Origin of the sequence: Sphingobium sp. C100 (assembly GCF_000508185.1) — a bacterium.
Taxonomy (GTDB): domain Bacteria; phylum Pseudomonadota; class Alphaproteobacteria; order Sphingomonadales; family Sphingomonadaceae; genus Sphingobium.
Genome location: NZ_AYOY01000141.1, coordinates 1 through 53,507 on the forward strand (window position 1 = coordinate 1; position 53,507 = coordinate 53,507).

Annotated in this window: 56 protein-coding genes and 1 pseudogene; 26 read left to right on the plus strand and 31 right to left on the minus strand. The window is 65.9% G+C overall.

The window, feature by feature from the left end; translation table 11 throughout:
- Window positions 1-348 (minus strand): annotated as a pseudogene (locus tag C100_RS0124590) (biotin/lipoyl-binding protein); the annotation flags it as partial.
- A gap of 362 nt (window positions 349-710) precedes the next feature.
- Here C100_RS0124590 and C100_RS35085 point away from each other — a divergent pair.
- Together C100_RS35085 and C100_RS35090 are read left to right on the plus strand one after the other, a co-directional pair.
- The gene (locus C100_RS35085) at window positions 711-1,439 is read left to right on the plus strand and encodes a response regulator (RefSeq protein WP_024019726.1); all 729 of its coding nucleotides are present in this window, start codon (window positions 711-713) and stop codon (window positions 1,437-1,439) included.
- Window positions 1,436-2,797: an ATP-binding protein gene (locus C100_RS35090; protein ID WP_024019727.1), complete on the plus strand. Its 1,362-nt coding sequence runs from the start codon at window positions 1,436-1,438 to the stop codon at window positions 2,795-2,797. The genes C100_RS35085 and C100_RS35090 overlap by 4 nt, the downstream gene beginning before the upstream one ends.
- Before the next feature lie 3 nt (window positions 2,798-2,800).
- Here C100_RS35090 and C100_RS35095 read toward each other — a convergent pair whose 3' ends face one another.
- From C100_RS35095 to C100_RS35130, 9 genes are all read right to left on the minus strand, one after another.
- Window positions 2,801-3,127: a DUF3325 domain-containing protein gene (locus C100_RS35095; protein ID WP_024019728.1), complete on the minus strand. Its 327-nt coding sequence runs from the start codon at window positions 3,125-3,127 to the stop codon at window positions 2,801-2,803.
- The gene (locus C100_RS35100; protein ID WP_024019729.1) at window positions 3,124-4,632 is read right to left on the minus strand and encodes a PepSY-associated TM helix domain-containing protein; all 1,509 of its coding nucleotides are present in this window, start codon (window positions 4,630-4,632) and stop codon (window positions 3,124-3,126) included. The genes C100_RS35095 and C100_RS35100 overlap by 4 nt, the downstream gene beginning before the upstream one ends.
- Window positions 4,629-4,934, minus strand: coding sequence for a hypothetical protein (locus C100_RS35105; RefSeq protein WP_024019730.1), 306 nt, complete (start codon window positions 4,932-4,934; stop codon window positions 4,629-4,631). The genes C100_RS35100 and C100_RS35105 overlap by 4 nt, the downstream gene beginning before the upstream one ends.
- Window positions 4,935-4,938: 4 nt before the next feature.
- Window positions 4,939-7,041: a TonB-dependent siderophore receptor gene (locus C100_RS35110; RefSeq protein ID WP_024019731.1), complete on the minus strand. Its 2,103-nt coding sequence runs from the start codon at window positions 7,039-7,041 to the stop codon at window positions 4,939-4,941.
- Between the two features lie 90 nt (window positions 7,042-7,131).
- Window positions 7,132-7,962: a hypothetical protein gene (locus tag C100_RS35115; RefSeq protein ID WP_024019732.1), complete on the minus strand. Its 831-nt coding sequence runs from the start codon at window positions 7,960-7,962 to the stop codon at window positions 7,132-7,134.
- Window positions 7,963-8,023: 61 nt separating this feature from the next.
- Window positions 8,024-9,187 carry a TonB-dependent receptor domain-containing protein gene (locus C100_RS0124595; protein ID WP_024019733.1) on the minus strand — a complete coding sequence of 388 codons (1,164 nt, stop codon included), beginning with the start codon at window positions 9,185-9,187 and terminating at the stop codon, window positions 8,024-8,026.
- On the minus strand, window positions 9,184-10,275 hold the full coding sequence (locus tag C100_RS35120) for a sphingomyelin phosphodiesterase (protein ID WP_031309368.1): 1,092 nt from the start codon (window positions 10,273-10,275) through the stop codon (window positions 9,184-9,186). The genes C100_RS0124595 and C100_RS35120 overlap by 4 nt, the downstream gene beginning before the upstream one ends.
- Window positions 10,276-10,411: 136 nt before the next feature.
- The gene (locus C100_RS35125; protein ID WP_024019735.1) at window positions 10,412-11,044 is read right to left on the minus strand and encodes a 2-dehydro-3-deoxy-6-phosphogalactonate aldolase; all 633 of its coding nucleotides are present in this window, start codon (window positions 11,042-11,044) and stop codon (window positions 10,412-10,414) included.
- Entirely contained in the window at window positions 11,041-11,907 is an 867-nt protein-coding gene (locus tag C100_RS35130) for a 2-dehydro-3-deoxygalactonokinase (RefSeq protein ID WP_024019736.1), read from the minus strand. The genes C100_RS35125 and C100_RS35130 overlap by 4 nt, the downstream gene beginning before the upstream one ends.
- A 121-nt stretch (window positions 11,908-12,028) precedes the next feature.
- On the opposite strand from C100_RS35130, the gene C100_RS35135 reads away from it, so the two are divergent.
- From C100_RS35135 to galB, 3 genes are all read left to right on the plus strand, one after another.
- Entirely contained in the window at window positions 12,029-12,700 is a 672-nt protein-coding gene (locus C100_RS35135) for a DUF4197 domain-containing protein (RefSeq protein ID WP_024019737.1), read from the plus strand.
- A gap of 39 nt (window positions 12,701-12,739) precedes the next feature.
- Complete coding sequence (locus C100_RS35140) at window positions 12,740-13,003, plus strand: hypothetical protein (RefSeq protein WP_024019738.1); 264 nt, start codon at window positions 12,740-12,742, stop codon at window positions 13,001-13,003.
- Window positions 13,004-13,173: 170 nt separating this feature from the next.
- A complete protein-coding gene (gene galB, locus C100_RS35145; RefSeq protein WP_024019739.1) occupies window positions 13,174-15,885 on the plus strand; it encodes a beta-galactosidase GalB in 2,712 nt (903 codons plus the stop codon).
- A 64-nt stretch (window positions 15,886-15,949) separates the two neighbouring features.
- Here the strand turns inward: galB and C100_RS35150 are convergent, their stop codons facing one another.
- The 15 genes from C100_RS35150 to C100_RS47495 form a co-directional block, all read right to left on the minus strand.
- Window positions 15,950-16,195, minus strand: a complete 246-nt coding sequence (locus C100_RS35150) for a hypothetical protein (RefSeq protein ID WP_024019740.1) — start codon at window positions 16,193-16,195, stop codon at window positions 15,950-15,952.
- A 220-nt stretch (window positions 16,196-16,415) separates the two neighbouring features.
- Window positions 16,416-17,024: a hypothetical protein gene (locus C100_RS0124600; RefSeq protein WP_152536455.1), complete on the minus strand. Its 609-nt coding sequence runs from the start codon at window positions 17,022-17,024 to the stop codon at window positions 16,416-16,418.
- Window positions 17,014-18,693 carry a glycoside hydrolase family protein gene (locus C100_RS47490; protein WP_024019742.1) on the minus strand — a complete coding sequence of 560 codons (1,680 nt, stop codon included), beginning with the start codon at window positions 18,691-18,693 and terminating at the stop codon, window positions 17,014-17,016. The genes C100_RS0124600 and C100_RS47490 overlap by 11 nt, the downstream gene beginning before the upstream one ends.
- 58 nt (window positions 18,694-18,751) lie before the next feature.
- Window positions 18,752-19,414: a hypothetical protein gene (locus tag C100_RS35160; RefSeq protein ID WP_024019743.1), complete on the minus strand. Its 663-nt coding sequence runs from the start codon at window positions 19,412-19,414 to the stop codon at window positions 18,752-18,754.
- The gene (locus C100_RS35165) at window positions 19,411-19,869 is read right to left on the minus strand and encodes a hypothetical protein (RefSeq protein WP_024019744.1); all 459 of its coding nucleotides are present in this window, start codon (window positions 19,867-19,869) and stop codon (window positions 19,411-19,413) included. The genes C100_RS35160 and C100_RS35165 overlap by 4 nt, the downstream gene beginning before the upstream one ends.
- A complete protein-coding gene (locus C100_RS35170) occupies window positions 19,866-21,179 on the minus strand; it encodes a FliI/YscN family ATPase (protein WP_024019745.1) in 1,314 nt (437 codons plus the stop codon). Before C100_RS35170 ends, C100_RS35165 begins: the two co-directional genes overlap by 4 nt.
- Window positions 21,169-21,774, minus strand: coding sequence for a FliH/SctL family protein (locus tag C100_RS35175; protein WP_024019746.1), 606 nt, complete (start codon window positions 21,772-21,774; stop codon window positions 21,169-21,171). Before C100_RS35175 ends, C100_RS35170 begins: the two co-directional genes overlap by 11 nt.
- Entirely contained in the window at window positions 21,759-22,202 is a 444-nt protein-coding gene (locus C100_RS48600; protein WP_024019747.1) for a hypothetical protein, read from the minus strand. The genes C100_RS35175 and C100_RS48600 overlap by 16 nt, the downstream gene beginning before the upstream one ends.
- Window positions 22,199-22,936 (minus strand): type III secretion system inner membrane ring lipoprotein SctJ, encoded by a 738-nt coding sequence (sctJ, locus tag C100_RS35185; protein WP_031309374.1) that lies wholly within the window; start codon window positions 22,934-22,936, stop codon window positions 22,199-22,201. Before sctJ ends, C100_RS48600 begins: the two co-directional genes overlap by 4 nt.
- 20 nt (window positions 22,937-22,956) lie before the next feature.
- Entirely contained in the window at window positions 22,957-23,343 is a 387-nt protein-coding gene (locus tag C100_RS35190) for a hypothetical protein (protein ID WP_024019749.1), read from the minus strand.
- The gene (locus C100_RS35195) at window positions 23,340-23,654 is read right to left on the minus strand and encodes a hypothetical protein (protein ID WP_024019750.1); all 315 of its coding nucleotides are present in this window, start codon (window positions 23,652-23,654) and stop codon (window positions 23,340-23,342) included. The genes C100_RS35190 and C100_RS35195 overlap by 4 nt, the downstream gene beginning before the upstream one ends.
- 24 nt (window positions 23,655-23,678) lie before the next feature.
- Complete coding sequence (locus C100_RS35200; protein WP_024019751.1) at window positions 23,679-24,833, minus strand: hypothetical protein; 1,155 nt, start codon at window positions 24,831-24,833, stop codon at window positions 23,679-23,681.
- Window positions 24,830-26,638: a type III secretion system outer membrane ring subunit SctC gene (sctC, locus tag C100_RS35205; RefSeq protein ID WP_024019752.1), complete on the minus strand. Its 1,809-nt coding sequence runs from the start codon at window positions 26,636-26,638 to the stop codon at window positions 24,830-24,832. Before sctC ends, C100_RS35200 begins: the two co-directional genes overlap by 4 nt.
- Window positions 26,635-28,602, minus strand: a complete 1,968-nt coding sequence (locus C100_RS35210; RefSeq protein WP_024019753.1) for a flagellar biosynthesis protein FlhA — start codon at window positions 28,600-28,602, stop codon at window positions 26,635-26,637. The genes sctC and C100_RS35210 overlap by 4 nt, the downstream gene beginning before the upstream one ends.
- A complete protein-coding gene (locus tag C100_RS47495) occupies window positions 28,603-29,391 on the minus strand; it encodes a lytic transglycosylase domain-containing protein (protein WP_024019754.1) in 789 nt (262 codons plus the stop codon). It lies immediately after the preceding gene.
- A gap of 461 nt (window positions 29,392-29,852) precedes the next feature.
- Between C100_RS47495 and C100_RS35215 the strand changes: the two genes are divergently transcribed.
- The 18 genes from C100_RS35215 to C100_RS35295 all read left to right on the plus strand — a co-directional run bounded on the left by C100_RS35215 (window position 29,853) and on the right by C100_RS35295 (window position 42,296).
- The gene (locus C100_RS35215) at window positions 29,853-30,980 is read left to right on the plus strand and encodes an EscU/YscU/HrcU family type III secretion system export apparatus switch protein (protein ID WP_024019755.1); all 1,128 of its coding nucleotides are present in this window, start codon (window positions 29,853-29,855) and stop codon (window positions 30,978-30,980) included.
- The gene (gene fliO, locus C100_RS35220) at window positions 30,977-31,300 is read left to right on the plus strand and encodes a flagellar biosynthetic protein FliO (protein ID WP_024019756.1); all 324 of its coding nucleotides are present in this window, start codon (window positions 30,977-30,979) and stop codon (window positions 31,298-31,300) included. The genes C100_RS35215 and fliO overlap by 4 nt, the downstream gene beginning before the upstream one ends.
- The gene (locus C100_RS35225; protein ID WP_031309378.1) at window positions 31,297-31,941 is read left to right on the plus strand and encodes a hypothetical protein; all 645 of its coding nucleotides are present in this window, start codon (window positions 31,297-31,299) and stop codon (window positions 31,939-31,941) included. Before fliO ends, C100_RS35225 begins: the two co-directional genes overlap by 4 nt.
- A 30-nt stretch (window positions 31,942-31,971) precedes the next feature.
- A complete protein-coding gene (locus C100_RS35230; RefSeq protein ID WP_024019758.1) occupies window positions 31,972-32,253 on the plus strand; it encodes a FliM/FliN family flagellar motor switch protein in 282 nt (93 codons plus the stop codon).
- Window positions 32,254-32,259: 6 nt separating this feature from the next.
- The gene (gene sctR, locus C100_RS35235) at window positions 32,260-32,910 is read left to right on the plus strand and encodes a type III secretion system export apparatus subunit SctR (RefSeq protein WP_024019759.1); all 651 of its coding nucleotides are present in this window, start codon (window positions 32,260-32,262) and stop codon (window positions 32,908-32,910) included.
- A complete protein-coding gene (gene sctS, locus C100_RS35240; RefSeq protein WP_024019760.1) occupies window positions 32,903-33,172 on the plus strand; it encodes a type III secretion system export apparatus subunit SctS in 270 nt (89 codons plus the stop codon). The genes sctR and sctS overlap by 8 nt, the downstream gene beginning before the upstream one ends.
- Window positions 33,172-33,957, plus strand: a complete 786-nt coding sequence (sctT, locus tag C100_RS35245) for a type III secretion system export apparatus subunit SctT (RefSeq protein WP_024019761.1) — start codon at window positions 33,172-33,174, stop codon at window positions 33,955-33,957. Before sctS ends, sctT begins: the two co-directional genes overlap by 1 nt.
- The gene (locus C100_RS35250) at window positions 33,954-34,301 is read left to right on the plus strand and encodes a helix-turn-helix domain-containing protein (RefSeq protein ID WP_024019762.1); all 348 of its coding nucleotides are present in this window, start codon (window positions 33,954-33,956) and stop codon (window positions 34,299-34,301) included. Before sctT ends, C100_RS35250 begins: the two co-directional genes overlap by 4 nt.
- A 146-nt stretch (window positions 34,302-34,447) precedes the next feature.
- Window positions 34,448-35,086 carry a hypothetical protein gene (locus tag C100_RS35255; RefSeq protein WP_024019763.1) on the plus strand — a complete coding sequence of 213 codons (639 nt, stop codon included), beginning with the start codon at window positions 34,448-34,450 and terminating at the stop codon, window positions 35,084-35,086.
- A 94-nt stretch (window positions 35,087-35,180) separates the two neighbouring features.
- Complete coding sequence (locus C100_RS35260) at window positions 35,181-35,489, plus strand: hypothetical protein (protein ID WP_024019764.1); 309 nt, start codon at window positions 35,181-35,183, stop codon at window positions 35,487-35,489.
- A gap of 103 nt (window positions 35,490-35,592) precedes the next feature.
- On the plus strand, window positions 35,593-36,150 hold the full coding sequence (locus C100_RS35265) for a hypothetical protein (protein WP_024019765.1): 558 nt from the start codon (window positions 35,593-35,595) through the stop codon (window positions 36,148-36,150).
- A 22-nt stretch (window positions 36,151-36,172) separates the two neighbouring features.
- Window positions 36,173-36,847, plus strand: coding sequence for a DUF6683 family protein (locus C100_RS35270; protein ID WP_024019766.1), 675 nt, complete (start codon window positions 36,173-36,175; stop codon window positions 36,845-36,847).
- A gap of 110 nt (window positions 36,848-36,957) precedes the next feature.
- On the plus strand, window positions 36,958-37,398 hold the full coding sequence (locus C100_RS35275) for a hypothetical protein (RefSeq protein ID WP_024019767.1): 441 nt from the start codon (window positions 36,958-36,960) through the stop codon (window positions 37,396-37,398).
- A gap of 42 nt (window positions 37,399-37,440) precedes the next feature.
- The gene (locus C100_RS47500) at window positions 37,441-38,304 is read left to right on the plus strand and encodes a DUF1521 domain-containing protein (protein ID WP_161633911.1); all 864 of its coding nucleotides are present in this window, start codon (window positions 37,441-37,443) and stop codon (window positions 38,302-38,304) included.
- 81 nt (window positions 38,305-38,385) lie between these two features.
- Window positions 38,386-39,804 (plus strand): DNA/RNA non-specific endonuclease, encoded by a 1,419-nt coding sequence (locus C100_RS35280; RefSeq protein WP_024019769.1) that lies wholly within the window; start codon window positions 38,386-38,388, stop codon window positions 39,802-39,804.
- 24 nt (window positions 39,805-39,828) lie between these two features.
- Complete coding sequence (locus C100_RS35285; RefSeq protein ID WP_024019770.1) at window positions 39,829-40,239, plus strand: hypothetical protein; 411 nt, start codon at window positions 39,829-39,831, stop codon at window positions 40,237-40,239.
- A gap of 174 nt (window positions 40,240-40,413) precedes the next feature.
- Complete coding sequence (locus C100_RS35290; protein WP_024019772.1) at window positions 40,414-41,853, plus strand: hypothetical protein; 1,440 nt, start codon at window positions 40,414-40,416, stop codon at window positions 41,851-41,853.
- A gap of 29 nt (window positions 41,854-41,882) precedes the next feature.
- Window positions 41,883-42,296 carry a hypothetical protein gene (locus tag C100_RS35295; RefSeq protein WP_024019773.1) on the plus strand — a complete coding sequence of 138 codons (414 nt, stop codon included), beginning with the start codon at window positions 41,883-41,885 and terminating at the stop codon, window positions 42,294-42,296.
- Here C100_RS35295 and C100_RS35300 read toward each other — a convergent pair.
- From C100_RS35300 to C100_RS35315, 4 genes are all read right to left on the minus strand, one after another.
- On the minus strand, window positions 42,293-43,684 hold the full coding sequence (locus tag C100_RS35300) for a sensor histidine kinase (RefSeq protein ID WP_024019774.1): 1,392 nt from the start codon (window positions 43,682-43,684) through the stop codon (window positions 42,293-42,295). The two genes, C100_RS35295 and C100_RS35300, sit on opposite strands and share 4 nt — an antisense overlap.
- Complete coding sequence (locus tag C100_RS35305; RefSeq protein WP_024019775.1) at window positions 43,681-44,367, minus strand: winged helix-turn-helix domain-containing protein; 687 nt, start codon at window positions 44,365-44,367, stop codon at window positions 43,681-43,683. Before C100_RS35305 ends, C100_RS35300 begins: the two co-directional genes overlap by 4 nt.
- Window positions 44,368-44,464: 97 nt before the next feature.
- A complete protein-coding gene (locus C100_RS35310) occupies window positions 44,465-45,175 on the minus strand; it encodes an AcvB/VirJ family lysyl-phosphatidylglycerol hydrolase (protein ID WP_084625376.1) in 711 nt (236 codons plus the stop codon).
- 266 nt (window positions 45,176-45,441) lie between these two features.
- Window positions 45,442-46,512: a Leu/Phe/Val dehydrogenase gene (locus tag C100_RS35315; protein WP_024019777.1), complete on the minus strand. Its 1,071-nt coding sequence runs from the start codon at window positions 46,510-46,512 to the stop codon at window positions 45,442-45,444.
- Between the two features lie 126 nt (window positions 46,513-46,638).
- On the opposite strand from C100_RS35315, the gene C100_RS35320 reads away from it, so the two are divergent.
- Complete coding sequence (locus C100_RS35320) at window positions 46,639-47,100, plus strand: Lrp/AsnC family transcriptional regulator (protein WP_024019778.1); 462 nt, start codon at window positions 46,639-46,641, stop codon at window positions 47,098-47,100.
- Window positions 47,101-47,119: 19 nt separating this feature from the next.
- On the opposite strand, the gene C100_RS35325 is transcribed toward C100_RS35320, so the two are convergent.
- Together C100_RS35325 and C100_RS35330 are read right to left on the minus strand one after the other, a co-directional pair.
- Window positions 47,120-48,967, minus strand: a complete 1,848-nt coding sequence (locus C100_RS35325) for a gamma-glutamyltransferase family protein (RefSeq protein ID WP_024019779.1) — start codon at window positions 48,965-48,967, stop codon at window positions 47,120-47,122.
- Entirely contained in the window at window positions 48,967-52,008 is a 3,042-nt protein-coding gene (locus tag C100_RS35330; RefSeq protein ID WP_037530322.1) for a TonB-dependent receptor domain-containing protein, read from the minus strand. Before C100_RS35330 ends, C100_RS35325 begins: the two co-directional genes overlap by 1 nt.
- Window positions 52,009-52,760: 752 nt before the next feature.
- On the opposite strand from C100_RS35330, the gene C100_RS0124625 reads away from it, so the two are divergent.
- A complete protein-coding gene (locus tag C100_RS0124625; RefSeq protein WP_052028267.1) occupies window positions 52,761-53,360 on the plus strand; it encodes an RNA polymerase sigma factor in 600 nt (199 codons plus the stop codon).
- Window positions 53,296-53,507: DUF4880 domain-containing protein (locus C100_RS49530; protein WP_152536456.1), on the plus strand; the 212-nt coding region annotated here is incomplete at its 3' end. The genes C100_RS0124625 and C100_RS49530, both read left to right, overlap by 65 nt.

A 53,507-nucleotide genomic window follows, 5' to 3' on the forward strand; every position in this document is an offset into this window, starting at 1 on the left:
GGCGGTCGCCTGCGCGCTGGCGAGCGTCGCGAGCGCCTCGTCGCGCGAGGCGCGATAGAGGCGCTGGTCAATCTCATAAAGGGGCTGGCCCGCGCGCACCATGGATCCTTCGGTGAACAGGCGCTTCTTGATGATGCCTGACACCTGGGGGCGGACCTGGGACATCGACGTGGACACGGTGCGGCCCGGCAGTTCGCTCGCCACCGTCACATTCTGGGTCGCCAGCGTCACCACGCCGACCTCCATCGGTCCCTTTTGCGGGGCCTTTTCCTGACTGCAAGCCGCAAGCAGCATCAGCAGGACAATCGGTGCGACCCGAAGGCCGGGGGATCGAAGGGAGGTCGGCATGGGTCGGCGTCAGTCCTTGGCGTCAGCGTTACGGGCCCCTGCGATGCCACCTGAAACGGCAAGGCGGATGATCGGACACACAGAGGGGAGGGGGAGGGGCTGTGCGCAGGCGATCGCGCCTGTTCGTTCGGGTTTTCCGGCCGGAAAGCCGGGAGGGGTCATCGCAAGGGCTCCGCTTTGCGTCGGCGGAGGGAAGCCGACCGGGCTCTCATCGATATTTTACGCGTTACGTCATAGTGGGACTTGTTTTCGGATCGGCTCCGTCTGTTGCGTCAGTGAACCCGCGCGTATCGCTTTGTATCAGCCTGTATCGGCTGTGAAGGGGCGCAGACTTTTGCGATCGCGCGCGGTAGGAGGAGGCCATGGTGGACTCTTCCCTTGGCCGACCGGCCACCGTGCTGGTGGTCGATGACGATGCGGATATTCGCGACCTCATCGTCGGGCAGCTGCATCAGGAAAATTATCGACTGCTGGCCGCGTCAAGCCTGGGCGAACTGCGCCAGATCCTGCGTGATGAAGTGGTGGACCTGATCGTCCTCGACCTCAACCTGCCCGATGGCGATGGCCTGTTGCTTTGCCGCGAGTTGCGGGCGGAGGGCGCGGAAGTCCAGATCATCATGGTGACCGCGCGCAGCAGCGCGATCGACCGGGTGCTGGGGCTGGAGCTGGGGGCGGACGATTATCTGACCAAACCATTCGAGCCGCGCGAGCTGCTGGTGCGGATCCGCAACCTGCTGCGGCGTGGGCGCAGCGAGCGGGCGGCGCGGACGCCGACGATGCGCTATGCCCATTTCGGGCCGTGGCGGCTCGACCTGCAACAGCGGCGTCTGGTTGCGCCCGACGACAGTCTGGTCATGCTCTCATCGGCCGAATTCCGCCTGCTTTGCCGGTTCATAGAGGAACCCAATGTCGTCCTGTCGCGCGAAACGCTGGTGCCGGAGCGGCGGGCGACGGCGGCCTTCGACCGCTCGATCGACCTGCAGGTCAGCCGCCTGCGCCAGAAGCTGGCCACCGCGCCGGGCGGGGACGAATTGATCCTGACGGTGCGGGGCGAAGGCTATGTGCTGGCCAGCGGCGTGGCGCATTCATGATCCGCCCCGTCGCCCGCGTCCGCATCTTTTTCGGCACCATGGCGGGGCAGATTTTCCTCATCCTGACCCTGGGCATGTCGGTTGCGGCGATCATCGCGCTGCTGGTCGCCGAACAGGCGCGGCATCATGATTTTGAGCGGGTGCGCCGGGCGCGCGTCGTGGCCAGCGCGGTCGATATTGCCGACCGGCTGGAGCACGACCCAGCCCGGATCGAGGCGATGATGGCCAATCACAGGATCGTGGGCGCGGCGATGGCGCCCGATGGCGTGGCTCTCAGCGAGACGGACGGGGAGCTGGAAAAGACGCTGGCGGCGCGGTTCGGCAAGGGGTCGGCGCCAGAGGCGGGGCAGGTGCCGACCGGGCTGTGTTTTCCCAGCCGCGGGAACAAGGAACGCGCGGCGGGCGTGCTGGACGCCCCCCGGCCGGACTGCTGGGTCGTCCGCTTCACTGACGCCCGTGGCGCGCGGCGCGCCATGGCGCTGAGTTTCCCGCGTCTGGCAAAGCCGCCCAGCACGATTTTCAACCCGCTCTATCTGCTCGTCATCATCGTCGCCTCGGCGGGGCTCGCGATCCTGGTCGCGCGCTTCGTGTCCAAGCCCTTGCGCCGGCTGGAGCGGGCGGCGGAGGCTTTCTCGCTCTCGCTGGACCCCGAGGAGATACCCGAGCGCGGGCCGGAGGAAGTGCGGGCCGCGCTATCGACCTTCAACCTGATGCAGCGCCGCGCGCGCGCTGGCTTTGCCGAGCGAACGCAGTTGCTGGCCGCGATCAGCCATGATCTTCAAACCCCGCTCACGCGAATGCGTCTGCGGCTGGAACTGGTCGAGAATGAGGAATTGCGCGACCGGCTGCTGGCCGACCATCAGGCGATGCAGACGCTGGTGCGCGAAGGGCTGGACCTTGCCAGCAGCACCGAATCGCGGGAGGAATGGTCGGTCATCGACATCGACTCGCTGTTGGCCAGCATGGCGGAGGATGCCGAGGATCTGGGCGCGCCGGTGCGCTTCGTCAGCGGGTGCGGCGGCACCGTGCGGGTCAAGCCCAACGCGCTGACCCGCTGCATCGCCAATCTGGTCGACAATGCGGTCAAATATGGCGGCGGGGCGGAAATCAGCTGCGCGCGCGCGGGCGGGCGGCTGATGATTTATGTACGCGACTATGGACCTGGCATTCCCGCCGATCAGATCGACCAGATGTTCGAGCCGTTCACGCGCGGCGCCAGCAGCCAGCCAGGCGGGCGTCACGGCACCGGCATCGGCCTCACCATCGCGCGTTCGCTGGCGATGAGTTTCGAAGCGTCGGTGCGCCTGCGCAACGCGCAGGATGGCGGCGTCATCGCGACCGTCGATATGAAGGGCTGATCGTCAGGCTCCGGTGAGCAGGCCCATGCCAACCAGCGCCAGCGCAACGCCAGCGCCGATGCCCAGCCAGCCGGGCCGGTAGCTGAGGCACAGCAGCACCCCTCCGCCGATCAGCGGCAGCAAGCCGATCCAGCTGACCAGGCCCACGCCGCCCTTCCAGTCGGGAAGGATGCTCAGCAGCGAAGCGACGAGCAGGCACCAGCCCGCCGGCGCCAGCAGCGGCGCAACGGCCGCCCGATGCCACGGGCCGGCGAGCGCGCGGCGGTGGCGATCCATGCTGGCGGCCAGCGCGAACAGGCTAAGATAGAGGAGGCCGGCCGTGGCGATCATGCCGTCGCCGCCCGGCGGCGGGCCGGCGCGTTCGCGCTGCGTCGCCGCAACTGGCGCTGGATGACCGGCACCAGCACCAAGGCCGTGCCGAGCAGGAGAAGATTGATCGTCACCATGGTCAGGCCGCCGGCCCAGACCGGCCCCAAAATCGCGGCGCTGGCGCAGGCGAGGGCGAGCATGGCGAGCGTGGCCGGCCGGCCGATCGCCGGCGGCAGCATCAGCCCCGCCAGCACCATCGCTCCGCTGGTCCAGAGCGCCGCCGACACCTCCGCCTCCGCCCGGCTCGCCAGCCCCAGCGGAAGCAGCCGGTTGGCGATGAGGAAGGCGACGGCGCCGGTCGGCACGCCGGTCAGCACGCCGACATTCAGCCGTTCGAGGATGCGATTGCCGATTGACAGCGGCGCGCGTTCGCGCCGCTTGACCACCCACAATATCATACCGGTCGCGATCGCCATGGTCAGCATCGCGCCGCCCAGAAAATAGAGCCAGCGCGTCAGCGACGGCGCGAACCGCGCCATGTGGAGGCCATAGAGGGTCTGGAAGGTGCGGATGCCCGGCCGGGTTTCGGTCCATGCCTTGAGCATCTTCCCCGTGGCGCCGTCAAAGCTGATTTCGCCGGGCATATAGCCGATCGCCTGCTGGTCGGAGGGATAGACCACGACCACCGCCCCCTTGTCGCCGGGGTTGAAGACATAGACACGGCCGACGGGCGCGTCGCCGAAATGGCGCTGCGCGGCAGCAAGCATCGGCGCGATCGGGGCGAGCGGCGCTGCTTCTCCTGTCGCGGCGCGCGACACGGATCCTGGGACGAGATCGGTATACATGGTCGCCACATCGTCGCCATAGCCTGCCGTGATGCCCCACGGCAGGTTGAGCGAGGCCAGCGTCAGCAGCCCGGTAAAGGTGATCATGATGTGGAAGGGCAGGGCCAGCACGCCCAGCGCATTATGGCCGTCCAGCCAGCTGCGTTGCCCCTTGCCCCGGCGGAAGGTGAAGATGTCCTTGAAGATGCGCTTATGGGCGATGACGCCGGTCACCAGCGCCGTCAGCATCATCATCGCCGCAATCGAAGCGAGCAGCCGCCCCCAGGGATAGGGCAATTCCAGTTCGAAATGGAGGCGGTAGAAAAATTCGCCGCCCAGCGTCTCGCGCGCGACCGGCGCGCCGCTGACCGGATCGAGCGCGCGGGTCCGATATTCCCCATCGCTGTCATAGGTCGCCTCGACGCTGTTGTCGCGCCCGTCCGGGGCGGTGAGATACCAGCCGGTCGATGCTTTCGTATTGCGCTCCAGCCATCCCGTCGCGGCGAGGATGGCGTCGGCCGGTGACGCCGTCGCCACGGTTTCGGGACGCATCCAGCGGCCGATTTCAGGTTTGAAGACGGTGAGCGTGCCAGTCAGGCACATGATGAAGAGGATGTGGCCGAGCAGCAACCCGGCCCAGCCATGCAGCCAGGCCATGCACTGGCGCACACCGTCGCGCACCATGGCTCCGGGCGCGCTCATGCCGGCGGCCCCGCGATCCAGGCGCCCAGCGCGAGCAGGCCCGCGACCAGCGCCACGCCCGCCAGCGCGCGCCACGGCCCGCGCGCCAGAAAGGCCCAGATCGTCACCGCAGGCGCCGCCAGATAGGCGATTATGGTGGCGCTCGTGACCGCTTCCACCCGGCTCATCGGCAAGGTGCGGGCCAGCATGGCGGCCGCGAGCGCCGCGACCAGATAGGCGCCGGCCGTGCCCGCCAGCGTGCGCAGCGCGACATTGCCGCGATAGCGCCACCCTGCCTGTCGCCGCTTCGCTCCGGCCGCCATGCGATCAATAATCCACGCTGAGCGTCGCCAGCACGCTGCGCGGCGGCGCATAATAGGCTTGGCCCCACATCAGGCTGTTGAGGTAGCGCGTATTCGTGACGTTGCGGACATTGACGCTGGCGCGGACATGATCGACGACACCGATCCCCGCCAGCAGGTCCAGCACGGCATAGCCCTTCTGCCGATAGGTGCCGACATCGACCGCGCTGCGGATCGCATTCTGCCAGCGAAACTGCGCGCCCAGCTTCAGGTCGTTGAGCTGCGGCACCGCATAGGTGGTCGACAGCTTGAATGTCTGGGTCGGAAGCCAGGTGCGCGTGTCGTTGCCGTCGGCATCCTCGATGTCGAGCCAGGTATAGCCGCCATTGAGCGACCAGTTGTCGGTGATATGCCCTGCAATTTCCAACTCAAAGCCCTTGGAGGTGGTGTCGACGCCACGATAATAGCTATCATTTGCAGCACCTGCACCATCTTCTCCAAAAGTGCCGGCAAATTCGGCCAGATTTTTCTGCTTGCCGCGAAAAATAGCGGCGGTTGCATAGAGCCGGCCGCCCAGCCACTCGCTCTTCACGCCTGCCTCGATGCTGGTGCCCTTCGCCGGATCGAGCCGGACATTGTTCACATCGACCTCGGTCTGCGGATTATAAATGTCGGTATAGCTGGCATAGAGCGAGATATTGGCCGTCAGGTCCGCGACCAGGCCCGCATAGGGGCTGAGCTTGCTGTCCTTGCGATACAGGTCTGTATTGTAGCTGTAGCCGGTCGATTTCAGCCACATGGCGCTGGCGCCGACCACGGCCTTCAGATTATCGGCCAGGTTGATGTGCGCGGCGCCGTAGGCGCGCGTTAGCCGATCTGTGCTGCGTGCGGCAAGATAGGTGGCGGGAAAGCTCGGTTCGGGGATCAGGCCATCGCCCCACTGGCCCACGGCCGGATAGGCGATGGTCGCGCTCGAAAAGCCTTCATATTCCCATCCGTCGCGCTTGGCGGTCGACAGGCCGAAGGACAATTCATGGTCGCGCCCGAACAGGCTGACTGGACCGGAGGCGTAGAAATCGCCCAGATATTGCTTGTAATCGGACGGATAGACCCCCGCCATGCCCGAAACCCCCAGGCCCGTTTCCGGGTCGGGCGCGCCATAGGCGTAGAGCAGCTTCGCATCTTCCTCGAACCTTTTATAGGTGAAGACCCCCTTCAGCGACCAGCCATTGTCGAAGGCATAGGCCAGTTCGGCGAATGCGGTGGTGTCGACCGTGTTCCAATAGGTCCAGTCGGCCGAAGTCGAGGCCGATCGCGGATGATCGATATGTGTGCCGTCGCTATAGACCAGGGGCAATGCCCCCCACAGCACGCCGTCGCTGTTATTTTCCTGCCGGCTGTAGCCGATCGTCGCCTTGAGCTGCGGCGTCACCTGCCAGCGCACCATGCCGCTCATCACGTCGCGATTGTTGCGATTATAGTCGAGATAGGAATCGCGTTCCTGATGGGCATAGGTGACGCGCGCGGCGACCGTGTCGGTGATCGGCACCGAAACATCGCCTTCCGCGCGCCACAAGTCCCAGGAACCAAGCTGCACGCTGCCCTTTGCCTGGAATTGGTCGAGCGGCCGCTTGCGCACATAGTTGATCGTGGCCGACGGGTTGCCGACGCCGGTCAGCAGCGCATTGGCGCCGCGGATCGTTTCCACATTCTCGAACAGCGCGGTGTCGAGGTCGCCGAACTGAATGCCCCAGATCAGCGGCAGGCCGATACCGTCGAGCTGGAAGCTGGTGATGTCGAAACCGCGCGAATTATAATAGGTCCGGTCGGTCTCGACCCGCTCGACATTGATGCCGACCGCCTGCGACAGCAGGTCGTTGATATTGGTGAGCGCGAAATCCTCGATCCGTTCGCGGTCGATGATGCTCACCGACTGCGGGGTCTGGCGCAGGGTCAGCGACAGCCCGGTCGCCGAACTCGTCGTCTGGTTGGCGACGCCGGTAACGATGATGCTCGACTCGTCCGCCGGCGCGGCATCTGCGTCCGCAAGCGGCGCGCCCAGCGCCTGAGCGGCCGGAAACAGGGCGATGGCGCTTGCCAGCAATAGGCGGCGCGAACGGCGATGCATAGGATTCCCCTTATGAGTGCGACTTGCGCGCCCGTTAAAGGAAAATAGGATTGCGAGTCAATCTCATTAGCAAAGACGTGAGGGAATTTCTCAGGGGCCTTCCCCGATCGCGCTGCCGATCATGGCGTTGCTGCCGCGGTCGATCGACCAGAGCAGGCCCGGCTTCACAGGATCCCAGTCGATCGCTTGCCCCGGTGAGGCGAAGCCGATGGTCCGGCGCAGTTCCAGGGTCGATCCCGCCTCGGGCAGCACCAGCTCATAAATTTCCGGCCGGTCATGCCCGGCGACATAGAGGCGACCGTCCTTGCTCCAGCTCATGCCCGAACAGCTTTTGGGCGCGAACCGGGCGAGCACTGCGGCGGGAAAGATCCAGGCCGCTTCCTGCCTGAACTGGTCGTCCATCCGCACCAGCAGCGTATGGTGATAGTCACGGCCGGGCTCGCCGCCCTTGCCTTCATAATTGGCGAAGACCGCCCACCATTTGCCGGCATGGCGGTCCATCACCGTGAGCGAGCCGGGACCAAGCCCCAGGCTGACGGTGCGCACGTGTCGCAGCGTCTTGGTGTCGAAAAACTCGACCGCGCTGGTCTGCGGCACGGCTGGATAGTTGGACGCGGCGCAAACCAGTTCGCGGCCGGCCACCGTGCAACTGTTCATATGCGGGAACAGCCTTCGCTCGCCCTGCCAACTCGCGATCCTCTGGCCGTCGGCGATGCGATATTTGCCGATCCGGTCATTATCGATCGCATAGACATGCGTGCCGTCAGACGCGACCCCCTGATGCGCTTCGGTCGCGGCGATGCGGGCGATGACGGGGGCGGGCGGCGGGGACGGCGCGTCGGCCATGTCCTGGGCCACGGCGACCACGCCAAAGCTCATGCTCGCGCCAAGGATGAGGATGGAGGTCAGGCGACCGGTCATGCTGCTGCTCCCGTCATGAAGCGGGGAGCGATAAGCGGCGAAGGCTACAGAAAAATGGCAGTCACAGCGCCAGGCTGGCGGACAGGAGCAGACTGCGCGCCTGATCCTGCGCGCGTAATCCGACGGGCGCGGCGGTCGCGCTGAAGCTGCTGCTCGCCAGCCGATCGGGATCGGCGAGCCGCAGGCCGGTCGTCAAGCCCGGTGTGACCGGCGGCTGGTAGGCGATCGCGGCGGACAGGCGCAGCGAGCGGCCGCCATCCTCGCCCGGCAGCAGGAGCGCCGGGGCGCTGACATGCGCCGCGCGCAAGCTGGCGCGCCATGGCCCCGCCTGCCATCGCCCTTCGGCGGCCACTTGCTGTTCCTGAGCCGCGTCGCCGCCCAGCCGGTCGATGCGGGCAAGGGCATAGCGCAGCGAGCAACTGATCGTCGGCGTCAGCCGCTGCGTCGCCATGATCGCGCCGCCCTGCACGTCGGCCGAGCCACGATTGGCGGGCAGCGCGCCGCCGTCGGCGAACAACATCCGGTCGTCCAGTCGGCCGCCAAAGAAATCAAGGCCCAGGCGCAGGCCGGGCGTGGCCGTCCATTCGGCGCCGACCCGCATCCGGCGATGGCGTTCGGGTCGCAATGCCGCCTGAAGCCGCCGGAAATCCTCCCGCGCCAGGCCGAGCGGGCCGCTCATGCCGACATCGGCATAGGCGAACATCGTCTCGTCATAGGATGCCTGGAGCAGCAAATCGTCCCGCGCCGACCACAGCAGCGCCGCATGGGGCTGGAACCAGTCCTTGGCGCGCAGATTGGCGTTGCTGTAGGCGGCCGTCACATTGGCGTTGCGATTGCTATATTTGGCGCCCGACCAGCCCAGGCGCAGGCTGGTGCGGTTGTCGACGGGCAGCAGGCTTTCGATCTGGACCGCGCGAATGCGGGTGCGCGAAACATGGCTGGCCAATGGCATGGCGGCGATAAGGCCGCTGGCGCGCTGCTGCGAAAATTGCAGCGTCTGGCGCGCCACGCTGATCGCGATCGCCGCTTCGTCCCGTTCGGGCGGCGCGTCGGTGAAGCCACGCGGCGTGGATCGGGGCACCGGCATGTCGCCCGCGCGCAGAGCCGTGAGCCGCACGGCCGGTTTCAGCGCGAAACGGGCTGTCTGGTCGATCGAATGGATTTGCGCCTGCGCCGCGGGGCAAAGGCAGGGCAGCAGCGCCAGGCCGGTGATCCAGCGTTTCATGGCCGGGCCTCCCCGTTCAACGCCGCCAGCCGGATGCCGCCATCCCCCGGTCGGTCGCCCGGCCTGTAGGTCAGCACATAGCCATAATGGTCGGATAGCGGCGCGCCGTCCTCTTCGCTGCCAAAAGGCACGCTCGCCTGCGCGACCTTCAGCGGTCGGCCATGCCCATCGCGGGCGAACAGCCAGTCCTTGGCGCGTTCGACGGCGTGGCCCAGATCACCGCGACTTTGCGCCGATACCGCCTGCGCGCGACGAGCGCCGCCCAGTTCGGGCGCGATGAAATCCATCTTCGCCTCGGCCCAGTGCCCGAAAAAGGCGTCATGACGTGCGGCATCATGGCCGATATTCATGTCCCCGCCCAGGATCAGCGGCTCGCCGTCGGGCACTCGCGCCTGCACGAACTCCGTCAACAGACCGACCTGCCTGTCATATGCGTGCTGCGACCGTGCGACCGGCACACCGGCCGCCTTGCGCGCGTTGAGGTGGGTGTTGACCACATTCACCGGCCGGGAAAGGCCCGGCACCGCCAGCCGCACGATCAGCGCGCCCTTGTTCGCCAGGCAATCGAAACCCGCGCAGGCGAAGGCGGGAAAGGCCATGCGCGCCTGGTTCAGGATCGGATAGTCGGACAGGATCATCAGGCCGCTGCCGAACCGCTTGCCCAGCCCTTCGCCCCGGTCCCAGCGTCCCTGCGCCAGATAGGCGCGGTCGGTTGCCAGGGCGGACGGCGCGCCGTGCAAGGATGCGTCGGGGCCAGTAGCGACATGGGCATAGCCAGCGCGGCGCGCGATCGCGGCCGCTTCTGGCGTGAAGGCTTCCTGCAACAGGACGATATGTGGTTGCCGCCCCGCATGGCGCAGGGCCGCGAGCCGTTCGCCGATCCGGTCCAGCGCGTCCGGGCGTCCCCACGCGACCGGCCAGGGCAGGCCCTGGACATTATAGGTCATCACGCTCAGGCGATCATCGGCCGGTGCGGCGATGGCCGGGCCTTCAAAGGCGGCACGGGCTACCGGGCGACCGCCGGTCGAAACCGTCGCCACCATGATCGTCAGGCTCGCGAACACTAATGTGCGCAGTGATTTGAGCATGATCAGAACCCCCAAGCGCCTATATGGCGGCGCTGTGAGTCATGGGTGCGAAAGTAAAGCGGCAGGGGTGTGAAAGTTCAGGGTCGGCCAGAGTCATGGAAAAGACCCCGGCCTGTCATCTATTCCAAGTTGTTATTCAGTTCTCCAAATCTTTCCAGCCACTTATGAAGGCATGGGCAGCCTCATCCACTTGCTGTGCCGTGGCGCCGGGCTTGTAGAGCGCCGAACCCAGGCCGAAACCATTGGCGCCCGCTTGTGCCCAGGGCGCCATATTGCCCGGATTGATGCCGCCCACCACCAATATGGGCAGATCCTTGGGCAGCACGGCGCGCTGGGCCTTGAGCACTGCTGGACCGGCGGCTTCGGCGGGAAACAGCTTGAGTGCGCTGGCCCCCGACTGCACCGCCGCGAAGCCTTCTGTGGGGGTAAAATAGCCGGGCATGGAAATCATGCCGGCCTGCGCGGTCGCGGCGATGACGGACGGGTCGCTGTTGGGCGAAATGATGAGCTGCCCGCCGACGGCCTGCACCTGCGCGACCTGCGCGCGGGTCAGCACCGTGCCCGCGCCGACCAGCGCCTGTCCGCCGAACCGGCGCGCCAGCCGCTCGATACTGTCCAGCGGGTCGGGCGAGTTCATCGGCACTTCGATCAGGGTGAAGCCGGCCGAGACCAGCGCGTCGCCGACCGCCTCCACCTCGTCCGGGCGGATGCCGCGCAGGATCGCGACCAGCGGGCAGCGGGCAAAGGCGGTGGCGAAATCGAGACTCATGGCAGATACTCCCAAAGGCGCGTGGCGCCCGCAATGAAGGCGGCGTGGCTGTCGACCAGCAGCGTTTCGCCGCCCAGTTCCGCAATTGCGCGGCCATAGAGCGCCCCCAGCGCCGGGTCGGCGAGCAGATGGACCATGCCTGCGCCGGCATGAGCGGCGCAATCGGCGCCGATCAGCAGCCCGCTGACGAAGGCCGCCGCCTCGGCACGGTCGCGCAGGCCAAGCAGGCCGGCGGGGCGGACGCCGAACAGGGATGCGAGCAGGTCGCCGCGCGCGCCTTCGCGCACGCCCTGCGCAAAGGCGTCGCCGGGCGCAACCTCGCCGGTCATGTCCTGGCCGATCAGCGCATGCGCCTTGAGCAGCGCGAACATCTCGCCGGTCATGGCCGTGACAAAGGCGGACAGCGCGCCATCCTTCATCCACGCCCATTTGCAATGGGTGCCAGGCTGGCAGAGAAGGGCATCGGCCGGGGCGAGGCCAGCGGCGATCGCGCCCAGCAACTGGACCTCCTCGCCGCGCATCACGTCGCCGCGGCCATCGGCGACATGGCGCACGCCCGGAACGATCCGCACGCCATCCATCGGTTCCACGACGGCGGCGGCGATGGTCTCGAGTGTCGCCGTGGTCGGGACATAGCCGGCATCCACCCAGCCCCGGTTGGACCCGACCATGCCGGCCAGCAGCAGCGGCGCGCCGTCATGGCGATCGCGCAGCCGCGCGACTTCTGCGGCAAAGCCGCCGGGCGGCACCGCCGTCACGCCCAGCGAATCGCGCTCGGTAGCGACCACGACGCCATGGTCGATGCGGTAGGCGCGACGGTTGGTCGTGCCCCAGTCGATGGCGATGAAACTATGCTGCCCCATAAATTGTCCGAGTATATCGCGGCCTTCGATTTGGCAACCGCTCAGCTTTCGACGGGCCTTCGTTCAGGACCGGGCAAGTCAAGGCGCGCCATAGCATCCGTGACAAACAGGGAGACGCGCCATGGTTCAGATGATCGGCTTTTCCGACAGGCGCAGCCTGATCGCGACTCTGGCCCTGCTGCCGCTCGCGGCCTGCGCCACGCCCATGGGGCGCTATACGGTCGAGGATGCGGTGCGGCGGTTGCTGCAATTGTCGAGCCAGCGCGCCTTCGCGCGCCTGACCGAACCGGGCGGCTTCTATGACGATCAACTGACCCGCATCGCCCCGCCAGACCTGGGCGGCGGCAAGGGCGGCGCCGTGCTGTCCGCGCTGTTGCGCACCAATGCCGTGCGCAATCGGGTGGCGATGGCGCTCAACGATCTGGCGGTCGATCTGGCGGACAATGCCGCGCCGGTCGTGATGGATGCGGTGCATCGCATGACCCTGGCGGATGCGGTGTCGGTGCTGCGCGGCGGGCCGACGGCGGCGACCGACCTGCTGGCGCGGCAGGCGCGCGGGTCGGTGGTCGAAGCCTTGCTGCCCGGTACATCGCGGGCGCTGCAATCCGACCTGTTCGAAATGCTGTCGGCTGCGCTTTCCGCCAGCGGGGGCCGCGATTATGCCGCCATGGCGGACAATATATCGGGCCAGATCAGCGACGCCATCTTCCGCGCGATCGGGCGCGAGGAGGCGGAAATTCGCCGCAACCCGCGGGCGACCGGCGACCCGATCCTGATCGCGCTGCTTGGTTAGGCCTTGATTTCGGCGCCCGGCCATGGTGTCGAGGCGCCTATGGAACAGAAATATCCCGGTGTCGCCGGCATCCCCTGGGACCAGCCCGCGACCATGATCGACCTTGATGGCAAGCCGCCGCTGATCGGCACGATCCGCGACTGCGCGGTGCATTTCGCCCTGTACAAGGCGCAGGCCAAGGCGCAGGCGCGCGTCCTGCTGACTCAGCCCGTGCATCGCGAAGGGCGAAAGACCCGCACATGGCTGCTGGAACCCGAAGAGATTGAAGCGCTCGCCGAACGGCTGAAACGCGAAACCAACTGACTCCGTGCGCGGTCGCGCAGGAGACCCGTTTTCCTCTCTTGCGCATCGTTGATCCGTCCGGCCGCGCCATTCTCCTTGCCGTCCCGTGACGGCCGGCGGATGCGCGCTTGTTTTCAGCAACGATATGCGGCATAAAATGATAACGTTACCATAAATGGGGAGAGATATCGGTGCAGCTGTCGGGTTCGTTGTCGTCTTTTCATCCCGCCATCAGGCAGGCAGCGGCGCTGACTATCGCGGGTCTGGTGGTCCTCGCCGTCTCCATGCCCATCGCCCTGGCGCGCGAAACCGTGTCAATCAGCCGCGACTGGCGCTTCACCAAGGGCGATCCCGCCGGCCTGACGCAGGATCTGCGCTATGATGTCCGTCCGCCGATCGAGGATGCGGGCGACGGCAAGGTGGCCGACGCCCGACCCGACGCGGCGGTGCAGGTGGACGACGGCGGCGCGCGCGTGCTCAAGCCCTGGATTCTGCCCAGCGCCAACCCGTTCATCAAGGACAGCGCGAAGCATCATGTCCGCCCGGCGGGCAATCCCGGCGGCGATATATCCTATGTCCAGGCGAATTTCGACGACAGCGACTGGCAGAAGGTCGACCTGCCCCATGACTGGGCGATTGCCGGACCCTTCATCAAGGATGGTCCCTATGGCGGCATGGGCCGTCTGCCGAGCTGGGGCATCGGCTGGTATCGCCGGAGCCTCGACATTCCCGCAAGCGACGGCGGCAAGTCGATCTTTCTCGATGTCGAAGGAGCGATGTCCTACGCCACGGTCTGGCTCAACGGCAAGCTGGTGGGCGGCTGGCCCTATGGCTATAATAGTTTCCGCCTCGACCTGACGCCCTATGCGGTGCCGGGCGGCACGAACCAGCTCGCGATCCGGCTCGACAATCCGCAGGCTTCCGCCCGTTGGTATCCGGGCGGCGGCCTCTACCGCGACATCTATCTCACCACCACGAACAAGGTGCATGTCGGCCAGTGGGGCGGCACGGTCCGCACGCCGCAGGTCGGCAAGGACCAGGCGACCGTCGATCTCAGCCTGACGCTCGACAATGACGGCGACACGGCCGCTGACGTGGAGGTCGCGACCGCTCTCTACGCGCTCGATCCTGAGGGCCAGCGTATCGGCCGCCCGGTCGCCAGCATCGCGCGCCAGCGGACCAGCATCGCGCCGGGTGCAAAGGCGGTGCTGAACGGGTCGACCATCCTGCGCAATCCGCGCCTCTGGGGGCCGCCGCCGACGCAGCAGCCCAACCTTTATGTCGCGCTGTCCACAGTGACGCAGGGCGGCAAGGTCATCGACAGCTACGAAACCCGCTTCGGCGTGCGCCAGATCATATTCGATCCGGACCGCGGCGTCATCGTCAATGGTGAACATATCCCGCTGCGCGGCGTCAATAATCACCATGATCTGGGCGCGCTGGGGGCGGCCTTCAACCGGCGCGCGGCGCAGCGCCAGCTCGAAATCCTGCGCGACATGGGCGCCAACGCCATCCGCATGAGCCACAACCCGCCCGCGCCCGAACTGCTCGACCTTACCGACCGGATGGGTTTCCTCGTCATGGATGAGGTGTTCGACAGTTGGGAAAAGAAAAAGACGCCGCACGACTTCCATCTCATTTTCCCCGACTGGCATGAAGCGGATGCGCGCGCGATGCTGCGCCGGGATCGCAACCATCCCTCCATCATTCTCTGGAGCATCGGCAATGAGGTGGGCGAGCAATATGATGGCGAAGCGGGCGCGAAGATCGGCCGTGAACTTGTCGGCATCGTCCATGAGGAAGACCCGACCCGTCCCGCGACCAGTGCGATGAACTATGCGAAGGCGGACATGCCGCTGCCCGGCGTGATGGACGTCATCAGCCTCAATTATCAGGGCGCGGGCATTCGCGGCATCGTCGGCCAATATCCCGCCTTTCGCGAGAAATTTCCCGACAAGCTGATCCTCAGCACCGAAACCGCCTCGACCCTGTCGAGCCGGGGTGAATATATGTTCCCGGTCGCAGGCGCGATCAGCGGGCCGGTGCGTCCCTGGTCGGGGGGCAATCCCGACACGCATCAGGTCAGCGCCTATGAAATGCACGCCGCCGATTTCGGCTCGTCGCCCGACCGGGTCTGGGCGTCGGATGATCAGCATCCCTATGTCGCGGGCGAATTCGTCTGGACCGGTTTCGACTATCTGGGCGAGCCGACGCCCTATTATACGTCGCGCAGTTCCTATTCGGGTATTGTCGATCTGGCCGGCTTTCCCAAGGATCGTTTCTGGCTCTACCAGTCGCGCTGGCGGCCGGACCTGAAATTCGCCCATATCCTGCCGCACTGGACCTGGCCGGGACGCGAAGGGCAGATAACGCCCGTCCATGTCTTCTCCTCGGCGGACGAGGCGGAACTGTTCGTCAACGGCAAGTCGCAGGGCCGGGTGAAGAAGCGCGACTATGAATATCGTTTCCGCTGGGATTATGTGGTCTATGAACCGGGCGAAATCCGGGTCGAGACCTGGAAGCAGGGACAGCCCTGGGCGAGCGAGACGATCCGCACGGTGGGCGAGGCGGCGAAGCTGTCGCTGACGGCGGACCGCGCGTCCATTGCCGACGACGGGCGCGACCTCTCCTTCGTCACGCTGAAGGTGCTGGACGGGGACGGCAATGTCGTGCCGTCGGCCAAGCAGAAAATCCGCTTCTCGATCGAAGGACCGGGCGAGATCGTCGCGACCGACAATGGCGATCCCACCGACCTGACGGCCTTTCCTTCGCACGAGCGCGGGGCGTTCAACGGCCTGGCGCTGGCGATTGTGCGGGCGGACCCGGAAAAGCCAGGCCGGATCGTCCTACATGCCCATTCGCCAGGGCTGGGCGCGGCGCAGCTGGTCATAACCAGCCGCTGATTGGTCGTAGCAAGCCCGGCATCGGGGGATGATCGCCCCCGTGCCGGGCCTGATGCCGACGATGTCAACGCTGGGCCAGTTGCACGGCCGGCTTGCGGGTGATCTTCAGGCCCGCGTCCGCCCATTCTCCTTTGGTGCGGCAGTCGGTCCGGGGGACCAGCGATCCGGCCGGGACTTCGCGGAAGCAGTAGCTGTCGGTCGTTTCATCGAAGCTGACCTTGGCCCGGCCAAAGGTGCCCTCCGGCTGCGCGAAGGCGGGGGTGGCGACGGCGGCGATAGCGGCGGCGGCGATGATGGCGATGGTCTTCATGATCGATTTCCTTCCCTGAGTGGATGACTGCGACCCCTTGTGGATCGTGCCCACAACATTGCAGGGGGCGTGCCAACTTCAGAAAAAGACGAAAAACTGCGGAATGCGCGGCCCAAAGACTGAATATAGTCTGAATTTATCCCGGATTAATGGTGATGGTCACCGTGTAATGGGATTTTACCCATGGTCCGCGTAAAAACCACCGGTCAGCGATCGGCTCTCAGGGCTTGGCCGGTTCCAGCAGCAGCATTGCGCCATCATACCAGCTCATGGCGACGCGATCATCGCCGGCCGGGAAAAATATCGCGCCCCCCGCAGCCTGGGGCCCCCATTCGCCGCTGTCACACTCAACGGCGTGGGGATCGGGGCGAGCGATTTTCAGTCGGGCCAATTGGACCGCGAACTGCTGGTCATAGTCCCGCGCGGCCGCACCTGTCTGGCGGGCGGTGACGGGGCCGTTGCATATATCGCTCGATGACGCTGATGGGTTCGTGCTCGCCGCCGCCCAGGCCAGCCGCTCCGGTCCGACATCGATCATCCGACCCATATAAGCGGGATCATCGGTGCTGAGCGCCTGTACGCCATCGCCCACCGCCACCGCCGCGACGCGCCAACGTCCCTTGAGCGCGGCGAAATCCATCTGCGACGCAACCGGGTCGGCTGGTTGCACGATAGTGTTGGTGACGGTCGGCGCAGGCGTCACCCTGCCAGTCCCGGCTTCCCCCACCGCCGTCGTCGTGGCAGCGGTCTGATTGGCGACCGGCACGTCGCTGCCGCACGCCGCCAGCGCGAGCGTACCCAGGATCAGGAGCAATCGTCTATTGGCCATCGACCAGCACGTAGCTGAAGGCTTGCTGCCCGCCAAGCGCGGCGACGAAATCATTGAAGGCCGCTTTCGGAATGGTCTGGCATCCGGCGGACCAGCTATTGGTCGATCCGCCCTGATGGATCAGCATGGACCGGCCCGCACCGGACCGGTCGATCCGGTCGGGGTCGGCGGCCGTGAACTGGCCGTCCTGGTTGGTGTCGCGCTCGGCCACCTGCGTGGTCGTCGCGCGGAAGAAGCTGTTGCCCAGATATGTCCCATCCTGCTGCTGATAACGGATCGTCCCCGCCTGCAAGCGCCCCAGATCCATTTTGCCATCGCCATTCATGTCCGTGTGCGAACCGCGCGTGGCTTTGGGGCCGTCCCACGCATATTGACCGGACGGCTCGGTATTGCCCTCGAAGACGCGCGCCTGATAGCGGCCGTCGTCATTCTTCCAGACGACGGCGATCTTGTCGTCATAGACGCCCTTGCCGCCATTGGCGCTGGTGTTGGTATCGGTGCGCAATGCGACCACAACCTTGCGCCCGGCGGCCAGATCGGCTTTCGCCTGCGCGTCGCCCTGCGTGGCGATCGTGGCGGCGAGCGCATCGGGGCTGGTGGCGGCGGCCATCGGCGACGTGTGCCTGGTTTCGGTCGTTGCTGCGGTGGGCGTACGGGAAGCGAGCGGCGCGCCGGGCGTGTTGAACAATTCGACTTCATCGGCGCGGCGGTTGATCAGACCCTGGGACACTTGCCCGTCCGACTTGTTCCACCAGCTCATCGCCTCGGCCGCGCCGGCATAATCGCCCTGGTTCAGCCGGGCGAGCGCCGTGCTGCCGCGAAAGCCATCCTGGCCGGTGCCGATATTATAGGCGAAGGATACCAGCGCATCGAACTGGTTCTGCGTCACCGGCACCGTGACGGCGGCTTGCACGGCGGCCGCATAGGGTTCCACCGTCTGGCGCAACAGCGCCTTTTCCTGATCGGCGGTCAGCGAGATGAGATTCTTGTTGGCGGCGGCGAAATCGCGCGCTGCCGCCCCGCTCAGGCCCGCCCCTTCGCCGGCCTTGCGCGCGGCATCGGCGCTCACGCCGACGGCAATGAGGTCATGCTCGATTGCGGCGGCGCTGCGGCCTTTCATGTCATAGCCCGGCCCCAGCGTCACGCCGCTGGCGCCCTCGGGCCAGTGGAGATGGTTGCTGACATTCGCCTGCGCTTCATGGTCGTAGAGGAAGTCCATGCCATTTTGCGACAGGCCTGACGCCGCGGCCATGCTGCCGGCCCGCGCAGCATCGACGGTTGGTGGAGTGGTATCCGCTGGCGCCGCGCCTAGCTTGAGCACCTGCCCGATCGACAACTTGTCCGGGTTCGCCAATCCGTTGAGGCGTGCCAGTCCCTCGACGCTATGTCCCGTCCGGGCGGCGATGGCGCCCAGCGTGTCGCCTTGCCGGACGGTATAATCCTGCGCCGCAACCGGTTGTGGCCCGGCTGCGTGTGCCTGCGCCTCTGGCGGCAGAAACCGGTCGAGTGTCGAAGGGCGAGCCAGCAACTGGTCCAGTTCGGACATCAGCGCGTCAAAGCCGACGGCATCGCCCAGCCGCTCCAGCCCCTGTTGAATCTCCTCGCCAAGCGACCCCAGCCAGTCCTGGGCGGTGGACCCGAAGTCCGTGGCGCTTTCGATGCCGGCCATGTCTGTCTCCTGCTATGCGGCGATCATCACAGGCTAGGGCTTGGGAGCGCGCGTTGCGCTAAGCGATCCGATTAGCAGGATCAGCGATCCGACTAGCTTCGCTGTCGCTGACCGTCGCATCCAGCCCGCGCGCGCGCAGTCGCGCCTCCAGTTGCTTCAGCGCCTCGTCCCTGCCGTCGCTTTGGCTGCCCAGGTCGATTTGCACTGACAGGCTGCCGGCTTGCGCGTGGATCTGTACCTGCTCCGCGCGCCATTGGTCTCCCGGCAAGGTCAGATGGGTGGAAGCGGAGGGCGCTCGCCCGGCATCGAGCCGATGCACCAATGCCTCAAAGGCCGCGGCATCGGCCGCCGCCGCGCCGCCGGAGAGAGGGCGGGCAGCGGGGGTGGAGGCATCACGATCACTGTGCGGCATGGCCTGCCCCGGAGCTTCGGTCGCCTTATCGTCCTGAGTACGCCGCCCATCCTGATCCTTGCTGGGGGCTTGATGAACGGGCAGCGGCGCGGCGTTGAACGGCGCGACGGGCGCTTGATCTTCGACATCTTTTTCCTGTCGAACAGCCTTTTTGCCCACGCCATCTTTGATCGCCCCGTCTTTGGCAGCGCGCGCCAGCACGGACTTGAACATGTCTGCCGCTTCCGCGCCGGTCTGGGTGGGCGCGGCCATGCGGACAGGCGCGCTCGATTGCGGCCGCGCCGTCGCAGGGGGAATGTTTGCGCTCATGCCAGCGCCGTAATGGACGGGGCGGGGCGCAATTCCTCTTCCGCGCGCCGGCTGACCTGCCGCTGCCACTGCTGGATTGCGCGTTCCAGCTCCTTAAAGATTGCGTCATGCCGCGCCTGCGCGCGCAACCATTCGCGCTTCAGCCGGTCCGCCATGACCCGCGCCTCCGCCAGCACCGCGCCCGCTTGGGCGCGGACCTGCTGCGATGCGTCCGCGCGCGCCGATACCGCCTGGCAGTGAAGCTGCACCAGCGGGTCGCAGGGCTGGCGCACTTGCTCCATCAACGCGGCGGCCCGCTTCGACAATGCCATGGCGCAGGCGCGCGCGGCTTGTTCTTCCTGCACTTGCGCGGCGGCGACCTCCTGCCGGGCCGCAGCGACCTCGCGCTGGCACCGCTCCAGGTCGCGCTTGCGCAACTTCATGATCGTCCTGAGCCGATCGATCTGGTCGCTCATCCTTCAAATCCTCTCAACAAGGTGCGTGTCATCAGCAGCGGTGCCGCTTCATGGGTTGATTGCCGCAGAAATCGGTCCATTTCGTCGCGCCGGGCGATGGCGCGGTCGGCCAGAGCGTCCTGGCCGGGCCGGTAGTCGCCGACCTGGAGCAGCAGTTCGATCTCGTCCAGCTTGGCCAGCATCGCGCGGAACGACAGGGCAGCGCGGCGCTCGCCTTCCTCGACCAGTTGCCCCATCAGCCGGCTTTGGCTGACGAGGATGTCGATGGCGGGATAATGACCGCGCGCCGCCAGTTTGCGCGACAGGATGACATGGCCGTCCAGCAGCGACCGGACCTCCTCGCCGACCGGGTCATCCTCCTCATCCTCCAACAATATGGTGTAGATGCCGGTGATCGCGCCCCGCGCATCGCAACCCGCCCGCTCGAACAGGCGCGGCAGCTCCGCGAAGACCGAGGGCGGAAAGCCGCGCCGCACCGGCGGCTCGCCGGACGCCAGGCCAATTTCGCGCAATGCCCGGGCAAAGCGCGTCACTGAGTCCATCAATAGCAGCACATGCTTGCCCTCGGCGCGAAACCCTTCGGCGATCGCCGTCGCGGCATGGGCGGCGCGCGCGCGCTCCAGCGCCGGCCGATCGGATGTCGACGCGATCACCACGGATCGCGCCAACCCTTCCGCGCCCAGATTATCCTCGATGAATTCGCGCACCTCGCGCCCGCGCTCGCCGATCAGTGCAATGACGATGACGTCCGCCTGCGCCTGTCGGGCCAGCGTGCCGAGCAAGGTGCTCTTGCCGCCGCCCGCCGCCGCGAACACGCCGATGCGCTGCCCCCGACCCAGCGGGAGAAGCCCGTCGATCGCGCGCACGCCGGTTTCCACCTGACGGTCGATCCGCTGCCGCTCCATCGGGTTGGGCGCGGCGGCATAAAGGGGCTGGCTCGCCGGCGTCTCGACCGGGGGCAGGCCGTCGAGCGGCTGCAATCGCGCGTCCATCACCCGGCCCAGCAGCGCGCTCGACACCGGCACCCGATCCTCGCCGACGCGCACCAGCACCTCGGTCTCGCCCGACAGGCCGCGCAGGTCGCCCATCGGCGAAAGGATCGCCTCATGCTCGGACAAGCCCACCACTTCGGCCAGGAGCGAATGCCGCCCCGCCGGGCTGGTCAGCTCGCAAATATCGCCGATCCTTACGGTGACGCCGCTCACCCGGATCGCGGTGCCGATCGCGGCGCGCACCTTGCCCCGCTGCTCGAAGGCAGGTCCAGCCTCCAGCGTGTCGAACAGGGCGGTCAGGCGTGTGTCAGACCGCATCGGCCACCTCCCAGCGCGTGGCGAAGGATTGGATCTGCACGCCGACATCGGCCACGATCCGGCCGTCAGGCGCGGTAAGGCGGCACTGGTCGTCGGTCAGGCCGCTCCGTGCCCGCGCCGAAATCTCGACCGACGAAGGCCGGTCGGCAAAGGCGCGCTCGATATGGGGCAGCATTGCAGGCGACACCTCGACCAGGATCGGTCCACGCGATCCCAGTGTTTCGACCGCACGGCGCGCGACGCCGGCCATCTTGTCCCCATCGGGCAATGTGCCGATCATCTGCCGCAGCGCCGCCAGCGCCAGTGCGGCAATGTCCTCTTCCCGACGCGCGGCATCCGCCTGCGCCTGTTCCGTGAGGTCGGCGATCGCGGTCGCAAAGGCGGCGCGACCTTCCTCCTCGCCCACCTGCCGCCCTTCCGTTGCTGCACGCGCCCGCGCTTCGGCCAGCGTATCGCGTTGGCGGTCACGCCACTCGCGCACCGCGCGCAGCAGCGTCACGGCGTCCTCGACCGGCGGTCGTTCGCTGCCGCGCAGCAGGGGGCGGTCGCTCGCCAGCAGGCTGCGCCCGTCGGCGTGGATCAGGTGAAATGCCATGCGTCCATTTCCCTCAGCAGATGTTCCGCCTGCGCCATGCGCCTGCGCGGTTCGTCGTCCTGCGCGGCGGCAAGGATCAGCCGGCCCGCCGCATGGGGCAGGGCGTCGACCGCGGGCAACGGATCGCGGCCGCCATGGTCCAGCATCCATATCCGTTCCAGAACCGGGCCGCCGATCAACAGCGCATAGCCACGCAGCCGCGCGCCATCGATGAGCCGCGACAGCGCCGATTGAGCACCGATCAACAGCGCGACCATTGCGACGCGCCGTTGCGCCGCTTCGTCGAGCACCGGCCAGCGCGGCATCGACTGCAATGCCGCGAAACCGGGTCTCGCGCCGCCGGCAAAGCGCGCGCCGCGCGTGCGCGGCCAGCCGCCTCTGGCCGCCAGTCGCGCCAGTTCGCGCCGTGCCGCCGATCCATGCGTCACGCCTGTTCGCCCTCCACTTTCACCGGCACCGCGACGGGGCGCCGTCGGCGCCAGAAAAGCGCGGCCAGCCCGCCCGTGCCGACCAGTGCGAGCAGGATGCGGCTCGCCCAATTGTCAAAGCTGGCCACCAGCATCGATTGTTCGGGCGGCGGTGCGGCCTGGCTCGGCACCATCACGACCGACACCTTGTCATAGGCCAGACCCTCGATGCTGTTCGTCACCAGCGACTTGATCGCGCCGGTCTGGCTGCGCAGGTCATAGCCGGGCTGATATTTGACGAAGATTGCGGCGGATGCGGGCTTCACCTTGTCGGACAGCGGGTCGGCTTCCGGCATCGCCAGATGCACGCGCGCCTGCACCACGCCGTCAATCTCGCTTACCGTGTGGCTCAACTCCTGGGACAGGCCGTAGATCAGCCGCGCCCGCTCCTCGGTCGGGGAGGAGACCAGCCCCTTCTTTTCGAACAAGGAGCCGAGATTGGCGAAATCCTCGCGCGGCAGCCCCTTGGCGCGGAGCAGCTGGATCGCCTTGGAAAAATCGTCGGTGCCGACCGAAACCGCCCATTGACCGTCCTTGTCCGACGATTTGGCCGCGTCGATATGCGCGTCGCGCAATGCGGCGATCATGTCGTTGGCCTGATCCTCCTTCAACTGGCCATAAATTTCCTGGCTGCCGCACCCGGCAAGCGCCAGGGCGGCCAGCAGGGCGAGGCTGGATTTTCCGAGGATTTTCATCACCTCTCCTTCCCTTCCCGTCAGCCTTGCTGGCGGAACAGCTGCTGCACGCCTTCCGAACTGCGGTTGGCGATGTTGGACGTGAGCTGGCAATGGAACATGAATTCCTGGCAGCGCATGGTCAGTTGCACGACCTCGCCGGGGGTCAACTCGCCGCCGGTGCCCTCGACCGACCGCGCATAATCGGCCACCGACTTTGCCTCGCCATTCACCTTGTCCAGCGTGCCCAGCAGATTGCGAACGGCGGGGGACATGTCCGTGCCCCCCATATGTTCGGTCGCCGCGACCTTGAGCGCCGCCTGGAATTCGGACGCCGCGTCCGGTCCCGCCTGCTGCGGCATGGCCGGAGCCAGCTCCACCTGGCGGGCGGGCATCGCGGCCTGAGCGGTAACGGGATCGACGCTCATTGCTTGCGCGCCATGGTTTCAAGCGCCTTGGAAACGCTGTCGATCGAACTGTGCGAGCTGTTGGACAAAAAGCTCATCTTCATGGCTTCGGCGGTCAGCATGGTGATCTGCGACGGATTGTCGCCGCCTTCATTGGCGATCATCTCCGACTTCTGCTCGATCGTGGCGGCCTGCCGGTCCAGCGCCTTGCCCCAGGCGGACGCGAAGGCTTCGAACCAGTTGCCCGGCGCGTCGTCCTGTCGCATCCGCGCGCCGGTCAGCGGGGTATTGGCAAGGGTGGCCATGTCGGCGCGGGAAATGCTGTCGGTCATCTCATATCTCCTTCGTGGCTGATGTCATGGGGTGATGCGTTCAAGCCGCCCGTCCTTTTCGAAGGTGACGGCATCGGGGGTGACGGACACCAGATGGTGCCCGGTGGGCAGGGTCGCGCCGGGAAACCAATGCGACCCGTCGGCGGTGATGATATGGGCGGGATCGGCGACGATAGAGGCGAGGCCGGCGCCGCTCTGGGTGAAAAAGGCCTGCAAGGGGCTGGCGTCCAGACTGTCATCGACCCGGAACCCCACTTGCCGCACGGCCGGCAGGTCCTTTTGCAGGTCGGCCTTGACTATGGCTTGCCGGTCGGCCGGCATATAGCCCGCCCGGACGACCAGCGCGCCCGGCTGGGCCGGGCTGACCCGCGCGGCGACGCCCTTGCTTTGCAGTATGTCGGTCGCCGCGCTGGCCAGTTGCGGCCCGGTCTGCGCATCGACGACGACACCATCGCCATGCAGCAGCGCCAGCGCGCGCAGCCGGGCCAGCTCCGGCTCATCGCGTACCACCCCGCGCACGGTCAGCGTCCCGTCGGCTGCTTCGCCCACGGTGACGCCATCAAAGCCCGCCTGCCGCGTTTCACGTTGCAGCGTGGCCATGTCGCCGCCCCGGCCGCGCATGATCGTCCCCAGCGGCTCGGCCGCCGCGACGCAGAGCAATCCGGCACAGCCCGCGCCCAGCGCCAGTCGCGCGACCTTCCGGTCGATCCGGCCCAATTGCGCGCGCGCCATGTCGGTCAGCCGGTCAAGCAGGCGCGGCGCCTGCAACGGCCCCACCGCCACGCCGCAGGGGGTGTCGGCAATCTTGGTCGCATCCTCCCAGCGGGGCGAGACCGGCGCGCCGTGCGCGACCAGATATTCACCCAGGCGAAAGGGCAGATAGGCCGGCAACACGGCCTGTTCGCCCGCCCCCAGCGTGCGGCCCAGCAGTTCGATCTGCCCTTGCAGAACGCGCAGTTGCGCCGTGTCGGGGTTTAGCTCCAGTTCGATCGCACAGTCGCGGGTGCCGGCGCCGCGCAGCACGACGTCATTGGCCAGCCCGTGACCGATGCTGACCCGGTCGCGGCCGTCCAGCGGATAGGCTTTGCCGGACAGCCTGCCCGACAGCAATTTAAGGACGCGATGCGCAATGGCATTGCCGCGCGGCATCTCGATCCGGCCGATCGTGGCGGCGGTCATTGCAGGCTCTCCATCGGTAGGCGGGGGGCGGGGGGCTCTGCGGGCGCTATCCCCAATTTGGTCGGCGTGGGCGCGACCATGGCCGGCGAATCCAGCCGGGTGATCCGGGGTGAAATCAGGAATAGTCGCTCGACATGCTGGCGCCGTTTGGACCGGGTCTTGAACAATTCGCCCAGCACCGGGATCTGGCCCAGCACCGGAATGGCGCTTTCGGCGTCCATATCGGAATTGACGGTCAGGCCGCCCAGCAACAGGCTTTCCCCCTCGGCGATCAGCGCCTGGGTGTTCACGCTGGCGCGCTCCACCACCGGGATACGATCGACCGTGCCGTCCAGCAGCGCGCCGTCCTCGACATTGACGACCATGCGGATGCGCGGCTGGCCATTATCGACCAGCACATGCGGATTGACGCGCAGCACCGTGCCTGCCGTCACGTTGAACAGGTCGACCTGCCGGTCGCCCGCCACGCGAACATAGAAGGTGCGGGTGCGATCGAACACCGCCTCGACATTGGAAAGCGTAACGAGCTGCGGCCGCGACACCACCTTGGCCGCGCCCTTTTCCTCCAGCGCGCTGATGCGGGCGATGAACTCGTTGTTGGCGCCGATGATGCCCGACAGCGACAGGCCGCGATTGGCCGCGCCGCTGTTCAGCGTGTCGGTCAGCGGATTGCCTGTGCGCCGCACGATGTCGCCGCCGAACAGCGCGCCCCAGTCGCCGCTGCGAAACCGCCAGTTGATTCCCAGCTCGCGCAACCGATCGACATTGACGTCGATGATGGTCGCCTCCAGCTCGACAATCTGCGGCGCGACGTCGAGTGAGCGCACAAGTCCTTCATAAGCAGGCATATTTTCCGGCCTGTCGCGTACGATGACGGCGTTGAGCGATGGGTCGACGGTGATGCGCGGTCCGACCTGGGGCAATGGCTGCGGCTGTGGCTGCGCCGTGCGCTGTCCCGCGGAGGGCAGGCCCAGATAATCTTCCTCGTCATAGGGCGTCGAACGCGAAGCGTCCGGCGCGACGCTGTCCAGACCCTTGCCCATCAATCTCGGCACCGACTGGCGCACCTGCTGGTCGCCATAGGCCGCGCCGACCGTGCCGATGGGCAGGCCGTCGCCCATGATGCGCGCCACGATGGTGGCGACGCCGGGCATCCGCACTTCCCGATCGCCGGTGCGCAATGTTGTGTCATCAGCGCGAGCATAGCGAAGATAGAAGACCCGCAGCTCATAAGGCTCGATCCCGCCCGGCGTCAGCGGCTGCGCCTGGCCGGGCGTGATGGCTGCGACCGGCGGCCGTTCGCGAACAGCGGTGCGCGGCAGCGCGCTGGCGATCTGCTGCACCTGATCCAGGAAACGCGGCACCCCGGTCGCCAGCACCGATTCAGCCGATGCGATGCGAACCCGGTTATTGCCGTCGCTCAGTCGGCCGCGCCCCACCGCGCCCGACAGGTCGGCCGCGCGGCCCGGTGCGACGCTCATGGTGCGGCTCTGCACGTCGTTGGCGCTGTAGATGGTGACAACCGACCCATCATAATAAGCGATCAGGTTGAACGCGCCCGCGACCTGCCGCCATATATCGGCGGGCAATCCCGAAAAGCGCCCGTTGATCTTGCCTGTGACCGTCCCATTCACCGCGACGCGCAGGCTCGACGCCGCGAAGAATTGGTTGAGGAAATCCGCCGCCGGCTGGTCCCGCGCGGTGATGCTGATCTTGCGCTCGCCAAAGGGCGGCTCGGCCGCTTCCAGCGCTGGGGCGATGCCGACGAGCGCGATGGCGCAGGACAGGCGCAGCAAGGGCCTCATGCCGCGGCCTCCATTGGCGCCTGTTCCTGGATCGCGTCGGGTGTGCGATCGAGCGTCCCGACCACGTCCAGCGGCAATGCGGGCGTTAGTTCATTATAGCAGAGGATCGGCAGGCCAAACAGGTCGCCTGTGGTCAACTGCCGCAACGGCCGGCGCAGATCATAGGCCGTGACAATCGCCCGCGCGCCGCATTTGGCGGCTTCGCTGCGGATCATCCCGATCAGGGTGCGTGCCTGGTCCGGTGGCATGGCAAGGTGCGCCACCCCTTCGACGGTCTGGAGATTGTCGCGGAAAAAGCGTTCCAGCCGCCCACCCACGACCAGCACCGGGAACCGCCCGTCGGCCATGTGCGGAGCGGCGATATAGCGGCGCAGCGCCACGCGGGTCCGGTCGGCGATCGGCACGGCATTGCGTTCCGACTGGCCGATGTCGGCAATGGCTTCCAACACGTCGCGCAAATTCCGCAAACAAACCTCCTCTTCGGCAAGCAGGCGCAGCACTTCGGCTATGCGCGGGGACGACACGGCGCGGACGACCTCCTTGACCAGGTCGGGATAGTCCGTGCCCATTCGGTTGAGCATCGCCACAGTTTCCTGAAGGCCCAGGAAGCGCGCGGCATTACGGCGCAGCAGCGCCTCGACCGCCGTGGCCATGGCGTCTTCCAGTGGCCCTTCGGCCTGGCCCGATCCGACCGGCGCCTCATAGGCCAGCAGCGTCCAGCGTGGCGCCTCGCCATCGGGCAGCAGCCGGCTGGTCATCTCGCCCGCCGGCATCGGCAGGCCCAGGCGCGCCTGCACCATCTCGATCACATGGACGAACCGCGCGCGCAGCCGTTCGGCCTGCGCCGCGTCCAGTCCCGGCGCGGCGATCTCCAGCACCAGCGGACGCACCGGGCGCGGCGCGGCGGGTTGCGCTTCCAGCGTTTCCGGCAGCGGCTTTTCCCGTTTGTCGAACCGGGCGGTCTGACCCATGAGCCAGGCGTGCGATACCGGATGCTGCCAGGCGGCGGCGCTGCCCAGCGCCAGCGCGATGCCGATGAACACGGCGCTGGGGAAGCCGGGAATCAACGCCATCAACAGGCACAAAATCGCGGCGGGGATCAGCACCTTGGGCTTGCTGCCGATCTGGTGGAGGATGGCGGGGCCAAGGCTGCCGTCGCGGCTCTCATCGGTGGTGCGCGTCACCAGCAGGCCCGCCGCCATGGCGCTGAACAGGGCAGGAATCTGGGCGACCAGGCCGTCGCCGATGGTCAGGATCGAAAAGACCTGCATCGCCTCTCCGGCTTCCATCCCATGGGAAAAGACCCCGACCGCCAGGCCGCCAATCAGGTTAATGAGCACGATGACGATGGAGGCGATGGCGTCGCCCTTCACGAACTTCATCGCGCCGTCCAGGCTGCCGTGCAGCTTGCTTTCCAGCTCCAGTGTGCGCCGCCGCTCGCGTGCCTCGTCCTTCGTCGTCAGACCCGAACGCAGGTCGCTGTCGATCGACAATTGCTTGCCGGGCATCGCGTCCAGGCTGAACCGCGCGGCCACTTCGGCGACGCGCTCGGCGCCCTTGGAAATGACGATGAACTGTACGACCGTGATGATCAGGAAGACGACCAGGCCGACGATCAGGTTGCCGCCCGCCACCATCTGCCCGAATTGTTCGATGATGTGCCCGCCCTGCGCCGACGTCAGGATCATCCGCGTGGTCGCGATCGACAGCGACAGGCGAAACAATGTCGTCAACAGCAATACTGTGGGGAAGGTCGAGAAATCGAGCGGCTTGGCGATGTGCAGCGTCGATAGCAGCAGCAGCAGGCCGATGGCGATATTGGTCGCGACCAGCATGTCGATGACGATCGTGGGGAGCGGCAGGATCAGCAACCCGACGATCGCGACCACGGCGAAGATCAGCATCAGGTCGGCGGGGCGGACCGCGCCGCGCGGCACGCGGGAAAGCAGGGAGGCCGCCATCATCTACAGCCCGGTCCCGCGGCGCAGCGCGGCATAGCGCGCCATCACCTTGATGACATAATCCTGCGTCTCGGCATAGGGCGGCACCCGGTTGCCATAGCGGGCGACCGCCCCCTCGCCGGCATTATAGGCCGCCAGGATCAGGTCGAAATCCTTCCCATATCGTTTTTGCAGGGTCTTCAGCAGCTTCGCGCCGGTTTCGATATTGGTCGCCGGGTCATAGAGCGCCTCGCGCGCTACGCCGAAACGGGCGCCGGTGTCCGGCATGATCTGCATCAGCCCCCGGGCGCCGGCATGTGATAGCGCCACCGGCCGATAGGTCGATTCGGTGCCGATGATCGCGTGCAGGAACAACGGGTCGATGCGATAGGCCTGCGCACTCGCCTGGATATGCTGTTCGAACGCAGTGTTGACCGGGCCAATGCGGATCGGCCGCTCCAGCATCGCGCTGACGCGCCGTGTTCCGGCGGGCGGCTGCGCCAACGCGGTCTTGCGCCGCTTGGCTTCCTGCTTTTTCGGTTCGTCTTCCTTGACGCCGACGATGCGCGCCACATCGGGCGTGGTGCGAATTTGCGTGCGTGGCGCTGCGACGATGCGTGCAGCGCAGCCCTGGAGCGCCATATAGCCCACCATGCTGCCGCCGTCCGCGACGCGCAGGTTGGCGTTGAGCGGGCACGACCCGAAATCAATGTCTCGCCAGCTGACATTGTCCTCGGCTGCTGCCGGGGCGGCAATCATCATGCACATCGATAGTGTCGCAATATGACTATTGCGCTTGCTGCGATTGTTCATCTTGACGATCTCCTATCTGGTGACGTCCACACACCAAATTATCGATTCGTCCAAATCAGTATAAAATCAGAAATTTCTACAGTTTACTTGCGGCCATGTTCAGTATCAGCCGCGCTGAGAACAAGAGCCTTGTTGCCGCGGAAATCCGGTGAAGCCACTGTAACGAGATCAATGGTGGCCATGGGACGGTGAGGTGAGGCCTAAGATCATTTGCTGAGGAACCGTGACAGATCAGTCACATAATCGTTACGACTAGGTGAACTTCCATGTCGATGGCGAAATATCCCCGTGGATGAACGACTCGTCCCAATTCCGACATGCGGGCTTGACGAAGGGCTGCCTCTGCTAAACTTTTACTTAAGTCCACACACACCCTTGGTTGTTTTGCTTGAGGCGGCGCTGAAACGATTATGGCGCTCCTCTCCCACCAGAGCTTGCATTGATCATGTGTGGAGCCCTTCATGGCCGAGAAAAATGATGGCGGCGACAAGACCGAGAAGCCGACTCCCAAGCGTCTGCGCGACGCACGGCGTAAGGGCGATGTCGCCAAATCAAAGGATGTCGGTCCTGCCATCGGCATGATCCTCTGGTTCCTGCTGCTGCTGTTCGCGGCGGGCCATGCAGGGGCGCAGATCACCGCGTTGATGCGCGACGCCGTCGGCACGGCGACCACCATGCCATTCGATGCCGCCGCCCCCATGCTCGGCTGGGCATCGCTGCTGGTCCTGGTTTCCGTCAGCCTGCTGATCCTCGGGCCGGCCGCCCTGATCGGTATCATTGCCGAATTTCTTCAGGTTGGCGCGCTGGTCACCACCGAAAAGCTCAAGCCTTCACTGGACAAGCTGAACCCGGTCGAAGGTCTCAAACGCATGTTCAGCATGGATAATCTTGTTGAACTCATCAAGACCGTCGCGAAGGCAGGGTTGATCCTGACGATCGCCGGGATCATCCTCTGGCGCTCGGCCGACGCCTTTATCAGCTTGGTGCAGACCGCCGGCTGGTCCCCGGTCGCGCATCATGGGGACAAGGTCGCGACCGCGATGCTGGCGCTGATACGCTCGCTCTCGGTGCAGCTCTTCGCCTGGACCTGCGCCGTGTTCCTGTTCGTGGCGGCGGCCGACCGCGCCTGGGCGCATCACAGCTTCATCAAGAAATTGCGGATGAGCCGCCGCGACATCCGGCAGGAGCATAAAGATAATGAAGGCGATCCGATGCTGCGCGCACAGCGGCGCCAACTGCACGAGGAATGGGCCAACCAGAATGCCGTCGCGGCGGCGGGCAAGGCCAATGTTCTGCTCACCAATCCCACACATCTGGCGATCGCGCTCGATTATGATGCGGACGATTGCCCGGTGCCGATGATCGCTGCAAAGGGGGAAGGGCCGCTGGCCGCGGCCATGCGGGCGGAGGCGGAACGCGAAGGCGTGCCGATCGTCCGCAATATCGGCCTCGCGCGGGGCATTTGGGGGGAGTGCGAGGTCGGCGGGCCGATCCCACAGAATAGTTTCGATGCCATCGCGGAAATCATCCTGTGGGCGCGGCGCGCACGGGACGGGCTTGAATCGCCCGTGCGGGAGGATGCGATATGAACGCGGGCACGTTTTTCCTGAGCCTGTTGGCGGTCATCCTGGCGCTGGCTGTCGTGCTCGGCCTTGCCTGGATCGCGCTGCGGCTGCTGCGGCGCTGGAACGATCATTTCCAGGGCAGGGGCGAAGGCAATGAACAGCCGATCCGCTTCCTGCGCGCGATGGCCGTCGGTCAGCGCGAGCGCATCGCCCTTGTCGAAGTGCGCGGGGAGGTGATGCTGATCGGCATTACCGGTGGCGGTATCAGTCTTCTCGCCCATTGGCCAGACGGCCGCGCGGTGCCTGTCTCAGCGCCCCTCAATCGGGAGCCGTTCCAGCCATGATGCCGGACAAGCCGCGCTTTCGCCATATCAGCGCTGCGGAAGCACATCTGCGCCAGAGCCTGCTGGGCGCGCTCTGCGGCGTGCGGGTCGGCGAACATCTTCTGCGCGCGACCGTCGTGGATATGGCGGCGCCGGACGATGCACCCTGGTTTCTTTGCGCGGAAGATATCGGCTTTCGTATCCTTCACCTGAACCACCGGCCGATCCGCATGGACGCCGCCGAAGGCCCGGCCATGGCCATGTTGCTCGACGGTGCCGACACGTTGCTCAGCGCGGTCGAGGCCGCACTTGGCCTTACGCTCGAACCCGCTGACATCGGTCCGCGCCCGCAGGCCGCAACGATCGTCGCCCGGATCGAGACCATGGCCGGCGATGCGCGCATCGACCTTGCCCTGTCTGCGGACGCCGCACTCCTGCCGACATCGGCGCCCTTTGCGCCAGCGCTGCTTGGCGACGTCCCGGTGCCGCTACGCCTGTCGATCGCGGGACCGCGCCTGTCGCCAACCGATGCGGCGACCCTCGCGCCGGGCGACATGTTGTTGCTCGGCAGCGGCGCCTTTGCAGCGACCCTGCAATCCGCTGCCGGCGGAGGGATTGACGGCCGGATAGATCCCGCCGCGCGGCTGTTCCAACCGCGCTGACCCCGGACATGAAAGAAGGAGGAGGAAGCCATGGATGATGCCGCTGCCCACACCATTGCGCCAACGGCCGCCAATCCCGTTTTCCCGGCCGATGATTTTGCCGTTCAGCTGCGCTTCGAACTTGATCAAGCCGAGGTGCCGCTCGCGCGGCTCCAGGCGGTGCAGCAGGGCGGCGTGCTGCCGCTCCAGGACCGCGACGGCGCCTTGGCCGTTCGCATCCTCGCGGGCAGCCGCGCCATCGCCACCGGCCAGATCGTGTCGATCGGCGACAGCTACGGCGTCCTTATAGAGACGATCCTCAAGGAGGGCTGATACCCCATGGACGTGTCCGCCTTCACCCCCGGCAGCGCGCTGGTCGTCGTTGTCCTCATCGCGCTTGCGCCTTTCTTCGCCGTCATGGTGACCAGCTTCACCAAGATTGTCGTGGTGCTGTCGCTGCTTCGCAATGCACTTGGTCTCCAGCAGGTGCCGCCCAATGTCGTGTTGAACGGCATGGCGCTGGTCCTGTCGGTCTATGTCATGTATCCAACGATGCAGCAGATGGCCGCCGCCTCTGGCGAACAGGCCGTTCCGTCCCAGACCAGCGAGATATTCTCCGCCGCCGATCGCGCCAAGGAACCGCTGCGCGCCTTCCTCATCAAGCATAGCGCGGCGGACGAGCGGGCCTTCTTCCTGCGCACCCAGCAGCGCGTCGCCCAGCAGAACGGGACGCAGGCCGCCAGCGCCACCGACTTCATCGTCGTCGTGCCCGCCTTCATCGTGCGCGAATTGACCGTCGCCTTCCAGATCGGCTTCCTCATCTTCCTGCCATTTCTGGTGATCGACCTCGTCATCTCCAACATATTGCTGGCGATGGGGATGATGATGCTGTCCCCTGTCACCATCTCCCTGCCATTCAAGATATTGCTCTTCGTGCTTGTCGATGGCTGGGTGAAGCTGTCGCACGGGCTGGTGCTCAGCTATGTCTGACAGCATCATCCGCATGACCATCGACGCGCTCTGGCTCGTCCTGCTGCTCTCCGCGCCACCGATCGTCGCGGCTTCCGCGGTGGGCCTGCTGGTCGCCTTGGTGCAGGCGGCGACGCAGCTTCAGGAACAGACGTTGCAATATACGCTCAAATTCTTCGCCATCGTCGCCACCATATTCCTGACCGCCTCGCTGCTGGCGGGTAGTCTCTATCGGTTCGGCGACACCATCTTCACCGAATTTCCCGCGATGGTGAGGCAGTGATGCAGGGTGTGCCGGCCTGGATGATGCAGTTGCTGCTGGTCGGCATCGCCTCGGCCCGGTTTGGCTTCGCCTTCGCGATCATTCCCCTGTTCGCACAGAACACCATTCCCGCGACCGTGCGCAACGCGATCATCCTGACCTTCGGCGGAGTCGCCTTCGCGCTCCAGCCCAATTTCATGGTGAAGGACATCGGCACCTTCGGCTGGGCGATCATGCTGGTGCGCGAAGCCGGGATCGGCATCGCCATCGGTTTCTTCTTCGCCACCATTCTCTGGGCGATGGAGGCGGCGGGCGAGATCGTCGATGCAAAGGTCGGTGCCACCATCGGGCAGATATTGGAGCCCAATGGCGGCACCATGACCTCGCTCACCGGATCGTTCCTGCAACGCCTGGCCCATGTCCTGTTCGCGGCGTGGGGCGGCCTCCTGCTGCTTGTCGGCACGATCATGGAAAGTTTCGCCATCTGGCCGATCGCGCAGAGCTGGCCGACGCTCGATCCGCGTTCGCTGCTCCTGTTCGAAGGGGAATTTGGTCGCCTTATGACGCTCGCCCTCATCTTTTCCGCCCCAATCCTGGTCATGCTCTATCTTGTCGACGCCTCGCTCGGCCTGCTCAACCGCTTCGCCCAGCAACTCAACGTCTTCTCGCTCTCCCTGTCGATCAAGAGCTGGGCGGCCACGGCACTGCTGCTGGTCCTCGTGCCCCTCCTGGCGCAAGCGGTGCTGATGGATCTCTCCACGCGCAGCGATGTGGTGCGCGCGGTCGCTCGGACGCTTGCGCGATGACCGCCGCTGACGATGAAGAGGCCCGCCTGCGCGAGCTGATGCGCCTGCTGCGTCAGGCCGACGCGCGCGCGGCGGAAGAGGATGTGCCGCTCGGCGAATATCGCATCCCCCGTTCGCGCGTGCCCGAACGGCATAGCGCATCCATCGGCACGCTCACGAAAACGGAGGTTGCGGTGCTCCGTTTCCTGGGCTGGGGCCGTGCCAATGCCGACATTGCGACCCTGCTGGTGATCAGCGAGAATACGGTGCGGGTTCACCTCAACAATATGTGTCGCAAGCTGGAACTGGACGGTGTGCGGGAACTCAATGCGCTCGCGGGCCTGCTCTTCCATCCGCTGACCTAGTCGGATCGCTTAGCCGTTTAGTCGGATCGGTGAGGGCGGACGAAGAGAGGGTGGGTCATACAGGATGGCGACGACGGCGGTTCGACCCGTTCGCGCCGCCGTCCCGCCGCCCCGGACGGGCCAGATTTTCAGGACAGGAGAATAAGATGTTCGGTATTGGTTCCTTCAACCCCATTTCCCTCCTCGCCACCTCCATGCTCGGCCCCGTCGGCGGCATCGTCGCCCAGATGGCGCAGCAGGTCTTCTCGCAGATGGGCCAGCAGCTGCTTCAGCAGTTTGGCGACAAGCTCGGCCTGCCCCAGGGCATCATCGACATGGCCCAGAGCCAGTTCGCCGGTTCGATCGGCGATGTGCAGGGCATGTTCAGCAACGCCGATGAAGCGCTCGACGCCTTCGGCCAGACGGTCGGCGCCAGCCCGTCCGACATCGCCAACGCGCAGAACGGCATCCAGCAGATGATGATGCAGTTCATCGAGGACATGAGCCAGAGCGAAGAGTTCAAGGAAGCCAAGGCTTCGGGCGGCAAGGGCAAGGGTTCGGTCGGCGGCGCCGGTTCGACCGGTGCGCCGGGCTGGCTGATGGCGATGGCTCAGGCTCTGGGCGCGGAGCTGGACCGTCTGGGCGAAGACATGCAGAGCCGCGCCGAATCGCTGAAGGGCGACGACGCCAGCGCCTCGGCCGAATTCGGCGTCGTTTCGCAGCAGTTCTCGATGCTGATGAACGCAACCAACAATGCGATCAAGACGATCGGCGAAGCGATGTCCAACACCGCCCGCAAGCAATAACCGCTTACCCCGCAAAGCGAACGGTTGGAGGCCCATCCCTTGGATCGGGCCTCCTTCTCTTTTACTAAGGCATTGACGAGACAGGAGGACTATCATGTTCCGCACTGTATTGCTGGCATTGGCCATCGCCCTTCCCGCTGGCGCCGCCATGGCCCAGGACATCGCCCCGGTCATCAGCCCCGGCCAGGCCGCAGAGGGTATTTTCCACCGCTCCGTCGCCGAAGGACAGGCGAAGCGAATTCGCGAAAAGCGTTCGGGCAGCGGCGGTTATGCCGTCCTTCCCGGCACAACGCCGGGCCAGGCAAAGGCCTGCGCCAGCCGTCCCAACCTGCGCGCACGCTATGGCGCTGACCATCCCAAGATCCTGAAGCTGGAACAGCTTTGCACCCAGGCGGGCTATTGATCGGCCGCTAATCGATCCGACTAGCAGCCTAGTCGGATAGCGGAGTGCGCCTGTGCGCTGCCCCGCTCATGCTGTCGCCGATCGACGTGACAGGAGAAGCGCCATGTTCCTGGGCTATCTGACCAACAAGGCCGGCGACGCGGTTCCGCTGCTGGACCGCCCCCTCAACACCATGGCCTGGTATCTGCCGCCCAAAAGCGCGGCGAACCGCAGCGCCAACACGACCTGCCAGCAGATGGGGCCGGGCATCTATGGCTCCTTCGGCAGCGAAATCCATGGCGGCGCCACCGCCTTTCCCCGCATCGCGCGCCATTATGAGGCGGCGGGCGGTACCCTGGCCGATCCCGACGCGGCGCCGGTGGTGACCTTGGCGCCCGCTGCCGGGCGCGCCAGTCTTGACCTTGGTGCCGACTATCGACTGTCGCTCGACGGCGATAGCGGCGCGGTCCTGATCGATCATCTGCCGAGCGGCACGCAAACAGCGATCTGGGGCGGGGACGCACCACTGCACTGGGAAAGCTGGTTCGGCCTGGACGATGGCACCGCCATTGCCATCGAAGTCGGCCCGGCATCCGACCATGCCGACGCTATCGTCGCGGGCCGCATCGACGTGACCCGCGATGGCGTCACAATGTCGTTGCGCGCGATGGATCGCGATTGAACGGATCAGTGGGGAAGCTGGGATGAGACTGGACTCGCTACTTGCCGTCGCCGGCATGATCGCCGCACTCTTCGCGCAACAGGGCGTCAATCATGGAGCGCCCAGCGCCCGCTTCGACCCGGACGCCATTCCCGCGCTCGACCTCGCGCCCGGACGGGGCGCTGCATCGAACATCGACGCGGGCTATCGTCCCGATCCTGCGGTGCGACGCAAGCTCGCCGACATCATGGGCGACGCAGCGGCGAAGCAGGGGCCGGAGGCGGAAGCCGATATGCGGCAGGTTGTCCTTTCGGGCCGGGCGGTCGCCGAATATGAGAAGGTCGCACCCATGCTTGGCTACCACGCGAATGATGCCGTTGATGGCCTTGCCTTCTATCTGCTCGCCCAGTGGGGCGTCGCCAACGACCATCGGCCTGCCATGACCCGCGCCCAGGCGGCGGGCGTCCGGCGTCAGGCCGCCAACGCCTTTGCCAGCGTCGCCGACCAAGTGAATAGCGATGCGCTGCGCCAGGAGTTTGGCGAGATGCTGATGATCCAGGGCGCCATCATGGCGGGCACGCACGAAGCCGCGCTGCGCAGTGGCGACGAAGCCGCGCTCGCGCGCTATGCCGAAATGGCGCGGCGCGGCGGGCGGCAGCTTTTTCAGGCTGACCCGGTCGATGTCCTCCTCACCGATGATGGATTTCGCCACCGCTAATCGGATCGACTAGCCCGCTAGTCGGATCGCGGAGCGCGTCGCTCGCCCCAATCTGCTCTTATGCTCTGCGACAGGACGGCATTTGCCGTCGACAAGATGAGACGACCAGCATGACCATCGATCCTAATATCAGCGGCGCAAGCGCCATCGGCGCGATTGGCGCTACCGGCAATGGCGGGTCGGGCACGGGACCGGCTGGCCAGGTCCGCGCGCTCGCCGCGCAGGTCGTGACTCAGGTAGCGGGCGGGTTCGGGCTCCTGCCGCTCGGCGCGCCGGGGCAGGGCGATATTTACGGCCTGCGCGCGCTGGCGGACGAGATCGGCGCGGCGTTTGGCGGATCGGCCGCTGATGCGGGGGCGCTGACCCGCGCGATCGAGGATTTTGCCGGAACCGTCGCCGTCGACATGGCGGCCTATGCCGACGGCCGGACCCTGGAATTGGCGGAAGGCGCGATCGGCGCTTCCACCCTTGCCACCGCCGGCGACATTGCCGGCATCATCGACGGACTGGATCAGGCGCGCGTGGCCCTGGCAGGCGCGCGTCCCGCTTAACATGCCGGCCCGAAACGGGCCATGCAACGAAAGGGAATGGACATGACAACGATCATCAACAACACGTTCAATCTCAATTTTGGCACCACCAACAATTTCAACGCTACCGGAGCCAACCCACTGGCGGGCGCGATGACGATGCAGCTCGCCAGCGGGATCATGGCCAGCTACTTCCAGCCGATGATGGCCAGCGCCTTCGCGTCCGCCACCTTGCCGATGATGTTCCAGATGCAGGGCGGTGCGATGCTGCCGGGCAATGGCGGCCAGACGCCCAGCTTCGTGCCGACGCAGGGCGCCAGCTGGACCGCCACGATGGAAGGCGAAAGCCAGGCGTCGATCGACCTTGGCGACGGTTATTCGCTGGAGCTGGACGAGCGCAACTCGGAAATCCATATCTATAATGCGGACACCGGCGAAACGACGCGCATATGGGGCGACCCTCATGTCGATATCGACGGCGAGCACGCCTTCGACTTCTGGGGCACCACGACCTTTGAGCTGGAAAACGGCACGAAGATCACCATCGACACCGAACAATATGCCGCCAACCCCAGCGAGTATCTGGCCAGCAAGCTGACCATCACCAAGGGCGACCAGGCGATCGTCGTCGACGGCATCAGCCAGAACCAGATTGGCGACCTGTCGATCACGCAGTCCAACAACGGCCAGATGCTTGACGCGATGACCCGCGACGGCTTTGTGCTGGAGGAAAATGCGACCGGCGCCGGCTGGCGTTCGGAACTGACCGGCGACATCGCTACCCAGGCGGACCTCAATCTCACGAAGGTCGGGGCGATCTACGGCCCGGACAGCGAAATGCCGAGCATGGGCGAAATCACCCAGCAGCTTTCCGCCTTCCTGCTGTTCGGCCTGGTGAACGCGCTCACCAACGCGGCGCGCGGCTGACGCGGCGCATGGGGGCGGCTCCCCCCATCCCCTTGGCCGCCCCCATTTTCCTGTCTCCCCAGAGGTATCGAGGGTGTAATCATGGGTACGGAAGCTGCAGACAGCATTGGCCAGGACTCGGCTGGCATCGGTTCGAGCGCGTCCACATCGACAGATGTTGCGGCCGGCATGGTGAGCGACAATCGCACCGCTGGCACCCTCGATACAACCGCCCTGGCTGCCGATGTCCAGGCGCGCACCGCCAACGACCCGCAGGCCCAGGCTGACCTGACGGCCGCGCTCGAAGCGCAGATGACGCCGGTCGAACGCGGCCAGTTCAGCGCTGCGATGCAGGTCGCGAACGATAATGTCGCGGCCGACCCGGCCTATGGCGTATCGATTGAGGGCGAGGCGTTCGCCGTGGGCGACTTCCCTGACGCGCCGGCCGCCTCGACCTGGGGGTCGCAGCCTGTGGGATCGGGCTATAAGGAAGCCTGGGACGCCACGGCCGCGCGGCTGGGGACGACGGACCCCGCCGCCATCACCGCCGAAATCGAGGCGCAGTTGACGCCGCCGTCGCAGGTTACGGTGCTTGACCCGATCGTCATAGAAGCCGATGCGGGCGCGCAGTCCGGTAACGCTCCGGCCGGCGAACAGCCGGCGGAGGAGGGGATCGGCTCCTTCTTCGAAGGTATGGTGAAGGGCGACTTCGCCGACAATGATAGCTGGTCCGCAACGGCCGGGCAGGTCATTGGCGGCTTCATTCCGGTCGTGGGGCAGATTGGCGACGCGCGCGACACGGTCGCCGCCATCGGCGGCGTAATCCAGGGCGAAGATGGCGCGTGGGGCAATCTGGGCCTCGCCGCGCTGGGCTGGGTGCCGGGCATTGGCGACGCTGCCAAGGGCGCATTGCGCGGCGGTGAAAAGGCGCTTGATGCCGGCACGGAAGTCGCCGAGCAGGTCGTGCGGCATGGCGATGATGTCGCGCGCCAGGCGGACGATCTGGCGGGCGCGGTCGATGACATCCCGGTCCGCCGGTTCGACAATGCCGACGAATTCAACCGCGTGGCCAATAACCCTGCGCCTAACAGCAGCTACAGCTACGGCAATTTCTCCTACCGCACGGACGCCCATGGCCGCGTGACCGAGGCGCAGGGCCGGATCGAGGTCAGCCCCGCCGGTCGCAACGACAATGACCTTCAGGCGCAGATCGGCCGGGAAGGCCGACCGACCGACGTCGGCTTCCATATTTTCGCGGATCGTTTCGGTGGGCAGACCAATCGCCTGAACGTCGTTCCGGGCAATGGCAGGCCGATCGGCGACAACGCCCCCAATCTCAACCAGGGACCATATAAGCGTTTCGAAAATATGCTGGCGGAGCTATCCGCGGACAACCGAGTTGATGCCCGCATAGAGATGCAATATGATCCTGCTAACGCGACCTCGCGGCCCGATCGCTTCGTCGCGCACTACCGGGTGAATGATGGCGACTGGGTGCAACAGACGTTCATCAACAAATAGACGTCAACAATCAGGGATCGACTTATGGACTTCACCGCGGCGCAGGTTGAAGTGGTCAAAATGGTGGTCGGTTGCGCCGGCGCCAATCGTTGGGACCAGATTTTCGTCGATGCCGAAATTGATGAAGGCGAAGACGGCTATTCGCTGAGCACGGTCAGCTTTGCCGTCGCCCCCGGCGCGGCGGGCCAGCCGGTGAAGGTGCCTTTTTCCATCGATATGTCCGGCCAGGATGCGATGGTCGCCCTCTATCGGCAGCGCCGTGACGATGCCGGCGATCAGATTACCGGCTTCGATCTCACTGTCGAATCCGACGGCCGCTTCCGCTTCCGCTTCAGCCATGACGAACCCAGGCGTGCGCGTGGCCAATGGGATGCGGATAAGGCCAAGCGGCTGGAAAATTACCTCAACTGGTATCAGAACGACCGGGTCGGTTGATCCGCGGGGACGCTCTGACCACCATGCCGCTGCATGTCGCGGATGCGCGCCTCCAGCCTGCCGAAGATCGCCCTAATCGGATCGACTAGCCCATCTAATCGGAACGGCGAGCCCCTTTTTTCCTGCCTTGCGCCACAACGGCAACCACGTCGCGCAACCAAGGGAGCACCCGCCATGACCGACCCCGTCGGCGATGCCGTCAACAACATTCATGACAAGCTCGACACGTCGGGCTGGTTCAACACCGTCACCAATGACGAAACCCATGACGTCGTCAACACGCTGACGGCGCTTCCGGCCGATCAGGCCGACCAGGTGGTCGATCGGCTGGCGCAGTCGGGCGATCTCGACCGTGTCGCTCATGAAGTCATGGACGGTGACTGGTTCGGCAATGGCGGCCTTTCGGGCGATGAGCGCCGCGCCTTTTTTGCCGACATGGCGGGTAAGCTGGATGGTGACAGCCTCGCCGCCATGAGCGACGCCTTCGCCGATTGCGACAATGGCGGCTTTGATCCCGTGACTGAACTGGGCCAGGCGGTCGCCACCCATGCCGCGCCCCAGACCAAGGTCGACTATATCGCCGCGATGAAGGCGGGCGTCGATGATGCGACCCAGTCCAATTATGGTTTAGGCTATTCCAGCAGCCAGCTTCAGGATGGGGAGGCGACGGCGGTCGGCGATGTGCTCGGATCGCTGCGCGGCAGCTATGCCGAGGCCGGGTTCAACGCCATCGGCGACAAGCTGTCCGATGTGCTGACCTCCGCCGTCGACGGTCAGCTCATGACGGTCGCCAGCATGGCCGGGGCCAGCAATTCGATCAGCTGGAACGCCGACAGTTTCGAAGCGATCATGGGCGCTGCCGCCAGCAGCAACAATCCCGATCTCAAGGCGCAGATTTTCGACGCCGGCGTCCAGACCCTGCGCGAGGTGCGCGACACCAATAATGTCATCGGCGGCCTGACCGTGGTGGGCAAGGACGACACGCTGCGCCAGATGACCGACGGCCTCACCGCCATCATTGACAGCGACACGACCGGCGTCATGCGCGAACTCACTTATAACCAGCAGACCATGGATGGCTCCAGCTTTGCCGCTTATGCCAAGGAAATGCTGAATCAGGGCCGCGAAAAGGCACTGGGCCAGCAGATGGGTCGGCTACAGGTCGGGAACAACGCCACGGAAAATCCGGTCGATTATCTCGATCAGGTCGAAATCGTGTCCGGCACCGACCAGGAACGTCGCGCCAATGCCGGGGCGCTCGGCTATTTCGTGGGCGGCGTCTATGCCGCAACCACGGCACGGTCCGCCGATGTGGCCGAGCAGCGCGAGACCGTCACCGCTATCCTGAAATCCGCGCTTACTGTGGTGGACAAGGTCGCCTCGCTGGGCGGACCGACTGGCCGGGTCGTGGCTGGTGGCGCAGCGGTTGGAAAGGAATGGATGCAGATCGCGGTCAAGAACGCCATTGCCGATGAAGGCGCGGCCGCCGGCATCCGGCTGGAACGTGGCGCGCTGCCGGTCAATGACCGGACCGGCGAACTGGGCGTGGGTGACGCGGTCGCCAGCGCCTTTGAGGATCGGCTGGCGTCCGTCACCCGAACGGCGCAGCCCTGATCGGGCGGTCGGGCCTTGGCTGGATCGGGATGCTGGCGGCGATGACGGTCGGTGGGTGTGACGATGCGCCAAAGCCGGATCTGCCCCCCGTCCCGGCCCAGCTTGTCGCCAGCGATGAACTGCCTTTTGGCGATCGCATCAACGCAAAGCTGACCCGTGCCAGCAACACGGCGCGCGACCGGATGGAGCGGCGTTGGGGGCCGCTCGACGCGCGCGTCTATCTGTTGCCACGCGAGCAGGCGCAGGCTTTTCTGGCCGGGCTGTCCGCGCCGCCGTCGTCCGGCTGGACCGTCGAGAGCGCGCCCGAACGCCTACCGGACGGCAGCCTGCTGGCGGTCTATGTGCGGGACGGCCGGGTTCTGGCCTATCTGGTGCTGGATCAGGTGCAGGGCGCCCAGCTACCGGTGCAACGCCTGTATAACGAAGCGAAGGGCGGGCATTAGCCGCCGTGCCGCCGTATCGGATCTAAATCCGCCGGCAGCGTCAACGTAACCAGCAGGCCGGGCTTCGCATCGCCCAGGCTGATGTCGCCGTCGTGCAGCCGCGCCACCGCTGCGGCCAGGGATAGGCCCAACCCCGCGCCAGTGATATGGCGCGCGGCGTCCAGCCGCGCAAAGCGCCGCAGTGCCTCGACCCGCCGTTCCTCCGCAATACCCGGCCCATTGTCGGCGACGCGGACGCGGACCATCCCCGCTTCCCGCCGCGCCGACAGATGGATGCGATCCCCACCATATTTCAATGCATTGTCGATCAGGTTGGACAATACCTGCCCGATGATCTCGCGATGCGATCGGATGGCGAGCCCTGGCGCTGCATCCACCACTATCTCCACATTCCTCTCGTCGGCAAGCGCGCCATACATGTCCTGGAAATCGTGCAGCAGCGCGGCGACATCGACGGGCACGAAGCTGTCGCGGCCGATCCCGGCTTCGGCCCGGCTGATGAGGAGCGCCGCATCCAGCATCCGCATCAGCGCGTCGCTCTCCTCCAGCGCCCGCTCGACCGCGTCGATCGCGGCATCGTCGCGACTGTGGTTCAGCGCATTGTCCAGCACCGCGCGCAACCTGGTGAGCGGCGATCGCAGGTCATGCGCCAGCCCGTCCGTCACCAGCCGCAATTCGCCCACCAGCCCCGTGATGCGGTCCAGCATCGCATTGATTGCCTGGCCCAGCGCATCGAACATGTCGCCGCTGTCCGTCAGCGCGATCCGGCGAGTCATGTCGCCCGTGCCGACGGCCGCCGCTGTATCGATCACCGCGCGCAGACGTCGTTGGATGATCGCCGCCGACAGCCAGGCTGCGCCTGCCGCCAGTGGGATGGCGAGCAGCACCGCGCCCAGCAACGCGGCTTCCAGGAAGTCTGCGGCGCGCAGGTCATCCTCCACGACATGACCGACGAGCAGGCGGGTGCCGTCGGGGAAATGCGTGCTGACCATGCCGACCAGTTGAGGTTCGCGGCCGGGTCGATCGGCGCGGGCCAGTTCGCCCCTGCGCCAGTTTTCGGTCGGTCCGATCCCGTCCGGCCAGCGTTCCAGATTGCCCGCGACGCGGCGGCCATCGGGACTCATCAGCAGCAGCACCGCGCTTCCCTCCGGATCGGTCGCGATCCGGTGGCGCACGGTCGCCGCCGCCGCCGTCATGCCGGCCGCGGCGTAGGTTGCCGCGATATCATCCCGCAGGGCGACCGCGATTTCGCGATTGGCATGATCGACTGACCGGCTGGTAAACTGATGCACTGCCCAAAGCGCGAGCAGGACGCAGGCGATCTGCATCAGGAAAACCAGCCCGGCGAAGCGCCAGATGACCGAATGGCGCCAGCGCAACGGCGTCATGGCTCCTCGCTCAGCCGATAGCCCGCGCCCCGCACGGTATGGATCAGCGGCGCTTCGCCCTCTTCGTCGATCTTCCGCCGCAACCGGCTGATATGCACGTCGATGACATTGGTGCCGGGATCGAAATGATAGTCCCACACGCCTTCGAGCAGCATTGTCCGCGTCACCACCTGACCGCTGTGCCGCAACAGATAATCGAGCAGGCGGAACTCGCGCGGCTGAAGGTCGATGCTGCGTCGGCCACGCCTGACCCTGCGCGACAGCAGATCGACCTCCAGGTCGCCGCAGGACAGCAGGGTTTCAGGGGCCTGGCTCGCCATGGTCCGCCGCAAAATGATGCGCAGCCGGGCGAGCAGTTCGGCAAAGGCGAAGGGCTTGGTCAGATAATCGTCCGCCCCGCCAGTCAGTCCTTTCACCCGCTCGTCCGCACTCGCCAGCGCCGACAGGATGATGACCGGCGTGGCGATACCCGCGGCGCGCATCGCGGCAAGCACCGCCATGCCATCCATGGCCGGCAACATCCTGTCCAGGATGATGGCGTCATGGCTTGCATCGGTGGCCAGGAATAATCCGTCCCGCCCATTATCGGCCCGGTCGACGGTGAAGCCCTCTTCCTCAAGGCCCCTGGCGATATAGTCCGCCGTGGTGGCGTCATCCTCGATCAGCAGGATCTTGTAGCTCATGGATGTCATCGCCTTCTTCCGCTGCGGCTGCCGGTGGCCAGCTTGGCCATTCCGCGCCCGAGGGCAAGTCCCTCATGTGCCGCGCGACCCCCATCGCTCATGGCGTGCGGATCGCACCGACGCCATTCATCAGCGCCGCGCTGACCGCGATCGCATCCTCCCTGCGCAGATGGTCGCCGGGATGGGAAATGGTCACGGCGTTGGCCTGACGAAGCAGAGGACAAAGGCTGGCCGTGTCCCGCGCTGCCCGGACGCAGAGCACGGGTGTCCAACTCAACCGTCGCGCCGCCGTCACGGCATCTTCTTGTGGTTCGCCAAGCGACAGCAGGCCGGCGGGGGAAGCGCGCCACTGGCGGGTCAGACCCGGTCCGATCAACGCGACCAGAGCGATTCTACGGCGAAGACTGCCCGGCACATAAGGAAGGGAGGGCGCGATCACATCTGCGCCGAAGGACTCGCCGATCAGCAGCAGACGCGCGCCGGGATCAAGGGTCAGAGCGCGGCGCAGTCCCTGCACGATCATCGCGCCGGTTTCTTCGGGCGTGCGCCGGATACGGAAGAAATGCAGGCTGTTCCCGCTCACGACCTGCACGCCTCGTGCGGCAAGCTGGTCGGCAATCGCGCTGTCCATCCCCCAGCCCGGCCCCATGTCGCCCGACAGATAGAGCGCCACCAGATGCTGACCGACCGGTTTGCTCGCGTTTTTCACCCGTACGCGGACAAAATCAGCGCCGCCAATATAGCCGATATGCCATAGTGAAAGAAGAAGAGCGGCCGCCGCCGCCATCACCCCTGCAAATCTCGTCATCGAACCGCCGCGCGGTGCGCGTATCCTTGTGCGCTGGAAATGATCGGCCTGGCCATCCTGTTATCCGCCGATGCGGAGAGGCGGCACGACAGGGGGACGTGCCGCCTCTCACTCCTTTGGCCATGCAGGTGGCCGACCCCGCTTCTAGGGGCGGCGAGCCAACCGGCCCATGGGCGCATCATTACGATTTTGTCATGCGCGACAAACAGGGCGCGCGCCCACCGCTTCGTCGTCGGCTAAAGGACGGCTGGCAGCGCGCCGGGCGCTCAGGCAGCCTGCCCGTTCAGGCCTCTGCTGGGACCGGCGGCCGCAATGATCCGTTCGGCCATTTCATCGGCGACCAGGGCCGGAGAACGACTCTCGCGTCGAGCCTGCTCCAAAATCTCGGCGATCCTAGGACCGATCTGGCCGACACGCGTCAGAACGCTCGCCTGATCCTCGCCCAGATATTCGGCCGAAACGCTGATGATGCCGCCGGCGTTGACGACATAGTCGGGCGCATAGGCGATGCCCCGGCTCAGAAGCTGCTGGGCGATCTCCGGCGTTTCGAGCTGGTTGTTGGCCGCGCCGCAGACCAGCCGCGCCTTCATCGCCGCAACGCTGTGTGCGGTGAGCGCGCCGCCCAGCGCGCAGGGCGCGAAGATGTCGGCATCCGCCGCAGCAATGTCCGCCACATCCACGATGGTGGCGCCCAGCAATTCGCCCAGCGCCTCGCGCCGCCGCGGGTCGATGTCGGCGATTACCAGCCGCGCGCCGGCCTCGGCCAGGCGTCGGCACAATCCGGCGCCGACATTGCCCGTGCCCTGGACGGCAACGGTCAGGTCGGACAGTTCCGCACCCAGCGTCAGCCGGGCGGCGGTGCGCATCGCGTCGAACACGCCCGCCGCGGTCCAGGGCGACGGGTCGCCGCCAGCCTGGTCTTCCGACGGATCAAGCCCTGCGACATGGCGGGTCATGGTCGCCACTTCCTGCATGTCAGCGACGCTCGTGCCGACATCCTCGGCGGTGACATACAGGCCATTCAAGCCCTCGACCGCACGGCCGAAGGCGCGGAACAGCGCACCGCGATCAAACTCCCCTTCGGGATAGCGCAGCACTGCCTTGCCGCCGCCAAAGGGCAGGCCCGCCAGCGCATTTTTGTAGCTCATGCCCTCGGCCAGCCGGGCTGCATCCTCGAACGCCGCATCGGCATCGGGATAGCGCCAGAACCGACAACCGCCGGCCGCCGGACCAAGCGCCGTGGAATGAATTGCGATCACGCCGTCCAGCCCGGTTTCGGGGTCGAGCAGGCGCACCGACTGCATCGGCGGGTTCATGCGGGCAGGGCGAGCGACCATGATCTTCTCCTTTGAACTATCGTCAGGGCTTATGCAGGGTTTCGAATGAAGAATCTTGCCCGATATGGCTGGCCGCTTTCGCAAATTGGGATGATTTGTCCGCGATAATCGCATATCGAGGACATTATGATCGAACTTGACCATTTCGAGCGGAAGATCCTCCGCGAATTGCAGCGCGACGCCAGCCAGACCACGGCGCAGATCGCGGAGAAGGTAGGGCTGACGCCATCGCCTTGCTGGCGTCGCATAGACCGGCTTGAGCGGGAGGGATTGATCCGCAAGCGCGTCGCCATGCTCGACCGGCGAAAGATCGGCCTCAATGCGCAGATTTTCGCGCAAGTGAAACTCGACGCCCATGGTCGCGCCAATCTCGAAGACTTCAGCGCCGCCATTGGTGCTTTTCCCGAGGTTCTCGAAGCCTATGTCCTGATGGGCACGATGGATTTCATGCTGCGCATCGTCACGCGGGACATTGATGCCTATGAACGTTTTTTCTTCGAACGGCTCAGTAACTTGCCGGGTGTCCAGGAAATTCATTCCACCGTTGCCCTGTCCGAAATCAAATCGACCAACGAACTGCCGATATGATCACGCACCCACGCCGGCCTCAATAGCCCACGGCATAGCCCATGCGGCGCGGATCGGCGCCGCCCAGTCGGTCGCCGCCCGGCTCGGCCAGCACGCCTTGAATGCTGCCGATCGCATAAGGGCCGACCCGTTCCACCTTGTGCCCTATGGTCGCAAGGCTCGCGATGAGCGGATCGGGAAAGCGGCTTTCCATCTGCACGGTAATCGCGGCGCCGGGCTTGTAGAAACTGGGGCTGGCATGAAGCGCAAAGCGCGGCGCCTCGATAGCGGCCTGGATCGGCATGGCGCGGTCGATGATGTTGACCAGAAACTGGAACTCCGTTTGCCCGATCGTCTCGCCCCCCGGCGTGCCGCAGACCAGCTTGAGCCGGCCTTGGTCCAGCACGATGATGGGCCCATTGCCCAGCAATGCGCGCTTGCCCGGTGCGACCTTGTTCGGGTGGCCGTCATAGGGCGCGGTCGATCCGATCCGCAGCCCGTTGTTGCAGAGCAGGCCAGTGTCACCCATCACGACCGACGTGCCAAAGCCGCCGCCCACCGTTGTCGTGACGGCGATCGCATTGCCCTCCGCATCGACCACCGACAGGCTGGTCGTGTCGCCGCCCCGCGATAGTTCGTCGGCCATCGCCAGCAATGCCGGGCGCGGCTGCATGGCCAGTTGCGCGCCTTCCGGGAAAGCGATCGCCCGCGCCCGGTCGATCAGCGCGCGGCGCCGAGCGGCAAAATCCTTGGACAACAGCCGCGCCACCGGCACCTCCACGACGCGCGGGTCGCCGGCATAGCGATAGACGTCCGCCTTGGTGACCTTTATCGCCTCGATCAGCAAATGCGTCAGCGCCGGATCGTCGGCGGGCAGCGCGGCCAGATCCCATCCCTCGACGATGTTGAGCTGTTCGCACAGTTCCAGCCCCGTTCGCGACGTCAACGGACTGCAATGGACGTCGAGACCGCGATAGCGGGTCGACACCGGATCTTCCCAGAGCGGGCGATAGGCCGCCATGTCCGCCATCCGCAACCAGCCGCCATTGGCTTGCGAAAAGCGCGTCATCTCCTGCGCGACCGGCCCGGCGTAAAAATGATCATAGGCGGTTTGCAGCGCCCGGTCGCGATCGGCGCCCCCGGCCAGCGCGCGCGCTTCGGCATCGACCAGCGACTGGAAGGTGCGCGCCAGCGGCAGGTTGCGGAACAGCGCGCGGGGCTTCGGCGGCGCGCCACCGGGCAGGAAGATCGCCGCGCTGGTCGGATAGCGGGCAAGCACGGCCTGCTGGCGACGGATGAAGAAAGCGATCGAGGGGTCCAGGGGATGACCGTCGCGGGCATAGCCGATCGCCGGCTCCAGCAGGGTTGAAAGCGGCAGCCGCCCGAACCGCCGCGCCAGCGCGATCCAGCCGCCAAAGGCCCCCGGCACGGCGACAGCCTTGTGTCCGCTGTCCAGTTCCACCGGGTCGACCTGCGGATCGAGCAAGCCCGGCGCGCCGCCGGTGAAGGCCAGCGAATGCACCCTGCCAGTGTTGCGGTCGAGACAGGTGGCAAACCCGTTGCCCGCCGCGCTCGACGCCCAGGGTTCGACGACATTCATTACCGCCATGGCGGCCACGGCGGCATCCGCAGCACTGCCGCCCCGCATCAGCATCCGCGTCCCGGCCATGGCGGCAAGGGGATGGCCGGCGGCGACGCCGCCATGCGGCATCGGCACCTCTATTCGATGCGCGGGAACGATGGCGGCCCCGGTGCGCGGCGCGTCGGGCGCGCGTTCGCCCGACTGCCCCATCGCTGCGCCGGGCAGCGCCGCCAACGCCCCCGCGCCCAGCCCACCGCCGATCAGTGCGCGGCGGCTGAGCCAGGCGGCCGGATCGCCCTCTTTCATCAGAAACTCTTCTTGATGCTGGTGTACCAATAGCGCGCCTGTGGCTGATAAAGGCTCGACAAATAGCCGCTTGAAGCCAATGGCGGGTTCTTGTCGAATATGTTGCGCGCGCCGACCGTGATCGCCGTGCCCTTCATCATGCCCTGGTCGAACTTGTAGGTGGCATAAAGATTGACCGTGGTCTGGCCCTTCACCACGAAATTGTTGCCTTCGGCATCGAACACGCCATTCTGATAGACGTCGGATATGAACTGGGTGAAGGCGCCGATCCGCACTGGACCATAGTCCCAGGTCAAATTGCCCGAAATCCGCCAACGCGGCTGGCCATCGCGGTTGATTACGTCGCCGCCGCCCGACACGGGGACGGCCGCGTTGATCGTGCCGTCGGCCTGGCCATCGATCACCGCCTGCACGGCCGCCGGCGCATCGACCTGATATTTGATGAGGCGGGCGGCGTTGACGTTGAGGCCGAAGCTGCCGAACGAACCGGTGTTCACCCTATAATCGAGGTTGAAATCGATGCCGTCCACCTGGATCGGCAGCAGATTCTGGAATGGGGCGGTGACGTAGAGCAGTTCGCCCACCGGCGCGAGGCCGGTGCCCGCGACGAGGGCGATGTCGTCGGCGGTGGGATCACGCCGGACGACCGCCGGATTGCTGCTGCCCTGCACCCGCAGCAGATAGTCGAGATTGAGCGCATTCTGATAGTCGAGCAGCCCTACGACGCCCTTCTGCTTGATCCGCCAGCGATCGACGGTGAAGGTCACCTGGCCCAGGCCATCGGGCAGCGGTGGCTGGAACACAGCGCCGAAGTTCCAGCTGGTCGATTCTTCCGGCTTCAGATCGGGGTTGCCGCCCGAACGGCGCAGCACCGATACGCTGCGGGCGCATTCGGAGAAGCTGCCGATGCGGCCCGCGCGCAGGTCCGCTTCGCAAAGGATATATTCGGTGCCGCCGTTCACGCGGTCGAGCGTGGCGGTGTTCAGCACCTCCAGGTTCGGCGCGCGGAAACCCTGCGACCAGGAGCCGCGCAGGCGGAAGCCCTGCAACAAATCCCAGCTCGCCGCGATCTTGGGCTTGGCCACATCGCCGACGTCGCTGTAGCTTTCATAGCGGCCCGCCAGCTGTATGTCGAAGGAGCGGATCATCGGAATGCCCATTTCCGGGCTGACCAGCGGGACGGCGAGTTCGGCATAGGCCGACCAGACCTTGCGGCTGCCCGAAACATCCGGGCTGGGACTCGCGCCCATCAGGTCCGATCCATAGAAGATGCCGGTCACGGCGTCGGTATAGGTGGTATCGACGCCCTCTATGCCGCCCTGCCGTGGATCGCGGTCATCCTTGTAGGTTTCACGGCGGAATTCGACGCCGCTCGCGATGCCGATGCTGTTACCGCCCCACAGGCCAAGCAGATCGGCGTTGGAAATCTTGAGATCCCACAGGGCCAGCGTGGTCTTGTTGCGGCGGGTCGACTGGATGCGGAAGCTGTCGATGACCGCCTCGTCATTGGGGGTGCAATCCCCGACCGATGGCGTGTCGATGCAGCCGCCGTTGAAGGGATTATAGGCGTCGGGCGTGGTCTTGTTGATCGCCGCCTGCAACAGGGTGCTGGAGGTGCCGTCCATCCTGTCCTTGACCGTCGCCCAGGTGTAGAGCCCCGCCGATTCCCAGTTCCAGTTGCCAAAGTTGCCGCGCAAGCCGCCCAGGAAGCGATATTGATAGTTGGTGACGTTGACCGATTTCATGCCGGAATCGACATAGTTCATGCTGCGGATCGTGACCGGCAACCCCTCGTCGGGCACGCCGGTCAGCCCCGGCAGGCGGTTGGGATTGACTGAGCCGTCTGCCAGCAGCGTCGGGCCGAGCGGGTTCCAATAGGCGTCGGCCGCCACCGTGATCGGGATGTTGCCCAGCGATCCGCCGCTGCCGATATAGGCTTCGGTCTTGCCCCGATAGAATCCAAGTTCGCCGAAAAAGTCCAGATTGTCCGTCAGTTCATAGTTGATGAAGCTGAAGATGTTGATGCGCTTGACCGATGGCTGGGTCGTCAGGTCCGGGAAGGTCTGGTTGGCGTCATAGCGAAGGTTGGAATCGACATTGGCCATCTGGGTGGTGCCACTGGCGTCATCCCAGCACATGCCCGGCGTCGTCGCCGTCACCTGGCAGCCCGGATTGGTCGACGGCTGGATGTGGAACTGGCGCGAGGCGTTGGTCAGCGCCGCGCCATTGCTCGTGATGACGCCCGAACCGCTGGCCTGAAACGTGCCCCAGGGGGTGCTGGTCGATGTGCCGTTAAACGAAGCATTGCCTTCGAAAGCGGTGCCCACGACATAGGGGCGGCGATCCAGATTGGCGGTATAGTCCTGATCGCTGAGATAAAGTTTCGATTTTTGCGCATAGCCGCCATAGAGCGAGATATTGCCCCGACCGCCGCCGAAATTGAACCCGACCAGACCGTTGATCGTGAATTCGCGCAGGTTGGTCCCCTCCGCGCCGCCATATTGCGCGTCGAATGTCGCGCCCGTAAAGTTGGACTTGAGCACATTGTTGACCACGCCGGCCACCGCGTCCGAGCCATAGAGCGCGGCCGCGCCGTCGCGCAGCACCTCGACCCGCTCGATCGCGCCGACGGGGATGGTATTGGCGTTGAAGCCGAAGGTCGGCACGCCGCTGTCGACGACGCCGGTGATAGCCTGCGACGTCGGGTGAAGCACGGTGCGGCGGCCGTTGATGAGCAGCAGCGTATTGCCCTGGCCCAGGCCGCGCAGGCTGACCGTCGATACGTCGCCGCGCGCCGCATTGCCCGATCCGCCGCCCAGCACCTGTTCGTTGAAGGTCACGCCGCCCAGTTGCGGGATGGAGCGGAACAGGTCCGCGCCCGACACGGCGGCGACGGCATCGACCTGTTCCTGGCCGACCACGCTGACCGGCAGCGCGCCGGTGGTTTTCGCGCCCTTGATCTGGGTGCCCACGACGACGATTTCCGCGCCGCTGTCGATCGGCGCGTCGGCGGGCAAGGCGGCCATCGGCGCGTCGGACATGGCGCCGGGTATCTGCGCCTGCGCAAAGGCGACCGGACGCATCGCCGCCACCCCTGCGCCCTTGTCAGCGCTCAGGCGCCGGTCACGCAGCGTGATGATATCGTTGCGATCCGACGCGACGGTCAATTCGGTGCCGCGGATCATGCGCTTGAGCGCCTGACGGACGTCATAGCTGCCCGCCAGGCGCGGTGTGCGGCTGTTGCGCAGCTTGGCCGACGGGGCGATGATCTGAAGGCCGCTCTGCAATGCGAAGGAGGGCAGCGTATCGGTTGCGCGACCCTCCGGCAGGTCGAAGATGCGCTGTTGCGCCTGTGCGACGCCCGTGGAGAAGGCGAACGCGCTCACGCCGCCGGCCAGGATTATGGTCAAAGTCTTGATGCCGTTCATACCGCTGATTTCCCCCTGAATAGGACCATGCGCAGGGCGCACGGCCTTCCCGGCGCGTCAGCCGCGCCGCTTACCCATCGCAATAATTGGCTCTGTGCCGGCACCCACCGCCGGCGCTTCGATGCGCATTCGGTTCTCCCTTCCAAAGGAGTTCCTGGCATCCTCTCCGGTCCGCGCCGCCCCTTGGCGTTTCGCGGCCTCCATTTCGAAAGACAGTCGCCCGGCAAATATCCGCCATAGCACCGTCACATTTTTTTCATTCTGCCGTGCCGCGTTCCAAACTGCGGATTTCCGCTGCTCTTTCGTTGTGCCCAGAGACCGGATCGGGAAAGGAGCGGGCGATTAGGGACGGCAGGGCCATCTGGTTGGCGCGGCATATCTGCCCGCATGAACCCGCGCTACGCCGCTGGCTGACCGGCCGTATCCAGCACGGCTTCCTGATCGACGATGTCGTGCAGGAAGCCTACGCAAAGCTCGCCACCCTGCCGGCGGTCGACCATATCGAAAATCCGCGCGCCTATTTCTTCCGCACCGCGCTTTCCATCATCATCACTGAACTACGCCGCGCACCCGTCGTATCGATGGAATCCCTGTCAGAGGTGGAGCGACTGAGCATCCAGACCAATGAACCGACGCCAGACGTACAGGCGGAGGAGCGGGAGGAATATCGCCGGGTCGCCGACGCCATCGCCCAGTTGCCCGAAAAATGCCGACAGGTCTTCATCATGCGCAAGGTGCAGGGCCTCTCGCAACGGGAAACGGCCCAGGCGCTGGGCCTGTCGGAAAGCACGGTGGAAAAACATGTCGGGCGCGGCATTCGGCACCTGATTAATATTTTCGGACGTGGCGGAAAAATCGGGGCTGCCGCGTCTAACGTCGAACCTTCGGATACGGAGCCCTATGACAGGCCGGGAAAGCAGTGCGGAGATAGAGCAGCAGGCGGTCCAGTGGGCAGCCCGGCTTGACGCGGGCGCATTGGCCCCGGACGACTGTGCCCTGTTCGATCAATGGGTGTCGGCCGATCCGCGGCGGATGGGTGCTTATGCCATGGCCTGCGCGACGCTCGCGCGGGTGGCGCTTGCGCATGAGGATCGGCGGGTGGAGCAGCAGCC

Excerpts from the sequence above, each read along its gene's own strand:
- C100_RS35255 (WP_024019763.1), top strand. The coding sequence starts at position 34,448 with ATGTTCGGTATTGGTTCCTTCAACCCCATTTCCCTCCTCGCCACCTCC.
- C100_RS35275 (WP_024019767.1), top strand. The coding sequence starts at position 36,958 with ATGACCATCGATCCTAATATCAGCGGCGCAAGCGCCATCGGCGCGATT.
- C100_RS35225 (WP_031309378.1), top strand. The coding sequence starts at position 31,297 with ATGATGCCGGACAAGCCGCGCTTTCGCCATATCAGCGCTGCGGAAGCA.
- sctR (WP_024019759.1), top strand. The coding sequence starts at position 32,260 with ATGGACGTGTCCGCCTTCACCCCCGGCAGCGCGCTGGTCGTCGTTGTC.
- C100_RS0124600 (WP_152536455.1), bottom strand. The coding sequence starts at position 17,024 with ATGGCCAATAGACGATTGCTCCTGATCCTGGGTACGCTCGCGCTGGCG.
- C100_RS35215 (WP_024019755.1), top strand. The coding sequence starts at position 29,853 with ATGGCCGAGAAAAATGATGGCGGCGACAAGACCGAGAAGCCGACTCCC.
- C100_RS35110 (WP_024019731.1), bottom strand. The coding sequence starts at position 7,041 with ATGCATCGCCGTTCGCGCCGCCTATTGCTGGCAAGCGCCATCGCCCTG.
- C100_RS35165 (WP_024019744.1), bottom strand. The coding sequence starts at position 19,869 with ATGAGCGACCAGATCGATCGGCTCAGGACGATCATGAAGTTGCGCAAG.
- C100_RS35300 (WP_024019774.1), bottom strand. The coding sequence starts at position 43,684 with ATGACGCCGTTGCGCTGGCGCCATTCGGTCATCTGGCGCTTCGCCGGG.
- C100_RS35330 (WP_037530322.1), bottom strand. The coding sequence starts at position 52,008 with ATGTCCGACGCGCCGATGGCCGCCTTGCCCGCCGACGCGCCGATCGAC.
- fliO (WP_024019756.1), top strand. The coding sequence starts at position 30,977 with ATGAACGCGGGCACGTTTTTCCTGAGCCTGTTGGCGGTCATCCTGGCG.
- C100_RS35285 (WP_024019770.1), top strand. The coding sequence starts at position 39,829 with ATGGACTTCACCGCGGCGCAGGTTGAAGTGGTCAAAATGGTGGTCGGT.
- C100_RS35135 (WP_024019737.1), top strand. The coding sequence starts at position 12,029 with ATGGTTCAGATGATCGGCTTTTCCGACAGGCGCAGCCTGATCGCGACT.
- C100_RS35150 (WP_024019740.1), bottom strand. The coding sequence starts at position 16,195 with ATGAAGACCATCGCCATCATCGCCGCCGCCGCTATCGCCGCCGTCGCC.
- C100_RS35320 (WP_024019778.1), top strand. The coding sequence starts at position 46,639 with ATGATCGAACTTGACCATTTCGAGCGGAAGATCCTCCGCGAATTGCAG.
- sctJ (WP_031309374.1), bottom strand. The coding sequence starts at position 22,936 with ATGAAAATCCTCGGAAAATCCAGCCTCGCCCTGCTGGCCGCCCTGGCG.
- C100_RS35295 (WP_024019773.1), top strand. The coding sequence starts at position 41,883 with ATGCTGGCGGCGATGACGGTCGGTGGGTGTGACGATGCGCCAAAGCCG.
- C100_RS47500 (WP_161633911.1), top strand. The coding sequence starts at position 37,441 with ATGACAACGATCATCAACAACACGTTCAATCTCAATTTTGGCACCACC.
- C100_RS35100 (WP_024019729.1), bottom strand. The coding sequence starts at position 4,632 with ATGAGCGCGCCCGGAGCCATGGTGCGCGACGGTGTGCGCCAGTGCATG.
- C100_RS35120 (WP_031309368.1), bottom strand. The coding sequence starts at position 10,275 with ATGCTCAAATCACTGCGCACATTAGTGTTCGCGAGCCTGACGATCATG.
- C100_RS35210 (WP_024019753.1), bottom strand. The coding sequence starts at position 28,602 with ATGATGGCGGCCTCCCTGCTTTCCCGCGTGCCGCGCGGCGCGGTCCGC.
- C100_RS35085 (WP_024019726.1), top strand. The coding sequence starts at position 711 with ATGGTGGACTCTTCCCTTGGCCGACCGGCCACCGTGCTGGTGGTCGAT.
- C100_RS35305 (WP_024019775.1), bottom strand. The coding sequence starts at position 44,367 with ATGAGCTACAAGATCCTGCTGATCGAGGATGACGCCACCACGGCGGAC.
- C100_RS35090 (WP_024019727.1), top strand. The coding sequence starts at position 1,436 with ATGATCCGCCCCGTCGCCCGCGTCCGCATCTTTTTCGGCACCATGGCG.
- C100_RS47490 (WP_024019742.1), bottom strand. The coding sequence starts at position 18,693 with ATGGCCGGCATCGAAAGCGCCACGGACTTCGGGTCCACCGCCCAGGAC.
- C100_RS35195 (WP_024019750.1), bottom strand. The coding sequence starts at position 23,654 with ATGACCGACAGCATTTCCCGCGCCGACATGGCCACCCTTGCCAATACC.
- C100_RS35200 (WP_024019751.1), bottom strand. The coding sequence starts at position 24,833 with ATGACCGCCGCCACGATCGGCCGGATCGAGATGCCGCGCGGCAATGCC.
- C100_RS35270 (WP_024019766.1), top strand. The coding sequence starts at position 36,173 with ATGAGACTGGACTCGCTACTTGCCGTCGCCGGCATGATCGCCGCACTC.
- C100_RS0124595 (WP_024019733.1), bottom strand. The coding sequence starts at position 9,187 with ATGAAACGCTGGATCACCGGCCTGGCGCTGCTGCCCTGCCTTTGCCCC.
- C100_RS47495 (WP_024019754.1), bottom strand. The coding sequence starts at position 29,391 with ATGAACAATCGCAGCAAGCGCAATAGTCATATTGCGACACTATCGATG.
- C100_RS35230 (WP_024019758.1), top strand. The coding sequence starts at position 31,972 with ATGGATGATGCCGCTGCCCACACCATTGCGCCAACGGCCGCCAATCCC.
- sctS (WP_024019760.1), top strand. The coding sequence starts at position 32,903 with ATGTCTGACAGCATCATCCGCATGACCATCGACGCGCTCTGGCTCGTC.
- C100_RS35190 (WP_024019749.1), bottom strand. The coding sequence starts at position 23,343 with ATGAGCGTCGATCCCGTTACCGCTCAGGCCGCGATGCCCGCCCGCCAG.
- C100_RS35310 (WP_084625376.1), bottom strand. The coding sequence starts at position 45,175 with ATGACGAGATTTGCAGGGGTGATGGCGGCGGCGGCCGCTCTTCTTCTT.
- C100_RS35315 (WP_024019777.1), bottom strand. The coding sequence starts at position 46,512 with ATGGTCGCTCGCCCTGCCCGCATGAACCCGCCGATGCAGTCGGTGCGC.
- C100_RS35280 (WP_024019769.1), top strand. The coding sequence starts at position 38,386 with ATGGGTACGGAAGCTGCAGACAGCATTGGCCAGGACTCGGCTGGCATC.
- C100_RS35105 (WP_024019730.1), bottom strand. The coding sequence starts at position 4,934 with ATGGCGGCCGGAGCGAAGCGGCGACAGGCAGGGTGGCGCTATCGCGGC.
- C100_RS35175 (WP_024019746.1), bottom strand. The coding sequence starts at position 21,774 with ATGGCATTTCACCTGATCCACGCCGACGGGCGCAGCCTGCTGGCGAGC.
- C100_RS35095 (WP_024019728.1), bottom strand. The coding sequence starts at position 3,127 with ATGATCGCCACGGCCGGCCTCCTCTATCTTAGCCTGTTCGCGCTGGCC.
- C100_RS35160 (WP_024019743.1), bottom strand. The coding sequence starts at position 19,414 with ATGAGCGCAAACATTCCCCCTGCGACGGCGCGGCCGCAATCGAGCGCG.
- C100_RS35130 (WP_024019736.1), bottom strand. The coding sequence starts at position 11,907 with ATGGGGCAGCATAGTTTCATCGCCATCGACTGGGGCACGACCAACCGT.
- C100_RS35250 (WP_024019762.1), top strand. The coding sequence starts at position 33,954 with ATGACCGCCGCTGACGATGAAGAGGCCCGCCTGCGCGAGCTGATGCGC.
- C100_RS35170 (WP_024019745.1), bottom strand. The coding sequence starts at position 21,179 with ATGCGGTCTGACACACGCCTGACCGCCCTGTTCGACACGCTGGAGGCT.
- sctT (WP_024019761.1), top strand. The coding sequence starts at position 33,172 with ATGCAGGGTGTGCCGGCCTGGATGATGCAGTTGCTGCTGGTCGGCATC.
- C100_RS35260 (WP_024019764.1), top strand. The coding sequence starts at position 35,181 with ATGTTCCGCACTGTATTGCTGGCATTGGCCATCGCCCTTCCCGCTGGC.
- C100_RS35125 (WP_024019735.1), bottom strand. The coding sequence starts at position 11,044 with ATGAGTCTCGATTTCGCCACCGCCTTTGCCCGCTGCCCGCTGGTCGCG.
- C100_RS35115 (WP_024019732.1), bottom strand. The coding sequence starts at position 7,962 with ATGACCGGTCGCCTGACCTCCATCCTCATCCTTGGCGCGAGCATGAGC.
- C100_RS35265 (WP_024019765.1), top strand. The coding sequence starts at position 35,593 with ATGTTCCTGGGCTATCTGACCAACAAGGCCGGCGACGCGGTTCCGCTG.
- sctC (WP_024019752.1), bottom strand. The coding sequence starts at position 26,638 with ATGAGGCCCTTGCTGCGCCTGTCCTGCGCCATCGCGCTCGTCGGCATC.
- C100_RS35325 (WP_024019779.1), bottom strand. The coding sequence starts at position 48,967 with ATGAAAGAGGGCGATCCGGCCGCCTGGCTCAGCCGCCGCGCACTGATC.
- C100_RS35290 (WP_024019772.1), top strand. The coding sequence starts at position 40,414 with ATGACCGACCCCGTCGGCGATGCCGTCAACAACATTCATGACAAGCTC.
- C100_RS35140 (WP_024019738.1), top strand. The coding sequence starts at position 12,740 with ATGGAACAGAAATATCCCGGTGTCGCCGGCATCCCCTGGGACCAGCCC.